At 66.6% G+C, this 55,571-nt stretch carries 56 protein-coding genes and 3 pseudogenes (2 of these 59 running past the window's edge); 41 read left to right on the top strand and 18 right to left on the bottom strand.

Annotated elements, in window-relative coordinates; translation table 11 throughout:
• Positions 1-77, top strand: the final stretch of a protein-coding gene (locus ACV7NL_RS00630) for a hypothetical protein (RefSeq protein ID WP_156376309.1). 220 nt of this gene lie to the left of the window's left edge; the window shows 77 of its 297 coding nt (coding positions 221-297); its start codon lies beyond the left edge, outside the window; it ends in the stop codon at positions 75-77.
• Between the two features lie 590 nt (positions 78-667).
• Complete coding sequence (locus ACV7NL_RS00625) at positions 668-1,222, top strand: PAS domain-containing protein (RefSeq protein WP_056185102.1); 555 nt, start codon at positions 668-670, stop codon at positions 1,220-1,222.
• Between the two features lie 86 nt (positions 1,223-1,308).
• On the opposite strand, the gene ACV7NL_RS00620 is transcribed toward ACV7NL_RS00625, so the two are convergent.
• From ACV7NL_RS00620 to ACV7NL_RS00610, 3 genes are all read right to left on the bottom strand, one after another.
• A complete protein-coding gene (locus ACV7NL_RS00620) occupies positions 1,309-1,533 on the bottom strand; it encodes a hypothetical protein (protein ID WP_056185104.1) in 225 nt (74 codons plus the stop codon).
• Complete coding sequence (locus ACV7NL_RS00615; protein ID WP_056185121.1) at positions 1,530-1,769, bottom strand: hypothetical protein; 240 nt, start codon at positions 1,767-1,769, stop codon at positions 1,530-1,532. The genes ACV7NL_RS00620 and ACV7NL_RS00615 overlap by 4 nt, the downstream gene beginning before the upstream one ends.
• A gap of 954 nt (positions 1,770-2,723) precedes the next feature.
• Positions 2,724-3,311 (bottom strand): PAS domain-containing protein, encoded by a 588-nt coding sequence (locus ACV7NL_RS00610; RefSeq protein WP_463354626.1) that lies wholly within the window; start codon positions 3,309-3,311, stop codon positions 2,724-2,726.
• Positions 3,312-3,511: 200 nt separating this feature from the next.
• Here ACV7NL_RS00610 and ACV7NL_RS00605 point away from each other — a divergent pair, with 200 nt between their 5' ends.
• From ACV7NL_RS00605 to ACV7NL_RS00550, 12 genes are all read left to right on the top strand, one after another.
• Entirely contained in the window at positions 3,512-3,859 is a 348-nt protein-coding gene (locus tag ACV7NL_RS00605; protein ID WP_156376308.1) for a hypothetical protein, read from the top strand.
• A 506-nt stretch (positions 3,860-4,365) separates the two neighbouring features.
• Complete coding sequence (gene katG / locus ACV7NL_RS00600; RefSeq protein ID WP_463354625.1) at positions 4,366-6,687, top strand: catalase/peroxidase HPI; 2,322 nt, start codon at positions 4,366-4,368, stop codon at positions 6,685-6,687.
• A 905-nt stretch (positions 6,688-7,592) separates the two neighbouring features.
• Positions 7,593-7,811 carry a hypothetical protein gene (locus ACV7NL_RS00595; protein ID WP_463354624.1) on the top strand — a complete coding sequence of 73 codons (219 nt, stop codon included), beginning with the start codon at positions 7,593-7,595 and terminating at the stop codon, positions 7,809-7,811.
• Between the two features lie 559 nt (positions 7,812-8,370).
• Positions 8,371-8,808 carry a hypothetical protein gene (locus tag ACV7NL_RS00590; RefSeq protein ID WP_463354623.1) on the top strand — a complete coding sequence of 146 codons (438 nt, stop codon included), beginning with the start codon at positions 8,371-8,373 and terminating at the stop codon, positions 8,806-8,808.
• Positions 8,809-8,918: 110 nt separating this feature from the next.
• Positions 8,919-9,218, top strand: coding sequence for a hypothetical protein (locus ACV7NL_RS00585; RefSeq protein ID WP_463354622.1), 300 nt, complete (start codon positions 8,919-8,921; stop codon positions 9,216-9,218).
• Between the two features lie 113 nt (positions 9,219-9,331).
• Positions 9,332-9,796, top strand: coding sequence for a hypothetical protein (locus tag ACV7NL_RS00580; protein ID WP_463354621.1), 465 nt, complete (start codon positions 9,332-9,334; stop codon positions 9,794-9,796).
• Between the two features lie 70 nt (positions 9,797-9,866).
• A complete protein-coding gene (locus tag ACV7NL_RS00575) occupies positions 9,867-10,406 on the top strand; it encodes a hypothetical protein (RefSeq protein WP_463354620.1) in 540 nt (179 codons plus the stop codon).
• A 72-nt stretch (positions 10,407-10,478) separates the two neighbouring features.
• Positions 10,479-12,113 (top strand): AAA family ATPase, encoded by a 1,635-nt coding sequence (locus ACV7NL_RS00570; RefSeq protein WP_463354619.1) that lies wholly within the window; start codon positions 10,479-10,481, stop codon positions 12,111-12,113.
• Positions 12,114-12,124: 11 nt separating this feature from the next.
• Complete coding sequence (locus tag ACV7NL_RS00565) at positions 12,125-12,367, top strand: hypothetical protein (RefSeq protein WP_463354618.1); 243 nt, start codon at positions 12,125-12,127, stop codon at positions 12,365-12,367.
• On the top strand, positions 12,354-12,686 hold the full coding sequence (locus ACV7NL_RS00560) for a hypothetical protein (protein WP_463354617.1): 333 nt from the start codon (positions 12,354-12,356) through the stop codon (positions 12,684-12,686). Before ACV7NL_RS00565 ends, ACV7NL_RS00560 begins: the two co-directional genes overlap by 14 nt.
• Positions 12,686-13,099 (top strand): hypothetical protein, encoded by a 414-nt coding sequence (locus ACV7NL_RS00555; RefSeq protein WP_463354616.1) that lies wholly within the window; start codon positions 12,686-12,688, stop codon positions 13,097-13,099. The genes ACV7NL_RS00560 and ACV7NL_RS00555 overlap by 1 nt, the downstream gene beginning before the upstream one ends.
• A 62-nt stretch (positions 13,100-13,161) precedes the next feature.
• Positions 13,162-13,530, top strand: a complete 369-nt coding sequence (locus ACV7NL_RS00550) for a hypothetical protein (RefSeq protein WP_463354615.1) — start codon at positions 13,162-13,164, stop codon at positions 13,528-13,530.
• Between the two features lie 91 nt (positions 13,531-13,621).
• On the opposite strand, the gene ACV7NL_RS00545 is transcribed toward ACV7NL_RS00550, so the two are convergent.
• The 3 genes from ACV7NL_RS00545 to ACV7NL_RS00535 all read right to left on the bottom strand — a co-directional run bounded on the left by ACV7NL_RS00545 (position 13,622) and on the right by ACV7NL_RS00535 (position 16,779).
• Positions 13,622-14,083 (bottom strand): TIGR02594 family protein, encoded by a 462-nt coding sequence (locus ACV7NL_RS00545; protein WP_463357033.1) that lies wholly within the window; start codon positions 14,081-14,083, stop codon positions 13,622-13,624.
• 164 nt (positions 14,084-14,247) lie between these two features.
• Positions 14,248-14,610 carry a hypothetical protein gene (locus tag ACV7NL_RS00540; protein WP_463354614.1) on the bottom strand — a complete coding sequence of 121 codons (363 nt, stop codon included), beginning with the start codon at positions 14,608-14,610 and terminating at the stop codon, positions 14,248-14,250.
• 225 nt (positions 14,611-14,835) lie between these two features.
• A complete protein-coding gene (locus ACV7NL_RS00535) occupies positions 14,836-16,779 on the bottom strand; it encodes a hypothetical protein (protein ID WP_463354613.1) in 1,944 nt (647 codons plus the stop codon).
• Between the two features lie 458 nt (positions 16,780-17,237).
• On the opposite strand from ACV7NL_RS00535, the gene ACV7NL_RS00530 reads away from it, so the two are divergent.
• Positions 17,238-17,789 carry a hypothetical protein gene (locus ACV7NL_RS00530; RefSeq protein WP_463354612.1) on the top strand — a complete coding sequence of 184 codons (552 nt, stop codon included), beginning with the start codon at positions 17,238-17,240 and terminating at the stop codon, positions 17,787-17,789.
• Positions 17,790-18,425: 636 nt separating this feature from the next.
• Here ACV7NL_RS00530 and ACV7NL_RS00525 read toward each other — a convergent pair.
• Both ACV7NL_RS00525 and ACV7NL_RS00520 read right to left on the bottom strand, forming a co-directional pair.
• A pseudogene (locus tag ACV7NL_RS00525) lies at positions 18,426-18,602 on the bottom strand (metallophosphoesterase); the annotation flags it as partial.
• Positions 18,599-19,147, bottom strand: coding sequence for a metallophosphoesterase (locus tag ACV7NL_RS00520; protein WP_463354611.1), 549 nt, complete (start codon positions 19,145-19,147; stop codon positions 18,599-18,601). The gene ACV7NL_RS00520 and the pseudogene ACV7NL_RS00525, both read right to left, overlap by 4 nt.
• A 299-nt stretch (positions 19,148-19,446) precedes the next feature.
• Between ACV7NL_RS00520 and ACV7NL_RS00515 the strand changes: the two genes are divergently transcribed.
• The 3 genes from ACV7NL_RS00515 (at position 19,447) to ACV7NL_RS00505 (ending at position 23,021) form a co-directional block, all read left to right on the top strand.
• Entirely contained in the window at positions 19,447-20,178 is a 732-nt protein-coding gene (locus ACV7NL_RS00515; RefSeq protein ID WP_463354610.1) for a DNA-binding protein, read from the top strand.
• Positions 20,179-20,540: 362 nt separating this feature from the next.
• Positions 20,541-22,016 (top strand): hypothetical protein, encoded by a 1,476-nt coding sequence (locus ACV7NL_RS00510; protein WP_463354609.1) that lies wholly within the window; start codon positions 20,541-20,543, stop codon positions 22,014-22,016.
• Positions 22,017-22,121: 105 nt separating this feature from the next.
• Positions 22,122-23,021 carry a hypothetical protein gene (locus ACV7NL_RS00505; protein WP_463354608.1) on the top strand — a complete coding sequence of 300 codons (900 nt, stop codon included), beginning with the start codon at positions 22,122-22,124 and terminating at the stop codon, positions 23,019-23,021.
• Between the two features lie 47 nt (positions 23,022-23,068).
• Here the strand turns inward: ACV7NL_RS00505 and ACV7NL_RS00500 are convergent, their stop codons facing one another.
• The 3 genes from ACV7NL_RS00500 to ACV7NL_RS00490 form a co-directional block, all read right to left on the bottom strand.
• Positions 23,069-25,072 (bottom strand): AAA family ATPase, encoded by a 2,004-nt coding sequence (locus ACV7NL_RS00500; RefSeq protein WP_463354607.1) that lies wholly within the window; start codon positions 25,070-25,072, stop codon positions 23,069-23,071.
• Positions 25,073-25,119: 47 nt separating this feature from the next.
• Positions 25,120-26,610, bottom strand: a complete 1,491-nt coding sequence (locus ACV7NL_RS00495) for a DUF2235 domain-containing protein (protein ID WP_463354606.1) — start codon at positions 26,608-26,610, stop codon at positions 25,120-25,122.
• Between the two features lie 68 nt (positions 26,611-26,678).
• Entirely contained in the window at positions 26,679-26,852 is a 174-nt protein-coding gene (locus tag ACV7NL_RS00490) for a hypothetical protein (RefSeq protein WP_463354605.1), read from the bottom strand.
• Between the two features lie 231 nt (positions 26,853-27,083).
• On the opposite strand from ACV7NL_RS00490, the gene ACV7NL_RS00485 reads away from it, so the two are divergent.
• From ACV7NL_RS00485 to ACV7NL_RS00475, 3 genes are all read left to right on the top strand, one after another.
• A complete protein-coding gene (locus tag ACV7NL_RS00485; protein ID WP_463354604.1) occupies positions 27,084-28,187 on the top strand; it encodes a helix-turn-helix domain-containing protein in 1,104 nt (367 codons plus the stop codon).
• 7 nt (positions 28,188-28,194) lie between these two features.
• Positions 28,195-28,698 (top strand): hypothetical protein, encoded by a 504-nt coding sequence (locus ACV7NL_RS00480; protein WP_463354603.1) that lies wholly within the window; start codon positions 28,195-28,197, stop codon positions 28,696-28,698.
• Positions 28,699-28,992: 294 nt separating this feature from the next.
• The gene (locus ACV7NL_RS00475; RefSeq protein ID WP_463354602.1) at positions 28,993-29,388 is read left to right on the top strand and encodes a hypothetical protein; all 396 of its coding nucleotides are present in this window, start codon (positions 28,993-28,995) and stop codon (positions 29,386-29,388) included.
• Here the strand turns inward: ACV7NL_RS00475 and ACV7NL_RS00470 are convergent.
• Together ACV7NL_RS00470 and ACV7NL_RS00465 are read right to left on the bottom strand one after the other, a co-directional pair.
• Complete coding sequence (locus ACV7NL_RS00470) at positions 29,343-30,629, bottom strand: Y-family DNA polymerase (protein WP_463354601.1); 1,287 nt, start codon at positions 30,627-30,629, stop codon at positions 29,343-29,345. The genes ACV7NL_RS00475 and ACV7NL_RS00470 overlap by 46 nt on opposite strands.
• Positions 30,626-31,054, bottom strand: a complete 429-nt coding sequence (locus ACV7NL_RS00465) for a LexA family protein (protein WP_463354600.1) — start codon at positions 31,052-31,054, stop codon at positions 30,626-30,628. Before ACV7NL_RS00465 ends, ACV7NL_RS00470 begins: the two co-directional genes overlap by 4 nt.
• A 273-nt stretch (positions 31,055-31,327) precedes the next feature.
• On the opposite strand from ACV7NL_RS00465, the gene ACV7NL_RS00460 reads away from it, so the two are divergent.
• The 4 genes from ACV7NL_RS00460 (at position 31,328) to ACV7NL_RS00445 (ending at position 34,185) form a co-directional block, all read left to right on the top strand.
• Positions 31,328-31,999 carry a DUF2461 domain-containing protein gene (locus tag ACV7NL_RS00460; protein ID WP_463354599.1) on the top strand — a complete coding sequence of 224 codons (672 nt, stop codon included), beginning with the start codon at positions 31,328-31,330 and terminating at the stop codon, positions 31,997-31,999.
• A gap of 169 nt (positions 32,000-32,168) precedes the next feature.
• Entirely contained in the window at positions 32,169-32,657 is a 489-nt protein-coding gene (locus ACV7NL_RS00455) for a DUF892 family protein (protein ID WP_463354598.1), read from the top strand.
• Positions 32,658-32,845: 188 nt separating this feature from the next.
• Entirely contained in the window at positions 32,846-33,538 is a 693-nt protein-coding gene (locus ACV7NL_RS00450) for a TetR/AcrR family transcriptional regulator (protein WP_463354597.1), read from the top strand.
• Entirely contained in the window at positions 33,508-34,185 is a 678-nt protein-coding gene (locus tag ACV7NL_RS00445; RefSeq protein ID WP_463354596.1) for a DUF2461 domain-containing protein, read from the top strand. Before ACV7NL_RS00450 ends, ACV7NL_RS00445 begins: the two co-directional genes overlap by 31 nt.
• A 33-nt stretch (positions 34,186-34,218) precedes the next feature.
• Here the strand turns inward: ACV7NL_RS00445 and ACV7NL_RS00440 are convergent, their stop codons facing one another.
• Entirely contained in the window at positions 34,219-34,803 is a 585-nt protein-coding gene (locus ACV7NL_RS00440; RefSeq protein WP_463354595.1) for a TetR/AcrR family transcriptional regulator, read from the bottom strand.
• A gap of 109 nt (positions 34,804-34,912) precedes the next feature.
• Here ACV7NL_RS00440 and ACV7NL_RS00435 point away from each other — a divergent pair, with 109 nt between their 5' ends.
• From ACV7NL_RS00435 to ACV7NL_RS00405, 7 genes are all read left to right on the top strand, one after another.
• Positions 34,913-35,701, top strand: a complete 789-nt coding sequence (locus tag ACV7NL_RS00435; protein WP_463354594.1) for an SDR family NAD(P)-dependent oxidoreductase — start codon at positions 34,913-34,915, stop codon at positions 35,699-35,701.
• A 38-nt stretch (positions 35,702-35,739) separates the two neighbouring features.
• A complete protein-coding gene (locus ACV7NL_RS00430; protein WP_463354593.1) occupies positions 35,740-36,741 on the top strand; it encodes an NADP-dependent oxidoreductase in 1,002 nt (333 codons plus the stop codon).
• Positions 36,742-36,895: 154 nt separating this feature from the next.
• A complete protein-coding gene (locus ACV7NL_RS00425) occupies positions 36,896-37,969 on the top strand; it encodes an alkene reductase (protein ID WP_463354592.1) in 1,074 nt (357 codons plus the stop codon).
• On the top strand, positions 37,969-38,640 hold the full coding sequence (locus tag ACV7NL_RS00420; RefSeq protein WP_463354591.1) for a TetR/AcrR family transcriptional regulator: 672 nt from the start codon (positions 37,969-37,971) through the stop codon (positions 38,638-38,640). The genes ACV7NL_RS00425 and ACV7NL_RS00420 overlap by 1 nt, the downstream gene beginning before the upstream one ends.
• Before the next feature lie 103 nt (positions 38,641-38,743).
• The gene (locus ACV7NL_RS00415) at positions 38,744-38,908 is read left to right on the top strand and encodes a hypothetical protein (RefSeq protein ID WP_463354590.1); all 165 of its coding nucleotides are present in this window, start codon (positions 38,744-38,746) and stop codon (positions 38,906-38,908) included.
• A gap of 18 nt (positions 38,909-38,926) precedes the next feature.
• Positions 38,927-39,247, top strand: coding sequence for a hypothetical protein (locus ACV7NL_RS00410; RefSeq protein WP_463354589.1), 321 nt, complete (start codon positions 38,927-38,929; stop codon positions 39,245-39,247).
• A gap of 63 nt (positions 39,248-39,310) precedes the next feature.
• Positions 39,311-40,063, top strand: a complete 753-nt coding sequence (locus tag ACV7NL_RS00405; protein WP_463354588.1) for an endonuclease III domain-containing protein — start codon at positions 39,311-39,313, stop codon at positions 40,061-40,063.
• Positions 40,064-40,853: 790 nt separating this feature from the next.
• Here the strand turns inward: ACV7NL_RS00405 and ACV7NL_RS00400 are convergent.
• Positions 40,854-42,767: a potassium transporter Kup gene (locus tag ACV7NL_RS00400; RefSeq protein ID WP_463354587.1), complete on the bottom strand. Its 1,914-nt coding sequence runs from the start codon at positions 42,765-42,767 to the stop codon at positions 40,854-40,856.
• A gap of 278 nt (positions 42,768-43,045) precedes the next feature.
• On the opposite strand from ACV7NL_RS00400, the gene ACV7NL_RS00395 reads away from it, so the two are divergent.
• The 4 genes from ACV7NL_RS00395 (at position 43,046) to ACV7NL_RS00380 (ending at position 46,862) form a co-directional block, all read left to right on the top strand.
• A complete protein-coding gene (locus ACV7NL_RS00395) occupies positions 43,046-43,438 on the top strand; it encodes a heme utilization protein (protein ID WP_463354586.1) in 393 nt (130 codons plus the stop codon).
• 120 nt (positions 43,439-43,558) lie between these two features.
• Complete coding sequence (locus ACV7NL_RS00390) at positions 43,559-44,734, top strand: hypothetical protein (protein ID WP_463354585.1); 1,176 nt, start codon at positions 43,559-43,561, stop codon at positions 44,732-44,734.
• 5 nt (positions 44,735-44,739) lie between these two features.
• Positions 44,740-45,561: a mechanosensitive ion channel family protein gene (locus ACV7NL_RS00385; RefSeq protein WP_463354584.1), complete on the top strand. Its 822-nt coding sequence runs from the start codon at positions 44,740-44,742 to the stop codon at positions 45,559-45,561.
• Between the two features lie 308 nt (positions 45,562-45,869).
• Positions 45,870-46,862 carry a mechanosensitive ion channel family protein gene (locus tag ACV7NL_RS00380; RefSeq protein ID WP_463354583.1) on the top strand — a complete coding sequence of 331 codons (993 nt, stop codon included), beginning with the start codon at positions 45,870-45,872 and terminating at the stop codon, positions 46,860-46,862.
• A gap of 161 nt (positions 46,863-47,023) precedes the next feature.
• On the opposite strand, the pseudogene ACV7NL_RS00375 reads toward ACV7NL_RS00380, so the two are convergent.
• The 3 genes and pseudogenes from ACV7NL_RS00375 to ACV7NL_RS00365 all read right to left on the bottom strand — a co-directional run.
• Positions 47,024-49,004 (bottom strand): annotated as a pseudogene (locus tag ACV7NL_RS00375) (hybrid sensor histidine kinase/response regulator); the annotation flags it as partial.
• Between the two features lie 153 nt (positions 49,005-49,157).
• A pseudogene (locus ACV7NL_RS00370) lies at positions 49,158-50,075 on the bottom strand (PAS domain-containing protein); the annotation flags it as partial.
• A gap of 427 nt (positions 50,076-50,502) precedes the next feature.
• Entirely contained in the window at positions 50,503-50,877 is a 375-nt protein-coding gene (locus ACV7NL_RS00365; protein ID WP_463354582.1) for a response regulator, read from the bottom strand.
• A 55-nt stretch (positions 50,878-50,932) separates the two neighbouring features.
• On the opposite strand from ACV7NL_RS00365, the gene ACV7NL_RS00360 reads away from it, so the two are divergent.
• The 5 genes in view from ACV7NL_RS00360 to ACV7NL_RS00340 are tightly spaced (at most 4 nt apart) and all read left to right on the top strand, a layout consistent with a single transcriptional unit that may run on beyond the window.
• Positions 50,933-51,955 carry an STAS domain-containing protein gene (locus ACV7NL_RS00360; protein WP_463354581.1) on the top strand — a complete coding sequence of 341 codons (1,023 nt, stop codon included), beginning with the start codon at positions 50,933-50,935 and terminating at the stop codon, positions 51,953-51,955.
• Positions 51,956-51,959: 4 nt separating this feature from the next.
• Entirely contained in the window at positions 51,960-52,364 is a 405-nt protein-coding gene (locus tag ACV7NL_RS00355) for an STAS domain-containing protein (RefSeq protein ID WP_463354580.1), read from the top strand.
• Complete coding sequence (locus ACV7NL_RS00350) at positions 52,345-52,749, top strand: anti-sigma regulatory factor (protein WP_463354579.1); 405 nt, start codon at positions 52,345-52,347, stop codon at positions 52,747-52,749. The genes ACV7NL_RS00355 and ACV7NL_RS00350 overlap by 20 nt, the downstream gene beginning before the upstream one ends.
• A gap of 2 nt (positions 52,750-52,751) precedes the next feature.
• Positions 52,752-53,750 (top strand): ATP-binding protein, encoded by a 999-nt coding sequence (locus ACV7NL_RS00345; RefSeq protein WP_463354578.1) that lies wholly within the window; start codon positions 52,752-52,754, stop codon positions 53,748-53,750.
• A protein-coding gene (locus tag ACV7NL_RS00340; RefSeq protein WP_463354577.1) for an ATP-binding protein crosses the window boundary here: on the top strand, positions 53,747-55,571 show its 5' portion. It continues 107 nt past the right edge of the window; only the first 1,825 of its 1,932 coding nucleotides appear in the window; the start codon lies at positions 53,747-53,749; its stop codon lies off the right edge, out of view. The genes ACV7NL_RS00345 and ACV7NL_RS00340 overlap by 4 nt, the downstream gene beginning before the upstream one ends.

Here is a 55,571-nt window from a genome sequence, read left to right as displayed (position 1 = left end):
ATGAGTCGATCGATGTCTGGTATGACTGTGACGATTGCGATGTGATGTTCAATCGTCACGACCGGCGAGCCACCTGATACCGTTCTTGCGGCTGTCGAAACTGTGGTCTTCGACGACGGGGCCGGTCAAAGCTCGACGAAAATGCCCTTGATCGCCGGTAGTATCGATGGCCCGACCGGCATGCTTTGAATTGGGCCGATCGAGAGAATCAGTCGGTTCACCGTGCTGCTGTGGGCGGCCGGATGGCAGAACGGGTCCTGGGCGACCTCGAGGGGCAAGCTCAAGACCGCGTGCCATCGTCACGGAAGTCTTTCCGCGCGATGCGTCGCAGATCGTGAACGGGGTCCGGCCAACGACCGGCAACCCATCCGGCTGCGTGTCTCCTTCGGCCGATGGCACCCGCGACTTGCCGGATCTGGTCTTCCGGTTGCTCGTGGCGACCGCAATGCAGTAGTTTGTGCCTCTCGGTCCGAAATATCGGGCAAGTCAAAGGCTTGCGAAATGGCATACAAACGAGGCGGTGAGATTTAATCCGCGCCGGTCGGATAATTTAGTGCGGTACTTCGTCGTATTCACAAATTCGTGAATAAGAGAATCCTATTAAGGCGTAGATTTTTTCTGACATGTGTCCACCCTTTCCAGCAACAATCCATTGCGGGAGGATCGGATGCAGTCGATCGCTGAGGCGGCTCCTGCTTTGAGGGCCGCCGGGCTCGTTGGCGTCTGGAATACCGATGTCGTTGCCGGGAAATCGATTCTCGATGCGGGTGCGGCTGCACTCCTTGCTGGCAATATTGGACTGGCCGGCCGACCAATTCCACTGGAAGTCGCACTCGGAGCGACGCACCCCGACGATAAAGCATGGCTGTTCGCGCGCATTCGTCGTGTACGCCAGATGGGCGGAGTTTTCTCGGCCGAGTTCCGGGTCGTGACAGCGACGGGCGATGTGCGCTGGGTTCTGAATCGCGGCACGCTCGCACCCGACACCTCAGGGGCGATGAAGGGTTTGGGGGCCTATATCGACACAACCGACAGCCACAATACCCGCTTCGTCTCAGCGGGGTCCCTGGCTCAGGTCGGCGAGGATCCCCTTGCGCATGCAGCAGATCGCTGCCTCGAAACGCATTCGGCCCTTGCCGCAGGCGGATATACGAATTTGCGCCGTATCACCGAAACGCTGCTCCTCGGGATCGGGCGAGCGCTCGCGCAGCGTCACACCTGATCGGGTGAGACGGACGTTCCTCCTCGGCCGGTCCAGATCCGAACGTGCGGCAGGAGACTGGCGCGTATCAGGGGGCAGTTGCGAGCTTAGTGCTTGGTGGAGGGACCAGGGGCTGCAAGAGGCTTGAGGTGCAGGAAACTCCGCTCCCCCGTCGCAGCCTCGGCCACATGGTCGATTTCATTCAGGAGGTCGCTCACGGTCTGCTGGTTGGCGGGCTTGAGATAAACACGCCGCCCAGTCATACGCCCGGCGATGAGTTGGGCCTCGGTCAACGCATCGAAGTCCGGACGCCCGGGTCGCTTCTTGGTCACTGGGCTGCTCTCCGTGCGGGGGGAAGGAAGCGCTCGGCTTCGGTCTTCCAGGCATCGCGCTGTTCGGTGACCTGAGAAAGGCAGGATCGCAAGGTTTCGATCTCCGCGTGAAGCTCACCGGCATCGACCGCGAGTTCGACACACTGGTCCTGAACCTCGGCAAGCATCTGGCGCAGCTCGGCATTCTCGATGCAGAGAGCCAGGAAGTCGGCATTGCGCTGGCCGGTATCGCTCATTCCGCCTCCCGTTCCGCGTTGAGCGGAGCGGCGCGTTTAGCGCAACCGGCGGGTGGCTTCCAACCCCTAACGCGCCCGAGGTCGCTCACCTCGGCATCAAGGCCGCCATCAGCGCGGCTCACATCGCCGCCTTGACCCTCTAGACAGGGAGGGATGCCGGCGCTGTCCGCCGGAACGTCGTCGGCGAGGCCCCGGCGGCATCCGTGCAGCGCCAGAAGCCGGAGGTTCATGGATCGAATCGAAGGCCGCGTGGGAGCGGCAGGGGAAAACCGCGGTTCACCTTCGTTCGAGAAACACGAAGACGACTCTTCGAGGAGCCCCAGATCCTTGCCGGAGGCCACTTACGGCAGCGGTCACTTTTGATGTATCAGAACGAATGACAAAGGCAGGAAAAATCATCCTCTCTGTCATCGTCCTGGCAGCCGGAGGGGCTTCCCTAAGCGTTGCCGTTGGAGCGCTCACCAAGAAGCTGTCTCCCTGGCAAGTGTACGCCTGCGATTTTCGGCTCATCAGCGCAGCAACATGCGACCTGCCGATGGCTGCACACACCACACGCGTCTCGTCATCGCGTCAGGACGCTGACCGTGAGAGGCGCTTGGCTTACCGGGAGCGCATCGTCGCCTGTGAGCACCAGAAGACGGCGAAGAGGCGTAACGGCGAACCCGTATCGGCACGGAAATGCTGGAACGAGTCCCCAGCCCCTCTTGTCAGCGTCTCAAGCCGGTGATGCCGAAAGCGTCCTTGCCCCTGGCATGGTGTTTCGAAGCCGTTCAAAACAAGACGCTTCCTGATCTCCCTCCGGCATCGGGCAGGGCGACCGAAGCACACCGGAAATCGTCCTGCTTCGGCCAGAAGGCAGCACGGAGGGCGAAGCGGAGGCGAACACCCCCGAGGGCATCGGAACCCCCGTGCGGAGATCTGTGTCGGCGACGACGGCGTTGATCGCCGGGGCCGTCAATTCATGAGGGTACGGAGCCGGTCATGGGCTGGCTTCGAGAGGCGACGTCCGAGCTCCAGCAGGAGCATGTCGATCATGTTCTGCAGAAGAGGCTCCGAGAGTTTCTGGATGGCACTTTGCGCTGCGAGGCAAAGCTCGGCGGCCTCCTCCAAAGGATGATCTAAGCCATCGGACATCCCAGCCGAACACGCGGCTTCATCCGCCCGGTTTTGCGTGATGTCGATCAGGATGCCGGTTCCTCGCCGGGGCCGGCCTGTCTCATCCAGCTCGATGAGACCGCGAGCCAGAACCCACCTCATGGCGCCGTCGGCCGAGCGAACGCGATACTCCTGCACATAGGAGCGCCCCACCTTTGCGCTTCTCGCGATGACTCCCGCGGCTTCCGCCCGGTCATCAGGATGAATCGCCTTCAGGAATAGGTTCAGTGGCACCCCGACGCGCGCCGCAGCAGGTTCGACGCTGAAGAGCAGAGCAACCGTTGCGTCTGCGTACAGACGATCGTTGGGAATATCCCAATCCCAACGTCCGATTACATCCGACGCATCAATCGCAGCCTGCAATTGTATCTGCGAAGCTTTGGCCATATCTGCCCCGGCTTGCCGCACCACTGCCTCCAATGCACATGATTTTGTCGTTCACCACAACGTGAAACCTTTTTCAGCCCGGTTAACATGCGATAAATCGTCTGCGCCATGTGGCCACGATATGGCCACGCTTTTTACATACGGTCTAAACTGAGAGGCCCGCAGTTTGACATTCTGGAGCCTATCATTGGGGACGGGACGTGGTCCGTAAGCCGAACCGTATCGAAGGCGCGTCGTCCGGCTTCCCTGACGCGAGCGAGGAGCCAAGCGCGATACGGCCCAGCCGCAGCCAACTGCTTCAGCAGCGGATCGCAGAGCAACTCGGGCTTTCGCCGGAAGCGTTCAGCACGGCACCTGTGCCGGCTTCCGGTGCGCCAAATGGTTGTCCTCCTTCCGGAGCCTTCGAGATCGGCCTCAGCCATGAGTGCCTCGAACTGCTCGAAGCCTACTCTCGGATCAAAGACCCAGAGCAGCGCCGTCGATGCCTGCAAGCTGTTCGCGAAGCGGCTGATGGTTCGGCTGTTGCAGGCCCGGTAACAAAGTCATGATGGCCCGAGCTGCCCGGAACAAGCGATCCCGACCGTTCCGGTGACGCTGGCAATCCGCGCAGGGATTTCCCCCCGGATTTTCGGATGATGGAGCAGCCTTCGGGGAGAGCATCGACGTCGGCCCGGCTCTGCGGACCGGCCGGAGCCAAACGGCGCACTCGTCCTCGTCGATGTCGGGCATCTGGTCGAACGCGGACCGGTCGGACAATTGGTTCGGGTCATCCGTTTCGCGCAGTGCTCGGCTGAGCGTCGGCGGAGATTTAAATCGCGCCCGATCGGCTCTCGCTAATGTGAGATGGTTTTTCCCTAGGCGCGTCGGGGGCCTTCGACCGCCATGCGCGGCACGACACCTTGATTTTCGAGGCTCGCGGCTGATGTCGCTCGCGATGCAGGATCATTGAAGCGCGTCCGTCTCGCGACGAGAGCCACGCCTCGAGCGGCCGTCGGCGACAGTCCGGCGGTCCGATCCGTGCGGCGACGCCGGTCCTGCGCCAAGGGGGATGTTGATGAACACGACGACGATCGACAAGACCAATACCGACTCCTACCCGATGGCGGGCCAGTGCCCGTTCGGAGGCGACCGCGTCGGCGGGGCCTTCGGCAGCCGTCCGGCCTTGGAGAACTGGTACCCGCATCGGCTCAGGGTCGAGCTCTTGCACCAGAACGGGCTGGCGGCCGATCCTCTCGGGCCGGATTTCGACTACGCTGCCGCCTTCCGAACGATCGACCTCGACGCGCTCAAGAGCGACATCAAACAGTTCCTCACCTCGTCGGTGGCTTGGTGGCCCTCCGATTACGGCAATTACGGCCCGCAGATGGTTCGAATGGCCTGGCATTCGGCCGGCACCTATCGCATCGCCGACGGGCGCGGCGGGGCCGGCACCGGGATGCAGCGCTTCGCGCCGATCTCGAGCTGGTGGGACAACGGCAACACCGACAAGTCGCGCCGCCTGCTGCAGCCGATCAAGCACAAGTACGGCAACGCCCTGTCCTGGGCCGACCTGATGGTACTCACCGGCAATTGTGCCCTGGAGATCATGGGCTTGCCGACCTACGGTTTCGCCGGTGGGCGCCTGGACGCCTGGGAGGCGGACGATGCCACCTATTGGGGGCCGGAGGTCGTCGAGATGGGTTCCGTCTCGAGCTTCGACGAGATGGTCAACCGGGACAAGCGCTGGCGCGGCAAGAACGGCGATCCGGACTACGACCTGGAGAACCCGCTCGCCGCCTCCCACCAGGCGCTGATCTACGTGAATCCCGAGGGGCCTTACGCGAACGGCGATCCGCAGGGCTCGGCCAACGACATCCGGGTGACCTTCACCCGGATGGCCATGAACGACGAGGAGACCGTGGCGCTGATCGCCGGTGGCCACGCCTTCGGCAAGAGCCACGGCATGACCCCCGCCAAGGAGATCGGGCCGCCGCCGGAGATGGCGCCGATGGAGGCGATGGGGCTCGGCTGGCACAACCCGAACGGCACCGGGGCCGGCAAGAACACGATGACCAACGGCATCGAGGGCAGCTGGACCCCCGATCCGACGCAATGGGACAACGCCTACCTGGAGAACCTCTTCAAGTTCGACTGGGAGCAGACCAAGAGCCCGGCCGGCGCCCTGCAATGGACGCCCAAGGACCCGAACGCGCCGCGGACGCCCGATGCACATGTCGCGGGGCAGTCGCATCCCCTGATGATGATGACCTCCGACATCGCCCTCAAGGTCGACCCGGAGTACCGGAAGGTCTGCGAGAAGTTCCTCAACGACTTCGACGCCTTCACGCAGGCCTTCTCCAAGGCGTGGTACAAGCTCACCCACCGCGACATGGGGCCCAAGCACCGCTATCTCGGCCCGGAGGTAACGATCGAGGACGGTCTGCTTTGGCAGGACCCGATCCCCGATGCGACCTATGCCTCCGTGGGCGAGGCCGAGATCGCCACGCTGAAGCAGACGATCCTGGCCACGGGCCTGTCGGTCTCGGACCTCGCCTTCACGGCCTTCTCAGCCGCCTCGACCTACCGCGACAGCGACAAGCGGGGCGGCGCCAACGGCGGCCGACTCGCCCTTGCCCCGCAGAAGGACTGGGCCGTCAACCGCCGGGCTGCGCCCGTCGTCGAGGCGCTTCGCGGCGTCATGGCCGCATTCAACGACGCGCGTGGCGACGGCAAGCGGATTTCGCTCTCCGACCTGATCGTGCTCGCCGGCTGTGCCGCCGTGGAGAAGGCCGCTTTGGATGCGGGGATTGAGACGCGCGTGCCGTTCACGCCGGGCCGGGTCGACACCACGCAGGCGCTTACCGACATCGAGATGTTCGAGTGGTTGAAGCCAGTCGTCGATGGCTTCCGCAACTACGTCGATGACGGGTTCGGCGCGATGGCGCCGCGCCTGTCGCCGGAGGAGATGTTCCTCGACAAGGCCAACCTGCTGACGCTGACCGCGCCGGAATGGGTGGTGCTGACCGGTGGTTTGCGGGCTCTGAACGCCAACCACGATGGCGCGAATCGGGGCATCTTCACCGACCGTGTCGGCGTGCTGACGACGGACTTCTTCCACGCCCTGACCGACACGAACCTGATCTGGGAGAAGACCGACGCAGCCGGCACCACCTTCATCCTGAAGGACCGCGCGAGCGGGCAGCCCAAGTTCGAAGCGACCCGTGCGGACCTCATCTTCGGCTCGAACGCGCAGCTGCGCAACATCGCCGACGCCTATGCCGGCAGCGACGGCCACCAACGGTTCGTCACGGACTTCGTACGGGTCTGGGACAAGGTGATGATGCTCGACCGGTACGACGTGAAGGGCCACCGGCGCGACGGGGCCATGGCGGCCTGATCACGACGAGCGCAGCAAGTCGCGCCCCCGTTTCCCCATCCGTTCAGACGGGGGCGTTTTAAGATCGAGCGTCTGTGAAATCGGTGTGTTGTCTCAGCCACTTACGTTCGTGAGAGTGGGTTCGAAGATTTCATCCTGACTATCGTGTTCAATCATCGAATAATTGGAAGAACTATAGATTATCCATATCTCGATTTCTCCGGAGATGCGCCATTCGCATCTGCCCTGATCGGCGGCGAAACCCAAGACCCGGGCGCTCGTCGATTCTGACCGTCATCGGAAGGGCAAGGCGATCTGTCTTCGAGACGATCTCGATAAGGGGAGGAGGACGTCGAGGCTCCCCCAAGCCAGGCTCACGCCAGAGATGACCTGGAGCTTCCGCATCCTGGCCGTCAGCACCGCCACGAGGCGGGTGGTGCAGTTCGCAGGAAGGTTCAGGAGCACGTTCGGTTCAGGAACGGGCAGAGTTGCAAACACCGGATCGGAAGTTTTAGCGCCGATCTGTGGATCGGCCGATGCTCTCTGAGCCGGGAAGACCGCTTCCCATTGGAAAGCTGGTCGGAGTGGCAGGATTTGAACCTGCGACCCCCACGTCCCGAACGGGGGTCGCAACCGCATCGCCGCCCTCTCGCATGGCCCTCCGCAGAGCGCAAGGGGTGTCCGCTCGTCACCGCCGGACACCCCTCGTGATGGCTCGTCATGACATGTTCTTTGGTCGTTCTTTGGTCGGGACAGGGATGCCATGCCCTCCGTGTCCCGTTCCAGGTCACGCGAGAATCACCGCCTTAACCGGACCGCAAGGCGGGCCGTGGCACACCTGCGGTCAGGCAGACCTCTCGCACTCCGGAAGCGGCGCATCTCGATGCTCGTCGCTTTTGACGGGCTAAAGAGCGAGGTAACCAGGTATGCCCGTCAGATCGAACCTTCCCGTGAAGGTGAGGAAGGCGTTCGCAACTGTCCGAGACGATATCCGCAACATCGCTGAGATGGAGCGGGGCAACTTCGAGGAGATGTCCGAACGCTGGCACGAAGGCGACCGCTCTGCGGAAGTCTCCGACTGGCTGGACGCACTCGACGACGTGGTGAGCGATCTCGAAGAGATCATCCTCCCCGACGACGTATAGTGTCCCAGAGGGCCCCGGCATCGCTGCCGGGGCCCTTTTGATTCCGGGTCAGCCCAGCGGTAGGTGGCCGGGTTGGTTGGTCCGGCCATGCCCATTGCACGGACGGGCTGAACCTCCGCATCAGGACACCCTTCGCCGCGCGGACACGGCCCCGGTTCCTCCGCCGGGCACGGCGTGACAGGGGCTTGCCTATCGCGGGGCGCAGCGCCTCGGAGCGGGCCTCCTTCGTCGCGAAGTCCTCGTAGACCCGCATGCCGTGCAGCAGGGGCGACGGCGACCCCGCGGGCACCGTCGCGGTCTCGATGTTGGGGTCCGCCACGAGCAAGTCGAAGGTCGCTCGATCCTCGCAGTAGAGGCCCGGCGTTAGCCCTCCCGCTTCCTCCGTCACGTGCCAAAAATCGCCCATCCAGCCCTCCCGAATCCACCGAGGGAGAGTCTACCGACCGGCCAGGACGAGGACGAAATTGGAGCTTGCGTTAACCGTAATGGCTCACTAGGATGGACATTACAGCTACGGGTCATCCGAGCTGACGACGCATAGTGATCAGGAAAGCCCCCCATGACCGACAAGCTCATTAAATCTTTGTCCAAGATCGTCGTCTGCGACGAGAACCGCGACGCGCTAAACGAGGCGCTCAAAGCCCTGAAGGGGTCCAGCAGGAAGCCTTTCCCGGACGCGGACGACGTGGCCTACTGGATCGGCCATCAGGACCCCAAGCTGGCCGATGCCGGCGTCGCCCCGACAAACCGGATCGGCTGCACATACGAGTACCGCGGCGCCGGGCCGGAGGCGGCCGCTTACAAGTTCGCCAAGGCGGTCATCGCATTCGAGGCGAAGCGGACCGCGAAGGGCTGGGTCGTCACGTCCGCCAGCACCGCGCACGTCCATCCGCGGCAGCCCATGATCAGCCGCATCTCGCTGACCCCCAAGGCCAAGGAAGCCGTCGTCCGGGCCGCGCTCGACCCCTTCGGCACGCTGCCCGCCCAGGCCGCCTGACGCGGCGCTCCCTTCTCCCCCGGGCGGGTCCGCCCACCGGGGGAGCGGGGAGCGCCGAAGCGGCGATTCCTCCGGCGCTGGGCCTTCCGCGCCGAGATACGGAGAGCGACATGACACTTCCCCACATCCAACGCATCGAGGCGGCCGCTGACAACGCCCGGGCTGCCCGCTCCCTCCTCCGCCTGTGGGACGCCGTCGAGGTCTACACGGAGCTCTGCAAGGCCGAGGGCGTCTGCCCCGACGAGAACCTGGACATGAGCGCTCTGCCCCGCTTCGGGGGCAATGCGCCGGGCTGGGTCACGGACCGGGGCGTCGACGCGATCCTGTCCTGGGACCGGACGCACGTGCTCTGCCGAATGGAACACGGCATGCCGTACCGCATCATCGCCCGGGCCGCCCAGGCCGCCTGACGCGGCGCTCCCCGCTCCCCCGGACGGGCATGCCCACCGGGGGAGCGGGGAGCGCCGACAGGGGCGACTTCTCCGGCGCTGGGCCTTCCGCGCCGAGACATGGAGACCAGATCATGGACACCCATCTCGACACCGCCCTCCTCACCGTGTCGCAGGCCAAATACCTCTGGTGCCCCGAGGGCAGGTCTACGTCTGTTGAATACCCGGATCACGTGCCCCCCCCGACAGTAAATCGCCGCGCGTTGGGAGGTGCCGATGTCGGCTGCATGTGCCTCGGCGACGGCTGCATGTTCTGGCGCTGGCACGACCAGTCCACCCGCTGGCAGAAGCCTGCCGCGACCGTTAAGGCCGAATGGGATCAGGTCCATGCCCTCGACGGCGGCGCATGGCTTGGGAAGCCGGACGACGGGCGCGAGTGGGAGCTCGACGAGGATCAGGGCGTGTGGTTCCTGCCCTCAGATCCGCTCCCGCCCCGGGGCTACTGCGGCAGGGCGGGGCACCCCCACGCCGCCGCCCTGGTCGAGGCGCAGTTGGAGCTTGTCCGCTACCAGCTCCACGACCACCGCCGCGCCGAGTAACACTGGCCACGAATCAACGATTTCCTGGGCGGTCCTGCGGGGCCGCCCTTTCCCGTGCGAGGATCCCGACATGCGCATCCACCTCCGCCCCATGCCCCAGCCCGACGATGGCGTCTGCATCGGCATCCTGGACAAGGGCAAAGAGGTCCCCCTCGTCATCCGGGAGCGCAAGCTGTTCGCCGGCGGCCGAGAGTACGATCAGGCCGACGTCGCCGACTCCTACGTCGAGGCGGTCGACCGCGCGGCGAGCGCCGTCTTCGGCTCGGACTGGGTCACGCCCCTGGCGCGCCTTATGCAGATCAACCGTCGGTCTACCGCGAAGGACAGAATAGCCAAGTTCGGATTGCCCGAATACATTCTTCTGTTCTTGGCAAACGCTTCGGCCTATCCGGTCCCGAGGGCACTCGGCTACGCACTGCTCTGCGTCGAGGCGGTCCAGGACGCCGCGGCCGTGACGGAGACAGCCATCACCGGGCGTCCGCTTGCCGTCGACGTGCACGCCCGCAGCGTGGTCGTTTCGGACGTCGTCGACCGGGCGACCGGAATCGTCGACGGCGTCCTCGCCGCCCGCGACGAGTTCCGGAAGCGGAAACCGTTAAGGGACGAGTAACCCGCATCGTGTAATCAGACCTCAGACGACCGCCCATGGGACATCCGGGGCGCCGGCCAATGGAGACCGACGATGAAGAACGACCGTACGAGGGCGGCTGCGTCCGCCGTGGATCTCGACGCCTGCCTGAGCGGGCTCTGTCCACCCCCCTCCCGCCACGACAGCCCTTTCAGGTTGCTCGAACTCGTCGTCGCCGCCCGGTGCCCGAGGGACCAGCCGCGGCGTCGCGACGTCACCCGATTCGGCGACGACGACCGCGCCCTGGCGCTGTGGCAGAGCGCCTTCGCCGTCGTCGAGCGCGTCCGCGACGGCGGTTGGCAGGACCCCCGCCGGGCCCACACGGCATACCTGCAGGCGCTCTGCCTGCTGGAGACGACCGAGCGATTGCTCGAAGAGCTCGACGAGCTCCTCGGCCTCGATCCGGATGACGTCCAGGATGCCGTCGCCTACCGCGTCGAGCTCGACCAGCTCGCCGGCGCGGCCGCGGGCAGCCTCGCGGATTGCGGCGACCGCTGCGGCTGGGACTACTGCCGGGAGCGTGCCGCCTGGTGTGTCGAGCACGGCCAGGACGGCTACCGGTACGCGGCCGCCTTGCTCGGCCTCTCGGGCGAGGTGCGGTGGACATGGCGGCCGGGGCAACCCGGTTTGGGCGCCTTGGCGGCCGCACTGCAGAGCGGCGATGACACGCTGCACGGAGCGGCCCGGGCCAGCGCGCCCGAGGCTTGCGAGCCGGAGCCGTCGTGGGCCGCCGAGGCCAAGGCGGCGGCCGCCCATAGGAAGGCGGAGGTCGCTCAGCTCCTGTCCGAACCGTCCCTGCTGGTGCTGGCCTCGGTCGAGCACCTGCCGGGATCGGCGCGCGATGGCGAGGGCAAGGCCGGCAAGACCACGGCCCACAACGCCAGGGCCGAGTGGGGGCCGTTCGCCGGCAAGAGATGGCCGCTCGCACGCGTGCCGGACCTGGCCGAGGCGCGGGAGAAGCTCGTCGCCGAGTTCCCCTACGCCGCGGACGTCGTCGACGCCGTCCTGCGCGACCTCGTCGGGCGTCCCCACGTCGTCGTCCGGCCGCTTCTCCTCGTAGGCAGCCCGGGCAGCGGCAAGACGCGGTTCGCACGCCGGCTGGCCGAGGTCCTCGGGCTGGGGTGGCAAGTCCACGCATGTGGCGGGGCGTCGGACTCGACCATCCTCTCGACCTCGCGCCAGTGGAGCACCGGCCGTGCTTCGACGCCGCTGCAGCTTCTGAAGCGCCTCGGTGCTGCGTCCGCCCTCCTAGTGCTCGACGAGCTCGACAAGGTCGGTACCGGTACCCAGAACGGGAACTTGCTGGACGGCATCCTCCCGCTGCTCACGGACGACGCGGCGCGGTTTCACGACACGTACCTGGAGTGCAACACCGACCTCAGCGGCCTGAGCTACGTCGCTACGGTGAACGGCGTCGAGGGCCTCCGTCGGAGCCACCCGGCGCTCGTCGACCGATTCCGTGTCCACGTCCTGCCGGCACCGCGGCGCGAGGACCTGCCCGTGGTGTGCCGCACGATCCTGGCGGATCTCCGGGCAGAACGCGGCCAGGACGAGACGTGGTGTCCCGATCTGGACGGCGAGGAGCTCGCACTGGTCGAGCAGCACTACCGCGGCGGCAGCCTGCGTCTCGTCCGCCGCCTCTGCGAAACCGTCGTCGCCGGCCGCGACGTCCTGGCAACCCGGAACTGAGGGAGGCGACCGTGAGCGATCAGACACTCGCCCCCGTGTGGGAATATCTCGCCTCGACGATCCGCGGCTACCGGCTCGCAGGGACGTGCGATGCCCGCGTTGGCGTCGTCCTGGAGGACTACGTCGGCCACGCCGGGCGCCTCGTCCGGGACCGGCACCTCACGCTCTCGGAGGGGCTCGTCCTCGCCAACCGGGCGGTCCGCGCGGCCCGGGATCTCCACGCCTTGGAGGAGGCCCGCCGTGCGCCGCGTTGACGTCTACAGAAACTTGAACCGGGCCTGCTGGTCGGTCCGCGAGAATCGTCGGGTCGTCGACCACGTCGACAGCATCGCCCTCTATGACGTCCGCTTCCACGTCAGCGAGGCCGCTCGGCAGCGCGTCCTGCGCCTCGGGCAGCGGGCCGTCATGGCCTGGGCGTCCGGCATCGTCATCGACGCGCCCCTGCAGCGGTCGAGCGAGAGGATCAAGTTCGACCCCTTCGAAGGTCCCGACTTCATGATGGGCGAGTGGCCCGTCCACGAGGCAAACCTGATCCATTTCGACCGTAATGGCCGCTGCTGGGGAGTGCTGTGATGCGCGCATTGATGATCGCCCTGGTCCTGCTCGCGGCCGCCCCCGCCGTCGCCGGCGAGCGCTTCCCGTTGGAGGGGGACACGTGGCGCTACGAGGGGCGCGCCCCGGCCCGCGACGGCGTGGCGCGATTCCTCCGCCTGGAAGCGACGCCGGCCCCGGCGTCCGGCTGGACGGTGGTGCTGACGTGCGGGTCCGTCTCGCTCCGGACCGGGAAGGAGGTCGTCTCGTACCGGGGGATCGGGGCGGCCGGACGGTCGCGCTGGGGAGCTCTCGGGGGCACGGCGACGTCGCCGGGGCATACCACGACCGGCTGGCTCATCGAGCCCCGGGGCGACGGTATGCTCGACCAAGCCGTGCAGGCCCAGGATGCCGTCTGTGCGTCCGGGCGGGGCGACCTGTCGTCGGGGGACTGAAGCCTGGTGCATTTCGAAGGGGAGCCCCAGGGTCTCCTCAGATCTGAGGAGACCCCATGCGCTTGCGCGACCTTTCCCCCGACGAGCTCGCCAACGTCGCGGTCCTGCGCCACCGGCTTCGGGCGAGCCATGGCGCCGAGGCCGCGACCGCGCCCTTCCTGACTGAGTGGTCGACGAGGCCGGTGCCGGACGGTGGCGTCCGCCTGCACGGCCTCTGCTGGGGGCATCCAGGCCTGGGCGACACGCTCGTGACGACGACGCCGGTCATCGAACTGTCCGAGAGCCACGCCCGGACCGAGAGCGGGCGGCTCTACCTCCTGGGTCCCGAGGATCGAGACCACCGGCGCCGGCGCGCCCTGACCGGCCAGCGCGGCGCCTTGCTCATCGCGCCGGCCGGCGCGCCCGAGGACACGACGACGTTTGGGCGGTAGCTCAAGACTCGATGGCGCGCCGGATGCGGTCGATATGGCGCTGGCCGAGGAACCTGATCCAGGCCACTTTCGCCTCGGTGGGCCGGCACTCTCAAGCCTCGTTCGTGGAGAGGGCACCGCCGGCCGCGAGCCGGATCGGGCGGACGTTGGCGGGCTGGGCGAGCTTCCAGGGGCACCGGCGGGCGGCGAGGAGGCGGCTCTTCGCGATGGGGGCGATGCTGACGGCGTCACCCTGGTTGCCGCCGAGGACGAAGTACGTCGTGGCGCTCTCGCCGACGTAGATCCCCACGTGGCCGCCGCCGCCGGGGCGCTCGAAGACCAGGACGTCGCCGAGGGACGGGGACGCGGCCTTGGTGCCGAAGGAGGCCCAGTTCCGGGCCCAGAGCGGCGCGGCGACCGGCGCGAATCCCGCGCGCTTGACGACGGTCGCGACGTAGAGACCGCACCAGGCGATGCCGTCGTTGACGTAGGCGCCGGCGACGCCGACCTCACGGGCCCAGCCGAGGATCGCAGGGTTCGAGGCGGCGCCGGGGACCTCCTTGGTCCCGAACAGGGCGAGGCCCTCGACGAGGACGCGGGGACCGGCCTCCTTGGAGAGTTAGGCGTAGGCGGAAGGGAGTTGGGGCACGGGGGCGGCCTCTGGGGACCGCGACGCGGCCGGGATGCTCCCACGGTGCTCGTCGCCCCGTGACCAGTTCCAGGCCACGGCAGGGACCGTCATTCCCGTCCGCGAACCACCAAGGTCACGACGCGGTCCCCGGCCATGAGCAGCCCGTAGCCGTCGATGCAGACGAGGCGCGCCCCGTACCGCGCCCCCGGCCAGCCGTAGAAGGCGAGCCATTCCCGGATGCCGCAGACGTCGGCGTCGAGGCTGCGGAGGACGTCGAGGGCCTCGCGGTCCGTCAGGCCCTCCAGGATCGTCTCCAGCCCGAGGACGCGGTCGGCGAACCGCCTGATGGCGTGCAGCGTCGGCTTGGCTCGATACCCCTCCGACCGGTCATGCCGGACGCACGCCGGCACCGGCGAAGGATGGGCAGGCGGAGCGGACACGGGACGCAGGGACAGGGCAGAGACGGGCACGGGAGACCTCCAGGGTGTGGAGGAAGGCTGCGCGCGTCGAACCGATTTGGGCAGGGATGCGGGGCCGTCTCGTGCCCCTCGCGGTCCCGGGGAGAGGGAACCGGAAACGACGACGCCCTCACGCCGATTTCCCGGCGGAGGGCGCGTCTCAACTGTGGTGCAGTTGGCCAGGTCGAGGCATGATGATTCTAGTCGCGGGACAGGCCCGGCACAAGGCGAAACGGTCTAGAGACCGGGCGAAACCCTGCCTTCGGTGGTGAAGTCGAACGGGTCGTGGCCGAGGGCCATCAACTCGCGTGCCCGGGATTCCATGAACACGGTCGGCCCCGTGACGATGCGACCGTCCATTTCGCGGATGCGCCAGCACCGCTCCTTGGGGGCGTCGAACGCGGACCTGGGACGGGGGGCGAGAGACTGAGAGGGCGAGGGAGAGGAGGGCTTGACGATGTCCGATGCGAGGTGGGGGATGGGGAGACGCGACGACTTGGCCACCGGGACGCGGGGGCCTGTAGACCCGACACCCCGGAGACCGAGGGGACGGGGACTAGGGAGAGGCACGGAGGGCACCTCCGAGGGTTCGGGGAAGAAGCCCGCCAGGAACGCGGGAAGGGTCCCCACGGGCTCCGCAGCAGGGGTGCGCGGCTCCGCAGGAAGGGGAACCCGGGGCTCCGCCAGGAAGGCCCCCACGGGCTCCGCAGGAGGGGTGCGCGGCTCTGCAGGAAGGGGAACCCGGGGCTCCGCCAGGAAGGCCCCCACGGGCTCCGCAGGAGGGGTGCGCGGCTCCGCAGGAAGGAGAACCCGGGGCTCCGCCAAGGGGGCTTCCACGGGCTCCACCCGGCAGGGAACCATCGGCTCCGCCGACCGGGGGGCTCTATGAAGGCGAGCCTCGACCGAACCCTTTGAAGAACCTTGAGAAAGCCTGACGCGGGTACGGTCTAGGACCTCTCCCATGAAGCCCTCCACGATGTCCGTCTTTCCCCGCGGGGAGACGAAGCTGTCGTGGACCGGGAGCACGGGGATGGCGGCCTTGGCGGACAGGTCCATCACCTCGCCGGCCATGTTGGAATCGATCCGCATCAGCCTGACGCCGACATCGGAGCCGAACAGGCGCTTGATGGATTCGTGCCGCTCCTCGATGCGGTCCAGCGCCGCCGCAGTCGCCTCCCACGTCATCCGGCGTGGCCAGACCGGCTTGCCGTCGCGTCCGATCTCGAACCGCTTCTGTAGGAGCGACCTGATCGTGGCGGTGCGGTCGGCGGCGTTGATGTACGTGTTGACCGCCCCCTTCAGCTGGTTGCGGGAGACGCCGCGGATCTTCTGCCTCATCTCGTAGGCGTCACCATCGAGGCGGTGGCCGCACATGGCGTAGGCCAGGTCTAGGTGGAGGCAGGACCAGTCCGGTTCCTCGACGGGTTCGCCGTCGAGAAGAAGCTCGGCCCGCCGAATTTTCGGCAGGTTGCTCCACTGACCGTACATCCGGCCATGCAGGCCGAAGTCGGATCGCGCGAACATCTGGACCGCCATGGGCGTCTCGATGGACAGGACGCAGGTCCAATTCCCGGAGCCCGACATGGCGTGCCAGTGATGGTCCGAAAACCGCCACGCCCCGGACGCGGCCGCCTTTGGATCGACAGTGACATCGATTCCGGCGATGACCTCGTTGCGACGCTCCATCGTGCGGACGAGGCGCCGGACCTTCTCCGTATCCGGGAGCGGCAGCGGGTCGCCGTCGTCGTCGCGCAGGAGAACCGGCACGCGCGGGGGACGGTGCCCGATGGGCTCACCCCGCATCCGCGCGACCAGGCCCTCGGTGGCCCAGATCGCCGACTGCATCCGGTCGCACTCGCGCTCGGCGAGATGAGCGCCGGGCTTGGCGCGGTGCTGATGGAACAGGCCGGCCTCGGTAATGGCGTCAGCGAACCCAACGACCCGATTGCGCCCGAGCGGCGTGCACGGGTAGCGATTGAGCCCCCACCACTTGCCCGACCTGGAGATGGAGATGCGCCGGCCGGCGCCATCGGCCTCGACGATGGCCTGGCCGATCATCGCACAGGCGACCGCTAGATCGTCGCGTGTCCGGCCCAGCGGCACGCCTAGAGCCCGCACCGCATCCTCGGATGCATAATGCATGTAGCTGAGAGGCGCATCGTCGCCTCGAATGAAGAGCACGGGGGTGGTCCTGACCTGGCTTGTCGCTCAGCCGGGGCACCACACCCGACGCGACAGGCAATTCTTGACCGCGGAACCGCCTTCCACCAGAGGGGCTTAGCCGCCCCTGGCCGCCCCCGCCTGCCCCAGGTGCCAGACCCTAGGGCACGGCATCCAGCCCCATCGATTTCGGCTTTTGGGCCATCAGATCCCCATGACCCGCGCGACCCGAGGGTGATTTCCCATCGGCTCTCGAACCCCCCTGTTAGGCACGTCCCTGTGCCTCACGCGGGCCGAGACTTTATTTTCGGGCCTGTGGACCGCCCCATGCCGGCCCATGATTGGCTTCATGGGCGAACGCATGGCTCCATGGGCCGCATGGGCCAAGGATGGACGATCCATTCCTTCGGAGCATGGCACGACGATTCGGCGACGCCGTGGCCTGGAACGTGTCACGGCGGCCGGGGCATCATCGGCCCATGGCGCCTCGCACCGACTTCTCCTTCCTCTCCGACCTCGGCCTGCAGCTAGCGGCCTGGGAGGAGACCTACGTCTCGGAGGCCGGGCTCGACCGCTGTCGGCGGGCCTGCGCCTGGGTGACGTCGGAGAGCGCCAAGCAGGTCGCGACGTCGATAACCGACGCCATCGCCTCGACCATCGACCGTCCGACGCCGTGGATCTCGCGCGCCTACCAGTACACCCGCGCCCTGACCCGCGGGACGTCCGACGCGGTCTCGGCCGACGCGTTCGTGCTCGACGACCAAAGTATCGTGCTCAAGCACCTCTTCGGCGATGGGCGGAACACTCGCCTGCCCGGCGACGTCGGCTTGGCCAAGGAGCACATCCTGGTGCACGGCAAAATGATCAAAGCCTATTACCGGCCCCGGGCACCACCCGGGGCCAACGGAACAACAGCGGGGCGGCCTCCACCAGGGGATCGCTCCTTCTCGTTGGCCCATGGCGCCCATGACGGCCCATGGGCGCCACACCCCATCCCATGGGCGCCATTGGGCACGCGATGGACCCCATGATGAGCCGGGGATGGGGCATTCATGGGCCAGCTATGCGCGCCGCGCTGGGAGACATAGGGATCGATGGGCCACTCATGGGCGTGAGATGGGGCCGACGCATGGCTCTGTGACCTAAAACTAGTCACGGGCGGGGCGGCAGGCTGATCCCAGCCAGCCAGTGCCCAATGGGGGTGTGGTGGTGCCCGATTATCCCGACCATTGAGCTTGGCCGTCACGCTCTGAGACCCCGACGTCCATGGAGGCTCGCCAGCCGCCCGTCATCCCCGGATTGGCGATCACCCACGCTACGAACGCGAGGCCCGCTGCTGGCCTCGCCGGCGCCTAGGCCCGATCCATGGATGGGGTCCCCTGGACCCACTTGAAAACTTTTTGGTAGGCATTCGCCCTGTGTCCGCGCGATCTGTGAAATTTCCTAGAAGGTCTCCGCATTCCGCATTCCGCATTTGCCTCTGGCGAATGGCCAGACCGGCCAAGGGGATGGGGGATTTCCGAATGCGGCGGCACCCGTAACCGACTATGGACCGCGACATGCCCCGCGGACCCGCCCCCCGATCAGGTCCCCGCTGCCGTTGACTGAGCCGAGGGCGTCGCCGCGCCGGTCGATGCAGCCTCCGTCGCCGCCGGGATCTCGGAGCGGGGCAGGCGCTCGCCGAGCCAGTCCAGCGCCCGCATGAGCGGCATGTGCACGTCGCCCGCGATTACGGCCACGTCGAAGCCGCCGGCCGGCGCGTGCGCGGCAGGGTCCCAGGCGTTCTCGGGGCAGTCCTGAGGCAGGTCCGACAAGATCCAGAGGCGTGTGGGGTCGCGCGTCATCGTTCGCCTCCCGCGGCCGTGGCGTTCTCGGCGAGGCGTACGCGGATCTCGTCGAGGGTCACCGGCATGAAGTCGAAGCAGTTGACGCCGACGTCGGTGCTGCCGGCCGTGCCGGGAAGGCTGCCTCGCGAATGTCCGAACAGGTGGAGGTCGCCGTAATGCTGGCGCGGCCAGACGCGGTGGGCGTAGTGAGAGCACCAGACCCCGGTGGTCGTGCCGTCGGAATTCTCGACGACGACCCTGACGACGTCGACGACGGGTCCGTCCCAGGGCAGCCGCGACGCGATCTTATCGTGGTTGCCTCGAACCAGTCGTCGCACCCCGTTCAAACGGCGAAACACGCTACGGGCGCGGGCCTCGGGGCAGCGGTAGCAGAAGTCGCCGAGGTGCCAGACGGTGTCCTCGGGCCGCACGACGGCGTTCCATCGCGCGATCAGGGTCTCGTCGTGCTCCTCGATGGAGGCGAACGGTCGGGGCGCCAACATCCTGTTAGAGAGGATGCGGGCGTGGCTGAAATGGGTGTCGGAAACGAAGAAGTGGGTCACAGGAGCCTCGAAAAATCGGAGGCTCAGGCACGCTGCGGCACTCCGGGATCAATCGGTCGGGCGCTGGCTCAAGCGTATCATCGTGGGGCTCCTCGAAGGGCGGCGAAGGTGACCTGGCCGGTGCCGATAGGCAAGGCCGGGAGCGCGGATCCACAGGGCTCGCGGGCCGGGATTCGCGACTCCGCGGAGGGCGCGTAGCGGATAGCGCTATGGGCTACGCGCTACGGAATCGGCAGGTTTCTTAACCATGTTCGCGTCCCCTGCGGGCTTAAGTCGGGGGGACGACGATGGCGGGCGGCGTGGCAGATCATCTGGCGCGGATGGATGACCCGCGGCGATGGGAGGTCTTCAAGGCGGCTGACCAGATCCGGGCGGAGGGCAAGGAACGGGTCGCGCTCCGCAACGTGACCGCGCGGGTCAAGCGGAACAACGGGGTGGCAGGCAGCAACCAGCTGGTCGGCAAGCACCTGTCGGCTTGGGCGGAGGAGCGGCAATACAGCCCGATCATCGAGCTCGCCGGGCTGCCGGGGTCGGTGTCGACGGTGCTGGCGAAGGCCGGCGTGGCGCTGTGGGAGGCGGCCCAGGCGGAGGCGGCGAAGGTCCTGGAGAGCGAGCGCCGGCGCATGGCGGAGGCCATCGAGCTCGAACGGGAGTTTCGGAACGAGGCTCTCGGGATCGTCGACGCGCGCGACGCCGTGATCGAGGGGCTGCGCGCCGAGGTCGCCCGGCAGGCCGCCGAGATGGAAGAGATGCGGGAGCATCTCCGCATCGTGCGGGCGCGGGAGTTCTGGCCGCGGGTCGCGCAGGAGATCTGGGAAATCCTTCCGGAGCGGGAGGCGATGCACCTGAACGAGATCACGGGGCGGATCGGCCACGAGTTCATCAAGGAGGCAGAGGATTTTCCCGGCGAGTGGGGGCCGGACCTGATCCGGGGCGTGATCGACCAGCGCATCAAGTACCAGAAGCTGTTCTGGAGCGAGGGCCGCGGGCGCTATCGCAGGCGCAGATCGGAGGATCCAGTCAGAGCCTGAGACCAAGGCCGAGGCGGCTCGGCTTCCACATCGGCCGCCCCGAGGCGGCGAACCTCGTCTCCGATCCGCCTGGCAGGTGGACGGCGACCGGCCTGGGTCGCGTGATCGCGATTGCGGGAAAGCCGGCGGCACTTGGCATGGGCCCGGCCCGGGTCGGCACTGACCCCAACTCCAAACCGTCCGTTGCCGAGTGATGGTCGGCGAGCAGGCGGCCTCCGAGCGAGGCTGGGCGCAAAGCCGCCCTTACGTTCTGCATAATCATACGCCACTTCTGCAAAATGCGTCTTATATAGAAAAGCAGAAAACAGTTGGCCACGTCCCCCACGCGTCGGCATGATCGGGGTGTCCAGAAGGAGAGCCCAATGTCCACCACCAACGAAACCGTCGAGAAGCTGATCAAGGATGCGCTCATGAAGGCGACCCATCCCGAGGCCCACCTGCTGCTGATCGCGGAGGCGCTGCTCGACCCGCTCTCGTCCGATCCCCTCCCGGCCGGAGCGGCGAGGAAGTTGGGCGAGGCGGACGCCTACGCGGCGGCGACCGCCGTGACCCGCATGATGCGGCGGCATGCGCTGAAGCCGTCCGAAGTCTGCAAGGCCGCAGGGGTGGCCAACCAGCAGAACGACTACTTCAAGTTCCACCTTACCCAGGCCGAGATGGACGCCGGGGGAGCGCTGTCGGCCCCGCTCAAGAGCGGACGCCGCGTCCACAAGGGGCTGGCGCCCTACGTGCGCATGGCCCGCGACATCGCGGCGAAGGCCGGCGTTCCGGAAACCGACCTCCTGCAGGAACTCGCGGTTGCGGTGGTGGGCTACCTCGCTCCGTTCGCCTCGGCCGACCGCGACCCGTGGGAACTGCTCGCGGAGGATCTCGCGATGCTGTCGACCTACTTCGGTCGGGTGCGCGACGGGTCCGATGGGGAGCCCGTCGACCTGAGGCGGTTCTTCTCCGACGCGATCCGCGCCGGGGTCGGCTACAGCATCGTCAAGGACCGCATGCTGCCCGAGCCGGAGGAAGCGGTGCCGGATGCGGGGTTCTGGCTGTCCCCGACAGTCCCGCTGTTCGCCCGTACGGTGGCCGTGGGTGCGGTCGACTGCCGGACCTATGACGAGACCCTCGACGGCGAGCGCTTTCCGGTGCCGCTCGGCGAGATGAAGGCCAACGTCGTCGAGGTCTATTCCATCGGCCTGGTGCCCGATGGCAAGGGCCTGAGGACGGTGATCTTCGCCGAGCCGTGGACCGCGCTGTTCGGCAAGCCGGGCGACGGCCACGCCAGGTCCTGGATGGACAGGGGAAGCTTCGCCTTCGTCCAGGGCACCCCGTTCTCCGGCGGCCTCCACGTGCCCAAGGGGGACGATTCGTTCGACGTGTCGTTCGCCGACGACGGGCCGGCCTTCGGGTGCCGGGACTACGAGCGGCACGTGCGTTCGCTGCTGGTCGCCGCCGACGAGGCCGGACCCAACACGTACGAGTCGTCCTATTGCTACGAGATGGTGAACGTGGCTCGCCGGATCGACCTCGACCCGGAGGTGCTGAAGACCTTGTTCGAGCGTTCGGGCGGCGACAAGTGGGGCACGTTGCTCGGCTTCCTCAAGGAGCCGCCGGCCTTCGCCCGCGCGTTCGCCCTGCCTCCGTCCGTCGTCCTGACCGGGGGCGCCATGTCCGAGGCCCTGCGCGACAGGATGGAGGAGGCGCTGCACGGGGACGGCCTGTCCATCGTGAAGGGGCTGACCGAGGCCGTGACGCGGCGTGCCCGGGCCATGGACGCCTTCATGTCCGAACGCCTCGATGCCGAGCGTTGGCGGCGCGACCGGTTCCGCAGGCTGATGCGGAGCTGACGGCCTTCGCGGTCACCACGGGCCGCGCGGGGCGCATCGATCTCGAAGGTCGATGCGTCCGGTGCGGCCCGCCAGATGCCCCCATGCCCTTAGGAACCGACACCGATGCGCGACGAATACGACGTCTTCCTCGACACCTGGGAGCCATCCCGGCAACTCAGGCACGCGACCCTCGAAACCAATCTGAACGACCCCGTCATGCGTGACCGCCTCCTGAAGGGTGACGATGACCCCGACGCCGTCGTCCGGACGGTTTGGGCTTCGGGGACGAAGGTGATGGACTCGGACGAAAGCTATGCTCGACAGGCCGAGTTCTTCCTTGCGAAGCAGCCCTTATGGTCGGCCGAATTCCGCGACTTGGCCATCTCGACCGGCGTCCCCGCGGCCGCTTTCGATCAGATCGCGAATGCGTTCCGGTCGGACTGGGTCGATGGGCGTGCACGACGTCAGAAAACCGACGTCATGATGGGCCTGAAGGCTTCCATCAGGGATCTCGACCGCATCGATCATCCGCGTGGTGCCGGCCGATACGTGCTCACTCCCGTGCCGGACGGCGTCGCGGCCCTGCTGAGCCCCGCGCAAACCCGCGCTTTCTTCGAGGCGAACAGCAACCTTTTGCACGCACGCATCCCGGAATACATGGACTGCTTCGACGAGCCGAACTTCGCGGGCCTCGCCAACCTGGCGGTCCGTCGCGGCGTCTTCATGCCCCTGCCGACGGACCTTGTCAGAAGGGAGCTCCACTATCTCAACTCCTATTCCATCGCCCTTGGCCCGGTGGAGCAGTTCGCCCAGACGATGAGCACCGCGAACCGCGGTACCGGCGAACCCATCATCTTCTCGGCACCGCTCCCGGCCGTGCAACAGAGGGTCGTGGCGTTCGCCCCGTTCATCGACGGCATGGACCTCAGCCAACTCGAACTCGTCGTGGCGCCGCCCGTCTCGGAAATCAGCCTCGTCGACCAGGGCGAACACGGCGGCATCCGGGAATTCAGCTTCGATTAGGCTGCCGACAAGATCCGAATGCCTCGGATCATGCATGGTGGAAACGATCAGCGCGGCAAGGCGCCGTTGATGGCTCGTATCACCTTCTCTGCGCCATCTACCGTGGCTTCGACGCCGGGGGTCTTCGCATCGAGGAATGTCGGATTGCGGATGAGCCAGTCCGCCGGCGTGAAGTGGTCGAATTCCGGCGTGTCGGGTGGCAGGAGCTTGAAGGCCGCCTCCACCCGCTTGACCAAGCGGACCACGCCCGCAGCCTCCTTGTCGAGCTTCGCCGGCGTGAGAACTCCCCGGCCCCTCAGGCCGTATGCCTCGTTGACGATGGCGAGGTAGGTTTCCGGATCGAAGATGTCCTCGACATCCCCTTCGGGCAGGCCGAGCACGTCCGGGTAGTTCATGATGCGGTCCTCCGGGATCGCGCCGGCGGCGCGAAGCTGTTCGAGCTTGCGCTTGTCGCCCTGCGCCCTGTCGGACATCACGGCGAGGTACAGGTTCGCGCCCTTGAAGAGCGAGACGAACGACTGGATCTTGTCGAGCCCGCCCGCCGGGCAGATCGTCCAGCGCGGATCGAGCGCCGTCCGCCGACGCCGCTTCAGTTGGGCCGAAAGGGCCTTGAGGAAGACGAGGTCGCCGGGCCCCTCGACCAGCAGGGTGTGCTTGCCGACGAACAACGCCTGGGTGACGTCGTAGCCGAGGGCCGCCTGCAGGGGAAACAGCGTGTCCGGATCGGTCGCGAGGACGTCGTCGCGGACCTTGGTCCCCTTGGTCGTCCAGAAGCCACGCCTCTGCTCGATCTGGTCCTCGACGATGCGGGAGAGTGTGAGGTCCTCGGGCGGCACCATGAAGGGCGAGTGGGTCGAGAACACGACCTGGTGATGGGGCACGAGCTTGTCGTCGAAGTACCGCAGCAGGTCGGCCTGGGCCTTCCCGTGCAGGGTCAGCCCCGGCTCGTCGAGGAGCAGCAGGAGATTGCCGCTCTGCTTGCTGACCTGGGCGAACTTCACCAGGAACGAGAAGAACCAGATGAACCCGGCGCTCCGCTCGGAGAAAGGCACCGTCACACGGTGCAAGGTGTTCTTGACGCGCGCCCGCGCGATCACCCCCGCATCGTACGGGGCCGGATCGTTCGGCTCGGCCTTGGTGACCCGCACCTCGATTTCCAGGAAGGCGTTCTGGGTCCAATACTCGCGCAACTGGTCGGTGATGGCGTTCGAGGCGGATTCACATTTCGCATTCAGGGACTCGTAGGTCTTCGAGTCCTTGATCTCCTCCACGGACGTGCCCGCGAATTCCAGGAAGTCGAGGAAGACCCTTTCGCTGACGCCGAGCTTCTTCTGTCCGTGCGGGTGGACGGGGCTATGGTATGGCTCGCCGTCGCTGCGGATGATGTCGTCGACCCTCATCTGGCCGGCCATCCGGTCGTAGTGCGAGAAATACATGAACTGGGGCGTAGCCGACCGGATGAATGCGTTCACGAAGCCGGACGCGTTCTTGCCGGGAAAGTCCTTGATCGTGTCCAACAAGGAAGACTGTGCGCTCGTCGGCTCGGGCAACGCATCCAGGGCCTTACGTAGGGCATCGGTGATCTCGGCGTCGGCAAGGGGCGCCCGTTCCTCGTCGTCGAGCCCATGGCTGGAGATCAGGTGCTCGATGATGGCCGGGTAGTTCAGGGGTGCCCAGATGGCGAACGTGGCGTCCTCGTAGCGGCGCGTCAGGACGACCTTATCCGAGCTCAGGCAATCCGGCCCCAGCGTGGTGGCCAACGCCGTCATCTCCGCGGACGTCAAGGTCCACCTCGTCGTGACGACCACGGCCTCGCCGTCCTCCTTCGGGTGCCGGCCGCGGTAGTCGTTCAGGTATCGCCTCGGGTAATCGCGCTCCTTGTCGTAGGAGATGGGCGTGGAGGGATGCGGGTTCAGACCGGCGAGCGCATGGAGCAGAGCCGTCTTGCCGGCCTCGTTCTTGCCGACGAGGCAGACGATGTCCCCCAGCGTGACGTCGCCGGAATCCTCCACGCTGCGGAAGTTCGTAACCTTGAAACTGTCGAGCTTCATCCGAGACCTCGTCGTCCGGCCTTGCTGTAGGCCAGTTTAGGGGGGTGTCAGGGCTTGGTCGGAGCGGGCGGCGACGTGGCCGCATCCGAATAGGCGGTTTTGAAGTCGTCGTGCCCGGCGAGGGCCATCGGCCTGTAGGGTCCCTTGCCGTCGCACTGGGTCACCTCGGGCAGCGCGAACCGTTCCCGGACGCTTGGGTGGACCAACGCGTCCTCGGCGATCTCGCGGACCTTCACGGGCCAGCCGAGCCACCCCATGCGACGGGCCAGCCAGCCCGGCAGGATGCCGGCGATGGTATCGTGCATGCCCGCGACCTCGCAGTGCTGCATGCCGTCCGACGCCGGATGCAATTGGAGGCGTCCCGTCCCGGCCTTGCCGGGCTCCATACCGTCGACGATCAGCGGGTGGGGAATGCGGATGGCTTCGCCGACCATCCATCCCAAGGCGATGTCGGACAACCTGCTCTCGGCCTCGGGATAGCTGCCGCCTACGTCGGAGTGGTTGCCCGCGAACCACATCTGGATGAGCGGATCGGGCTCGCCCACGACCTTCTGGCGGACGCCGTCACGACTACCCCATTTCACCCGCGGGAAGTCGGCTCGGGTCTCGTCGATGGACAGGGCGTGCCTGGCGAAGCCGACGTGGCCGCTGAGAAGCTGATCGTAATTCCCGGAGCGCCACTGGGCGATGTGCCGGCGCGTCTTCCCGTTCACCGGGGAGTTCGCGATGGTCTTGACCGCAGTCGGCAGCCACCGCGAGACCACGAAAATCCCGATCACCGCGAGGGTTGCCAGGAACGGCCACCAGTAGCCGGTGCCGAACGCCAGGTCGGCCAGGACGGCGGGAACCGCGGCCACCAGCGCCGCCAGCATCGTCAGGCCGACGGCCATACCCCACCACTTGGGGCCCGTTGCCCCGAGCGAGGCCACGGTATCGAACACGCCGACAAAGTGGGGAGCCACGTTCGACGCCAGGTCGTCGCCGGACCCGTAGGTGCGCCGGAACCGCCGCGCGAGCTCGAATCGATCCTTCTCCAGGTCGCCGCCCCGGGGAGAGCCGGCCCCGTACTCGTAGACCTTCATCACCGCCTCGTCGGCGATGTCACGGGTCGCCTTGCTGAAGCGCGGAAGGTAGCCGCTGGGCGCCGTGGTGGGCACGCCGCACAGGAACAGCACGTTGGCGACGCAGCGGGCCGTGTAGGCGCCCCGGCTGAAGCCCACGAGGAAGATGCGGTCGCCCGGCTCGTAGTGGTTGAGGATGAACTCGTAGCAATCGGCGATATTCTTGGTGATGCCGAGGCCCGTCACCGAGGACAGGAGCTTCTGAAGCCGGCGATACGCCCCGGTGAAGCCCCGCGCACCCGCGTCGGTCCCGAGCCCGGCATCGTAGAACGCGACCTGCTCGCGCGGGTCGATCCCGCTGTCGGGCCCGACCCGGCAGACGCGGTAGAGCTTGTACACGTTGCTGAGGCGCTGCTCCTCCCGCAGGCCGCCTTCCTGGCCGGTGCCGTCCGAGAAGACGACGATGTTCTTGGGCATTACGCAACTCGCCTGTCGGGGCCGCTCGGGCGGCGGGCCTGGCCGATGGCCGGGTCCGCCGCGATGTCTCAGCGCTCCTTGCGGACGCCCTTGAACGGGGTGCCGTCCTTCTTGCCGTCCATGAACCGGCCGGTGTCGGTGTCCCGCTTGGTCCAGGTGTCCGTCCGGGGGTTGTGGACCTGGGAGCGGTCGCGGACCGCCCCGTTGCGGTGTCCGTCTCCGGATGGGGGGTTGGTGGCCATCGTCTTCTCCGTCGAATGCACCGGGGCGTCGCCACCGGTCCTGGGATACGTCAGGATGCATCCGCGATCCGGGGCCGCTGGCACCGGGGCGGCCGGGGGGTCCTGACGCGGAACCCCCGGTCCGAGGAAAGGAAGCGGCATAGGTACTCAACGCCGATGAAACCTCGTGGGTTTCGTTATTATCTTGCAAACTGCCTTGTTGCAAGATAGGCCGAGCGAATGGGGCACACCATGACACCAGCATCGACCGGCACCCGACTGAAGGCGTTGCGTGAGCGCCGCGGCATGTCCCAGGAGCAGCTTGCCCAGACGTTCGGGTTCAAGAACCATCAGACCGTCGCCCAGATCGAGGGCGGGCAGCGCAAGCTTTCCGCCGAGGAACTCGTGACCGCGGTGCAGGCGTTCGGCGTCGATCTGGACTATTTCACCAACCCGTTCCTGATCGTCGGGGAGGCGCGCTTCTCGTGGCGGCGACGCGCCGAGCTCGAAGCGACGGATCTCGACGCGTTCGAGAGCAAGGCCGGCGAGTGGATCGGCGCGTATCGAGAACTGTGCGTCACGACCGGACGCGGCCTCTCGCCCGTCGTGCACCGGCTGAACCTGACCCGATTCGACAGTTACGAGGCGGCCGAGGCGGCGGGCGAAGGCGTAGCGGCATTCCTGGAGCTCGGATCGGTGCCGTCCCGCGGCTTGGCCGAGGCGATGCAGGAGAAGCTATCCACGCTCGTCCTGATGGTCGACGCGCAATCCGGCATCTCCGGGGCGGCCTGCCTGGTGCGCGACCTGGGCGCCGTCCTCGTGAATCGGAACGAATCCATAGGGCGGCGCAACTTCGACCTCGCGCACGAACTTTTCCACGTCCTTACCTGGGACGCGATGCCCCCCGAGCGGATCGACGACGGCGTCGGTTCCGGCAAGATCCAGAAGCGGATCGAGACGATGGCGGAGAAGTTCGCCTCCGCCTTGCTGATGCCTCGGGAGGTGCTCTCCCGACATCACGAGGCATCGGTCGACTATGGATGGCTGAACCGGACCGCGACCGCGCTCGGCGTGACCTCCGTGGCCCTGAAGTGGCGTTTGGTGAGCCTCGGGCTGATGGATGTGGATACCGCCCGCACCTTGGATGACAGGCTGCTTTGGAACAACGGCTCGCCCAACGGGCAGGACGCCGAGGTGCCGCCGCTCTTCGGCCGCCGGTTCATGACGGTGATGGGGGCAGGCATCGAGAAGGGACAGGTCTCTGTCCGACGGGTGGCCAAGCTGCTTGCGGTGAGCATCGACGAGCTCGGGAAGCTCTTCGACGACCACGGCATCCCACGCCCTTTCGACATGTGAGGTCCCCGTGCCGGTGCACCGCGGGGTCGTCATCATGGACGCGAACTCGACCATCGAGGCGCATCGCGTCTGCGCCTGGGATGCGCTCGCGTCCCGCTACCGCCTCGTCATGGTCGACGAGTGCATCCGCGAGACCCAGACCGGCCACCAGAGGCGAGATCCCGAGCAGGCCATCGACTACGCCGTGCTGGTCGCATCGCTTGCAGAGCACCACGTCGACGATGCCGTCGCGATCATGAGGCTTCAGCTTTCCCCAGGCGGATCGTTCCTCGACGCCGGCGAGATGTCGATGTGGGCCCACGCCCTGACGCGAACGGACGACTGGCTCGTCTGCGGCCCGGACACGGCGAGCATGAAGTTCGGATACGACCGGCGGAAGCGTGACCACCTCGTGAGCCTTGGAGGGCTCCTTGCGGACATCGGGCACCGTCCGGTCCTCCCCTTGAGGGGCAACCATCAGAAGGCGTGGCTGGACGACCTGATACACAGGCTCGCCATGAGCCTGCTCTGAGGGCTGCGGACCGATTCAGGCCGCCCGGCCGGTAACGAGGGAGGCAACGAACGTGTCAGGAGCGAAGCGCTGCCGGTTCGAGCCCGGACACCTTCCCGGCGATAGCCTCGACGCCAGCCGTTCCCGCATGGCCATGCGGCCTTGGCTTTCGATGCACGGATCTCGCCCGAAGTCTCCCGTTCGCAGTGGATCGATGGCCCCCGTCGGATTCGCGGTTCACCCAAAGGCCCATACGGGTTGGACTTAAGCCTCCGCGGGGACCATGTTATTTCCATGCGAACGCCGGAGGCGGACATGTCGACCGAAGCCATCGCGGGTGAACGCATCGGAATGAACTTCCTCGACGCGTTGGTCGACGGCGATAACTCCGGCCTGTCAGAGACCATGCGGTTGCTCTCGACCCAGGTCGGCCTTGATCGTTGGGACCCGATCCTTCGAGGGGCGCTCGCAGGGGCCGTTCATTACGGGGGAACGAACCGCCGCGAAGCGAGCAAGGCGGACAGGTTGCTCCGACACCTGTTCGGTGACGAGGCATCGCCCCTCGTGGAAGACGATGCCTACGGCGACCGGATGGCGGACCGGCTCAGGGCGGACCTCGCCGACCTGGTACCTTTCGGGGCGGGCTTGCACCTTGTGCCTGTTCGTCACGCCGCCGCCACGACCGGCACCTCGTCGACCCGGGTCGTGTAGCGTGGCGAACGCATCTCGAACTTGGTCGACCAATCCCGCCTCGGGGCGAAGCCGGCAGCACCCGGAACGACCGCCCCGCGCCCGAACCGCCGATTGCAGGCATCGAGCGCCGCCATCAGCGCCGCGCCCTGCTCGCGGTCGATCTGCCCCAGCCCCGGCAAGGCCCGCTGCGAGGCCGCCAGGGGCACGAGGTCGGTGGTGACGACACCGGCCTTGGAATGGCGGAAGCCGTCCCTCCAGGTCCTGCGGACGCCGTGCAGGCATGCCTTCACCAGCACCCGGGTATCGTTCGACGCCTCGGGCAGCGTCACCACCGTCGAGACCGAACGCTGCGGCCGGTCGCGGTCGTGCTCAGACGTGTGGAAGAAGACCGTGACGTGGTCGGTCCCGAGCCGCTCCCCCCGGAGCTTCTCCCCGAGCCTGGCGGCGTGTGCGGCGACCGCCTCCTCCATGGTGGCGAGATCCTCGACGCGGTTCGAGAAGCTGCGGGTGACCGCGCAGCCCTTGCGGGTCGCGGGCAGCGTCTCAAGGTCGAGGCACGCCTCGCCCCGGAGCTCCCGCACCAGCCGCTCGCCGACCACGGTCATGGCCTTGCGGGCGACGCGGGTGTCGAGATCGCGAACGTCCGCGGCGCTGTCGCATCCGAGCGCCTCCAGGCGCCGGGTGTTGGCCGGACCCACGCCCCAGATGTCGCCCACCGGCACCCGAATGATCCAGTGGTCGTACTGCTCGGGGTCGGTCAGGTCGCAGACGCCGCCGAGCTCCGGGTTCTTCTTGGCGACATGGTTGGCGAGCTTGGCAAGCGTCTTGGTGGGGCCGATCCCGACGCAGGTCGGAATGCCCGTCCACGCCCGCACGGTCGCCCGCATGTCACGGGCGAGGTTTTCGCGATCCGACTCCCGCACGTCCGAAATGTCGAGGAAGCTCTCGTCGATGGAGTAGACCTCGATGCGGGGTGAGAAGCCCCGGTAGACGGCATTCACGCGGGCGGACATGTCCCCGTAGAGGGCGTAGTTCGAGGAGTAGACCCGCACGCCCTGGCTCCGGCACATGTCCCGGATCTTGAACCAGGGCTCGCCCATCCGGATGCCGAGCGCCTTGGCCTCGTTGGTGCGGGCGATGGCGCAGCCGTCGTTGTTCGACAGCACGATCACCGGGAGCCGGGCCAGCCGCGCGTCGAAGACGCGTTCGCAGGAGCAGTAGAAGGAATTGCCGTCGGAGAGGGCGTAGGCCCGGGTCATTCGCAGCGGCGCCGAGCGCATACGGAACCGGAGACGACGCCCCAGACCTCGACGAGTGCGTCAGGGGCCAGCCGATACTCCGGGAAGCGGGGGTTGGCGAAGTGGAGGGTGACCTTGGGTCCTTGCCGCTTCCAGACCTTGAACGAGCGCTCGCCGTCGATGTCGACCACGACGATGTCGCCGTTGCGCGGGGTCAGGGAGCGGTCGACGACGGCGAGGTCTCCGTCGAACAGGCGTGCCAGGATCATGCTGTCGCCGGCCACCCGAACCAGGAAGGTCGCCGGGCGATTGACGATCAGCAGCCGCTGCAGGTCAATCTCCTCCTCGACGAAGTCGTCGGCGGGGCTCGGGAAGCCGGCGCGCACCGGCGTGCCGAGGATGGGGACCGGCATGGGTAAGCCGATGCCGACGTCGTAGACCTGCATGCCCGCGCTCCGTTTATCCTTCGGAACAAAAGAAGAACACATCGGGTGGGTTCCGCACAAGCGGTCACGCTTGCGACGACGCACTTGGGGGACAACCTGTGGACAACGACAGATGGCGCTTGCCACGCTCGACGAGCCTCGACCCGTCAGGCGGCTGCGGGTTCGTGGAACCCAGCGTTTGCGACCCCAAGAGGAATATCGACGGCGACCTCGCGCCCACCCCTCGATAATCGTACGATCTCGTCCTATTTGTGGGTCGAGGAGCATCGCGCCATGATCGAGAAACACACCTTTGATTTCCTGAAGGGCATCGCGGCCCACAACGACAAGGAGTGGTTCGAGGACCACCGGGACGACTACGAGCGGGCCAAGGCCAACCTCGCCGACGTGGCGGGGCGCCTGATCGGCGCGGCCTCCCGCTTCGACCCCAAGGTCGCGAAGGCCAACACCGAGCCGACGAGGTGCGTCACGCGCATCAATCGGGACATGCGCTTCGCCAAGGGAAAGCCGCCGTACAAGACCAACCTGTTCGTGATGCTCAACAGCGTCGGCGACTACCAGGGGTCGGCGTCCTACTACCTGCACGTCGAGCCGGGCGGCTGCTACGCGGGCGGCGGCATCTTCACGACCGAGCCGAAGGCGCTTGACAACATCCGCAAGCGGATCGCCGCCTCGGTGCCGAAGTGGACCGGCGTCGTCGAGTCCCGCGAGATGAAGGCGATGTTCCCCGACGGCCTGACGAGCCCAGGCGAACTCAAGCGTGCCCCCCAGGGTTACGACCCTGACCACCCGGCCATCGAGTACCTGCGCATGAAGGGGTTCTGCGCCAACCGGAAGCTGACGAACAGGCAGCTTCAGGACGACGACGCCCTGGACGTGGTCGTCGGGACCTTCGAGGCGGCACAGCCCCTGGTGGGCTACCTCAACGACGCCATCGCCGGCTGACGGGCCGGCCAACCGCACGGAAAATCCGGAACCGCCCAGGAACCATGGGCCGAACCGCGACTTCTCATAATAGTACGATGTCGTCCTATTATTTTGACGGCATCGTCCCAGCCCCCGACCGGCCCGTAGGCGTAACGGTCGACAGCCCCCGAACAGACAGGCAATCCGAATGTCCCGCGACACGATCAAGACTTGGTACATAGCCGGCCTGCAGGCCTACCGCTCGGCCTCCGAGCAGGGCAAGGAAGCCGCCTCGCAGGCCGAGGGGCAGTTCACGAACCCCGAGCTCAAGAAGCTTGCCGGCGAGGGAGCCGCGCTGAGCGGTCGCCAGCATCAGGCGATGATCGACTTCCTCAAGGAGCTCGACACCCAGCCGAACGACTTCAAGGACCGCATCCAGGCCGGCATCGCCGAGGGGACCGAGATGTCCGTGAAGGCATCGACGGACGACGATTCCCGCGACGTCGCCATCAGCTTCGGTGCCCGGGCCGGCCTGACCTACGTCGTCGTCGCGTTCGCGAACCATGCCATCTACGCAAAGGCGCTGGACCTGCCGAAGCAGGCCGAGGCGTTCTTGGGGCTCAGCCAGGAGAGCAAGGCGCTCGACGAGCGCTACGCCAAGGCCGAGGAGGCCGCGGTCGGCAAGCTCGCCGCCTAGCCGGACGGCGTCAGGGATCACGGGGCCGCAAGCCTCGTGATGACGGCGACCGACCGGCGCTCCGCCCCCTCGCGCAGGTCGGTCGCCGCTCACCAAGATGAGTGGACGGCACCCTGGAACGACTTGGCTCGACCGTTCGAAGGCACCACCTTCGATGCATGCGTTCCCCACAGAAATCGGTTCCCGTCTTGGATCAGGCCAGCAAGCGTTCCCCTTCCAAGCCGCCGTCGGATCGCCCCCGGCGTGGACGCCCCCGCGCCGACCAGGCCGGACAGGTCGAGGCGCGCATCATCGCGGCCGCCTCGTCCCTGTTCCTGGAGCAGGGGTTCGGGCGGACAACGCTCGATCAGGTCGCCGAGGCCGCGCACGCGGGCAAGACGACCCTGTACGGGCGCTTCCCGACCAAGGAGGCGCTCTTCTCGGCGGTGGTGCTGCGCTACGTCGACGAGTTGCAGGCCCGGATGGCCATCGTCCCGACCAGCGGGACCGTGAAGGAGCGCCTCGTCCAGGTCGGCATCGCGCTCGCCGACCTGACGCTGGCCGAGGAAAGCATCGCCCTGATGCGTCTCACGCTCGCCGAGGCGAAGGCCTTTCCCGAACTCGGTCGCGAGGGATTCCGGATCGGTTTCGGCGGCTGCGTCCGCTGCATCGCCGAATGCCTGACGAGGGACGGCTCCGACGCGGCGGTGGCGGAGGCCACCCCCATGGCGGCGCGCTTCGTCGAGATGGCGCTCCACCCGCTGTACATGCACGCCTTCTCCGGTGCGGACCTCGCCGGGCTGCGCGAGCGCGCGACCCGGGACGTGCCCGAGGTCGCCGAGATCCTTCTAGGCCGGAGACCCGACCCGTCATGCTCGCCCCCGAGACCCTCGGCTTCCTGAGAAAGCTCGACCGGAACAACACAAAGGAGTGGTTCGACAAGCACCGGGACGCCTACGAGGCCGCCCATGCCGACCTGCTCGCCGCCGTGGGCACCCTGCGCGATCACGCGGACCGCTACGACCCCCGGGTCGCCGAGGCCAACCCGGACCTGGGCAAGTGCCTGACGCGCATCCGCCGCGACCCGCGCTTCTCCAGGGGCAAGCCGCCCTTCAAGACCGACTTCTTCCTGATGTTGAATCCCACGGGCGACCGGCAGGGGACGGCGGGCTTCTTCCTGCACGTCGAACCCGGCAACTGCTACGCCGGGGCCAGCTACTTCTTGACCCAGCCCGAGCCGCTGGGGCGGATACGGGACCGGTTCGTCTCCCGGTTCGAGGCTTGGCGGGACATCGCGGAGGGTAAGGAGGTCAGGCGGGTCTTCCCGCAAGGCGTCGAGAGCCCGTCCACCCTGAAGCGCGCGCCACGTGGGTACGACCCTGACCACCCGGCCGCCGATTACCTCCGGATGAAGGGGTTCGGCCTGCACCACCGGATCGCGGACAAGGACCTTGAGGGCGATGGGGGTCTCGACATCGTCCTCGACGCGTTGAAGGCGGCACGCCCCTTCCTGGAGTTCATCAACACGGCCATCGCCGGACGGACCTGAACAGGCATCCGAGCTCGCCCAGCCGCAGGGACCTCACGACCTGCGGGTTGCGTCGGTTCGGGCGCCTGCCCCGCCGTCCTCGTCGGCCAGCCAAGCCCGGGTTTCCCGGAGGATCTCGTCCGATAGCGCCGGATCGTCCGCGGCACGGGCCAGGATCAGGGCGCCGATCATGGCCGCATAGGTCCCGACGGCCTCGCGACGCCGATCCGCGCCGACGCCGTCGGGGAGGGCCTCGGCCAAGCGGTCGATCTGGGTCCTGATGCCCACCGTCATGGCCGACCGCGCCGGCGGTGGCCGGTGACGGATATCTGCGGCCAGCGCTGCCATGGGGCATCCGTCCGCGGCGCCGTCCCGGTGGGCAGGCGAGAGATACCGCGCGAGGAACTCGCCCAGGTCGCCGCCCCGGCCCGACGTCTCGGTCGTGGCGTGGGTGATGGCATGGGCCATCAGGTCCTCCTTCGAGGAGAAGTGGCCGTAGAAGCCGCCGTGTGTGAGCCCCGCGGCCTTCATCACCTCCGCGACCCCGACCGCCTCGAAGCCCTTCTCCCGAAACAGGCGGCTGGCCTCGGACAGGATTCGGCGGCGGTTCTCCCGCATCTGATCCTGGGTGACGCGCATTCCAATTTTTCTCCTTCGATGCCGTTGACACTTATATGACCGCGATCATATTAAGTTTCAATCATGATAGCGATCATGAATGATGACGCACCATCGGAGCGCGAGCGCCATGTCGACCAAACCCACCGTCCTCGTCACCGGCGCCTCGACCGGGATCGGCGCGACCTATGCCGACCGCTTCGCTAAGCGCGGGCACGACCTCGTGCTGGTCGCCCGCGACAAGGCCCGGCTGGAGACCCTTGCCGAACGCCTGCGTCGGGAAACTGGCATCGCCGTCGACGTCCTGCAGGCGGACCTCACGGAACGGGACCAACTCGGGACGGTCGAGGCGCGCCTTCGCGAGGACGACCGCATCGGCATCCTCGTCAACAACGCCGGGGCGAACGTCGGCGGCGCCTTCGTCGATCAGGCGACGGACGACATTGAACGGCTCGTGGCTTTGAACACCACGGCGGTGATGCGCCTCGCCAGCGCCGTCGCCCCTCGTTTCGCGAAGGCCGGCGAAGGCGCCATCGTCAACATCGGATCGGTGGTCGGCTTGGCCCCCGAGTTCTCCATGTCGGTCTACGGCGCGACCAAGGCCTTCGTCCTGTTCCTGTCGCAGGGCCTCAGCCAGGAGTTGGCGGGCAAGGACGTCTACGTCCAGGCCGTGCTGCCGGCGGCCACCGACACGGAGATCTGGAGTCGTTCTGGCGTGGATGCCGCCTCGCTGCCACCGATGATGGAGGTCGGCGAGCTCGTCGATGCCGCCCTGGCCGGTTTCGACCGCCGCGAGCCCGTGACGATCCCGCCGCTCCACGACGCCGGGCAATGGGACGCCTTCCAGACCGCGCGGCAGGCGATGATCCCGGGCTTCGCCCAGGTACACGCCGCTCCGCGCTACGCCTCGGCCTCCTGAATCGTACAGCTCCTAAAAAATTCGGAGACCGCAGGCCCGTGAAGGCGTTCATCCTCGACCGGTACAAGAAGAAGCAGCTGCTCCGCCTGGGTGAGATGCCGGAGCCCGCGCTGGGCCACGGCGACGTCCTGGTCGAGATCGCGGCGGCGGGGCTCAACGTCCTCGACGCCAAGATCCGCAACGGCGAGTTCAAGCTCCTCCTGCCGTACAAGCCGCCCTTCGTCCTGGGTCATGACCTCGCCGGGACCGTGATCGGGATCGGGTCGGGCGTCGGCCGCTTCAAGGTCGGCGACGAGGTCTACTCCCGGCCGCGCGACGGTCGCATCGGTACGCTGGCCGAGCGCATCGCAGTCGACGAGGCCGACCTCGCGCTCAAGCCAAGGAATATCTCGATGGCCGAGGCGGCCTCGATCCCGCTGGTCGGCCTGACGGCATGGCAGGCCCTGGTCGAGGTGGCCAAGGTCAGGAAGGGCGACAAGGTGCTGATCCATGCCGGCTCCGGCGGCGTCGGCACGTTCGCCATCCAACTCGCCAAGCATCTCGGTGCCACGGTCGCGACCACCGCGAGCGCCGGGAACGCCGACCTCGTTAGGAGCCTCGGGGCGGATATCGTCGTCGACTACAGGCGCCAGGACTTCGAGAAGGTGCTGTCGGGCTACGACGTCGTCCTGAACAGCCTCGACGGGGACACACTCCGGAAGTCGTTGGACGTCCTCAGGCCAGGCGGAAGGCTGATCTCGATCTCCGGCCCGCCGGACCCGGCCTTCGCCAAGGCACAGGGCCTGAACGCTTTCCTCGCGCTGGTCATGCGGCTGCTCAGCCTCGGCATCCGTCGCAAGGCCAAGGCGCGTGGCATCGATTACGCGTTCCTGTTCATGCGGGCGAACGGGACGCAGTTGGCGGAAGTCGCTGCGCTGGTCGAGGCGGGGACCATCCGCTCGGTCCTGGACCGGGTGGTCCCGTTCGCGTCATCGGACGCCGCCCTGACCGAGCTTGAGGCCGGAAGGTCCAAGGGCAAGGTCGTCGTGGAGATCCGATGAGGAGACGGCATTACAGCTACACGCCATCCAGGGCCCGCTCCGAGAAATGTCAGGGCCGGCGCGTGACCTGATCGGAACAACTCGACCCGCTTCCCGTTTGACATCACAATGGACGATATCGTCCATATTGTGCGGCCAGACGGATTTTGGAACCATGCCTACCCTTTACGACCCTATCCGACTCGGCAGCATCGCCTGTCGGAACCGCGTGTTCATGGCACCCCTGACCCGGGGGCGCGGCACGCACACCCACATCCCGACCGACCTCATGGTGGAGCATTATCGCCAGCGCGCGCACGCCGGCGTCATCTTCTCCGAGGCGACCGGCATCTGCCAGCAGGGCCTGGGCGTGCCCTACGCACCGGGCATCTGGAACGAGGAGCAGATGGATGGCTGGCGGAAGGTGACGAGCGCCGTCCACGAGGCGGGCGGCAAGATCGTCCTCCAGCTCTGGCACATGGGCCGCGTCGTCCATTCCTCGTTCATGGGCGGCGCCCAGCCGGTGTCGGCGTCCGCGACCACCGCCCCGGGACATGGCCACACCTACCACGGCAACGAGGAGTACGAGACGGCGCGCGCGCTCGGGACCGACGAGATCGCCGGCATCGTGGGACAGTACGCCCGGGCGGCGCGCAACGGCATGGAGGTCGGCTTCGACGGCGTCCAGATTCATGCCGCGAACGGCTACCTGATCGACCAGTTCCTGCGGAACTACTCCAACTTCCGCAAGGACCAATATGGCGGTAGCGTCGAGAACCGCATCCGCTTCCTGTCGGAGGTCACGGAAGCCGTCGTGAACGCCGTCGGTGCCGAGCAGGTGGGGGTGCGCCTGTCGCCCAACGGCGAGATCCTGGGCGTCAACGACACGGACCCCGTACCCCTGTTCTCCGCCGCCGCCCGACGCCTGGGCGAGATCGGCGTCGCCTACCTCGAAGTGCGAGAGGCGCCCGAGGGCAGGTTCATGCTGTCGTCCGACACCGACCAGGTCCATCCGTCGATGCGGAGCGCCTTCGGAGGCACCTTCGTCATGAACAGCGACTTCGACGGGGAGCGGGCGGAAAGGGTCGTATCCGAGGGCGAGGCCGACGCCGTCTCCTTCGGGCGCCTGTTCATCTCGAACCCGAACCTTCCAAAGGTCCTGCACGAGGGCAGGACGCCCGATCCGGGCAATCCGAAGACCTACTACACGCTAGGCGCCGAGGGTTACACGGACTATCCGGAGACCTGATGGCACCCGCTCGCTCCCGCACGCAACCGCTGAAGGATCCGGCCCCGACTCAGTCGCGGCGGGGGCGCCCGCCGATCCACGAGGCCGGTCAGGCCGAGGAGCGCGTGCTGGAGGCGGCCACGGCCCTGTTCCTCGAACAGGGTTTCGGTCGCACCACGCTCGATCAGGTCGCCGCCCGGGCCCAGGTCGGTAAGTCCTCGCTCTACGGCCGGCACCCCGACAAGGAGGCGCTGTTCGGCGCCGTGGTCCATCATTCCATCCTGACGATGTTCGCGGAGATGGCGGCCTTGCCCGAGCATGGCGAAGTGGCGGACCGTCTTCTCGGAGTCGGCGTCGCCCTGGCCGAGAGCATGCTCGTTCCGCGCTGCGTCGCGCTGATGCGCATCACCGCGGCCGAGGCGGCGACGCTGCCCGATCTCGCCCGCATGGCCTATCGCGTGAGCTTCGAGGGCGCGGTCAAATCCGTCCGTGCCGTACTCGACCGCGAGCCCGGCCTCGCATCCGACGACAGTGAGGCCGCTGCGGTCCGCTTCGTCGAGGTCGCGCTGCAGCCCATCGCGTTCCAGGCCGCGTTCGGCGGCGACGTCGGGACGCTGCGCGAGCGCTGCCCGGTCGACGTCGCGGACGCCGTCCTGCTGCTGCGGGCCAAGGGCCTCCTTCCCACCCGATAAGGCTCGCCGCTCCGGAACATCCGGCGGGCAAGCACATTGCCCCATGCAATGGACGAAATCGTCCGTTTATGTCCGTTTCCACCGACACGATTGCGAGCGACCGATGTCCCTAACCGATCTCAAGACCTACTACGTCACCGGCCTCCATGCCCTGCGCTCGGCCTGCGAGCAGGGTGCCGAGAGCGCCGGAATGTTGGCCGGCAGGGCTCGCGACGCCGATCTCAAGCAGATCGTGTCCGACTACCAGTCGACCGCCGCTAGGCACTAGGAGCGGATCGTCGGCTTCATGGACGAGCTCGACGTGCGACCGAACGGGTTTAAGGACCGGGTCATGGAAGGGATCGGCAAGGGTACCGACGAGATGCTGAAGGCCGGCGACAGGAGCATGATCGACCTGGGCGTGGTCTCCGGCAGCGCGACCGGCGTCCAATACTTCTCCAACGCCTTCGCCTCTCAGATGCCGACCTGCAGTGCGCTCGGCCTGGAAGGCCAGGGCGAGCAATGGCAGGCGATGGCCAGGGAGTGGCAGGACATCGAGAAGCGCCTGGGCGAGGTCGCCGGGAATGTCGTCGCCGCCGCGGCCCGGGATGATGGCAAGGCGGCCTGACCCACGAGCGAACCACGTGTGCCCGGTCCCCATGCGGGGATCGGGTGACTGAGAGGAGGGATCATGCCGACGACGCAGGAACGGTCGCGGACCGGAAGCTACCGGAAGACCGGCGCCGGAGGGCGGCAGGGAGCGGCCGGCGCGGAGGGCGCGCGGAGCTCCGCCGGCGAACTCGCGACGATCTACGGTATCCTTGGCCGCACCTATTCGACGTTCGAGGAGACCGACGATCCGTGGATGACGAACGGTCTGTCGTCGACGCCGTTCAGGAGCCTGGTGTCGGTCTGCCTGTCAACGATGACCATCACCAAGCGCGTCGTGAACGCCGCGGTGCCGCTCTACGAAAGGGTCTCGACGTTCGAGGGGCTCGCCGCGCTGGACGACGAGGAGTTGCGTCGCATCATCAAGCCGGTCGCCCACTACAACAGGAAGACCAAGCTCCTGAAGGCGATGTCGCGCATGATCCTAGACCGGCATGGCGGGGAGATCCCGCGGACGCGCGAGGCATTGATGGAGCTGCCCGGCGTCGGTCGCAAGGTCACCGACATCATGATGAACTTCGTCTTCTCGGAGGACAGCATCGCCGTCGATACGCACGTGCTGCGCGTCCTCAATCGCCTGGGCGTCGTGAGCACGTCCTCGGCCCAGGCAGCGGCGGACGTCATCAACGCCAGGACCCCGCCGCGTTTCAAGCGGCATGCCCACGAGTGGCTGATCCAGCATGGCATGAAGGTATGCGTCGCCCGCGTTCCGAAATGCGATGCATGCCCCCTGGCCGGAAATTGCGAGTGGTACGCGGATCACCGCGCGGCGTGAGGGCGGCCTACGGATCGGACGCCCCGGTTCTGCGACCACGGCTGACTCAAGGATGGGACGCCGCCCTTCGCAGGTCCTTGACGAAGCGTGCGAGCTTGTCTTCACCCCGGTCCTTTAGGGAGCCGGAGCAGGTGGCTCGACTGGACGTTGACCCAGCCCGCAGCCGGGCATCGCGATGGGCCGTCCGCTCTTGACCGACGGTCAGCGCCCGTCCCAGCAGCGAGCGTGCGGCAGTACCGCCAATGGCGATGGTCACGCTGAACCTCGAGATGAGACGCTTCTGCTCGACCTGGGAGGACCTCCGTCCGTCCGTTCTCGGGCTGCAACGCATCGTGGCGGACCCCGTCGCGTCGTCCGCCCACGACCCGTTTAGGATGAGGGCGCCGTTGTCAGGGAACGTCTAATGAGGGTGGAGAGCAGTCCGGCTGCTTTCGGCGGTGTGCTGTGCCTAAGCAGACATAGGCACAAGCGACGGGTGGCAGACGACTAACTCAGCTGCTCTCGTCGGGAAGGCGGAGAATGCTATGAATCTGCAGCCATCAGCGAACCACAGGAGGAAGCACCAGCATTTAGTACGAACCCAGGTATGAATATTACCAACATCATCGCGCTCCTGCACGTAGGCAGAGCTGACACGGCCGCTGCTTGATGATGGCCGACGCAATGTTTCGCTTTTGAACCCCAAAGTTCCGCATTTTTGAAAACTAGAGTAAATTCCGGCGGCATCGCTCCATGCGTTGCCGCCGGCATATGGAGAAGGAAACGGCACCGTCAGGGTCTGGCCTTAGGCTCAGATATCGATCCGGGCGCCGATCTCGACGGCTCGGTCAACCGGGATGCGGAAGTAGCGGGACGCGTCCGTCGCCGCACGGGCCATCGAGATGTAGAGCCGGTCCTGCCACACCGGCATGCCCGTCTCCGGCGAGGCCACCAGGACCCTTCGCGTCAGGAAGTACGACAGGTCGCCTTTGTCCAGGCCTGCGGCCGCCAGTGCGCGAGGAAGGTCGGGCAGCTCCGTGAAGCCGAAACGAACCTTCACGCACGAGAAGGCGTCGGAGAGTTTCTTCACCTCGACGCGCTCCGCGTCCGGGACCCGCGGCAAGTCTTCCGTCACCACGTGCAGGATGTAGTTGTTGGCGTGCAGCACGCGGTTGTGCCTGACGTTGTGCATCAGCGCCCCGGGCGTGTCCCCGGGCGTGCCTGTAAGGAATAGCGCTGTGCCGCCCACCCGCTGGATTGAGCCGGTCTCGGCCATGCGCGTGAACTCCGAGAGCGGCACGCGCCGGCGGTGGATCTCCGCGGCGATGAGGGCCGATCCGCGTCGCCAGGTCCACATCGCCGTGACGAGCGCGGCGCCGATGGTCAGCGGCACCCAGCCGCCATGCAGGATCTTGAGCGCGTTGGCCGAGAGGAACACCAGCTCGATGAGCAGGAACGGTGCGATGACCGCGGCCGCGACCGCAGGCGACCAGCGCCAGACCTTCCAGGCCACGACGAAGAGCAGGCAGGCGGTGATGACCATGTCGCCGGTGACCGCGATGCCGTAGGCTGCAGCCAGGCCGCTCGACGACTTGAACAGCACGACCACGAACACGACCGCGACGAGCAGCCACCAATTCACCCGCGGGATGTAGATCTGCCCCTTCTCGGTCTCGGAGGTGCGCAGGACGCGCATGCGCGGCAGCAGGCCAAGTTGCATGGCCTGTTGGGTGATCGAGAAGGTGCCGGTGATTACGGCCTGGCTGGCGATGACAGTCGCCACGGTGGCGAGCAGAACCATCGGCAGCAGGGCCCACGCCGGATAGAGCAGGAAGAACGGGTTCTCGATCCGCTCCGGGTGGGCGAGCAGCATGGCGCCCTGGCCGAGATAGTTCAGGGCAAGCGCCGGCAGCACCAGTCCGAACCAGGCCATCCGGATCGGTGACCGTCCGAAATGGCCCATGTCGGCGTAGAGCGCCTCAGCCCCGGTCACGGCCAGGAACACGGCGCCGAGTGCCAGCAGCCCGGCCGTACCGTGGCTCAGGATGAAGGAGACGCCGTGGGCCGGGTTGAACGCGCCCAGGATGCTGGGATCGTCGACGAGATGGCTTAGGCCCCCGAGGGCCATGACGATGAACCAGAACGCCGTCAGGGGCCCGAAGAAGGTCGCGACCCTTGCCGTCCCGAAGCTCTGGACGGCGAACAGGCCGATCAGGATGGCGAGGCTGATGGGCAGGACGTACGGGTCGGTGGCCGGGGTCACCAGCTTCAGCCCTTCCACCGCCGAGAGCACCGACATGGCCGGGGTGATGATGGCGTCGCCGAAGAACAGCGAGACGCCGACCATGCCGAGCACGATGACGAACCCGCCGGAGTGGCCCAGCGCCCGCTGGGCGAGCGCCACCAGGGAGGGCGTGCCGCCTTCGCCGTCGTTGTCGGCTCGCATCACCAGGAGCACGTACTTGAGCGTGACGATGAGGATGAGCGCCCAGAGGATCAGCGAGACGACGCCGAAGACCATCTCACGGGTGGGGGCGTGCCCCCCGCCGGCGGCGGCGTGCAGGGACTCCTTCAGGGCGTAAAGCGGGCTGGTGCCGATGTCGCCGTAGACCACCCCGACCGAGCCGAGCGTCAACGCCCAGAACCCTGACCTCGGGCCATGTCCCTCATCGGAGGGCAGCGGGGAATGCGACGTCGAGAACTCGGTCCTGGCGATTGCGGGCATCCACGGTCTCCACGTCCGCGAACGTGGGCAGCTCGCAAGGCAAGCCTCAACGGTCGAGGTGCTATGAACGTTCGCGCCTCTGAAGCTGATCGGGCCGTCAGGGATCGTCTGACCGTCGGCAGGCCGGTTGCCGTTCGACGGACACAAATGATTTTGGACCGTTTCAGCCATCGGCGACGTATCCGAATGTGTGACCGGAACGGATTACCCGATTGCCTGCTTCGGAGACTCCCGTCGCCGTCGACCCTTAACCCATGAACCCGTAGCGGAAGCCCCTCATGACACGCCGCCTTCGACCCTTGATCGCCCTCACGCTGCTGTTCTCCAACATCGTCCCGGCCGCCGCGGGGGACAAGAAGCTGAACGTTCCCGACGGTTACGACGGCTCCTGGTCCATCGCGGTCGCGACGAAGGAGGGACCGTGTCCCAATGGGCGGAACTACGACGTCCGGATCGCGAAAAGCGACGTTTCCTATCCGGGCGACGGCATCGACGTGGACGGCAGCGTCGCGGCCGGCGGCGGCGTACGGGCGACCATCACCAAGGGCACGATGACGGCGAGCATCTCAGGCGATCTGGACCGTAAGGGAACCGGCACCGGAACCTGGAGATCGACAGGGGAGAGCCTGTTCACCTGCAGCGGCACATGGAGCGCCCGTCGGGGCGGTTGATGCACCGTTTCGTCCGGAAGACAGGGAGGCGCCCGCCGCGTACCGACGGGACGGGGTCCCCCTAGCAACGAACCTTGGCGGTTGACGTTGTCAGGCGCGAGCATGGGATACGGCGAGGCGATGGCGGAGAGGGACGATACGGCAGGCCTGATCCCGCTCGAAGACGCCGAAGCGCCCTCGGTTCCGAACGAGGAGATCGCGAGACGTTACCTCGGACGGCTGCTCGCCCTGTTCCATCACAAGAGGTCCGAGCCGTTCATCGCCGACGACAAGCTGCACAAGGCGACCCTGCAGCGGCTCAACGAGGTCGTTGCGCCCCCTGCTTGCGGTCCCGTCCTGGCGGAGATCCAAGCGACCGCCGAGCGATGGCTGGGCCGCCTTCCGACGGCCTCCCACGTCCTGACGGTGGTGCTTCCTCCCTGCGACGAGAATGCAGTCATCGAAACGTGGGCGATGCAAGCGGGCCATCAGATCCTCGCCGCACCGTCGCGACAATCACTCGTCGCGTCGGTGCCGCCGGCCCTGCCCGAACTCGACGGGACGGGCGTCCTGGTCATTCCCCGGCTGGAGGACTGGTTCCTCCGACACCGGGACGGCCTCAGGGCCGTGCGAGCGCTGCTGGCGGCCATAGACGCCTTGGATCGCCCGGTGGTCGTCGGCTGCAACGCCTGGGCTTGGGCGCTCCTGGGCAAGGCGACCGGGGCCGACGCTCTCCTGCCGGATGCCGTGACGATCAGGCCCTTCGACGCGCCGCGCCTGCATGCGTGGTTCGTCCAGCTCTCGACCTCCGAGGCCACCGGCGCGATGCGCTTCCGCCTGCCCGGAACGGGTGAGGACGTCCTCGCCACCGACGCGACCGGCGCCCCCGACAACGACTACCTGCGCAAGCTCGCCGGTCGCAGTCTCGGCGTGCCCTGGGTCGCCTGGCACCTGTGGCGGCGAAGCCTGCGCTCGGGTGACGACGAGGGCGTTGCCGACGACGTCAAGGCGGCGGTTACGGATGGGCAGGCGAGCGAGCAGACCCTGTGGGTCGCCGCCCTCGACGAATACCTCCTGCCGGGCACGGACGACGATGCCGCGCTTCACGTCCTGCACGCGTTGCTGATCCACGGACCGCTGACTCCCGAGGAATTGCGATTCGTCCTGCCGGTGGTGGGGGAATCGAACGTCGTCCCGACCCTGGTCCGTGCGGGCTTCTTGGAGCGTCAGGGCGACCGGTTCGCCTGCCGGGCCGCGGCCTATCCGGCCATCAGGGACGGGCTGGAGGCCGCGGGCTTTCCGTTGGGACAGGTGTGAACGGCATGGCGACGGCACAGGACGTCCAGGACGGCGGCGTGCAGCTGGTCCACAGCCTCCAGGACATCCGGTTCTGGGAGATCGGCCTCATCATCGTCGGCACATGGGTCGCGATCTGGCTGGTGCGAAGCACCTTCCCGTTCCTCGCCGAGCGTGGACCGAGCCGGCTGCGCCTCTACCTGCTGGCCGCGGTGCCCATCGCCCGGCTGCTGCTGATGGTGGTGGCCATCGTCTGGATCGTACCCATCGTCTTCAACATCACCCTCCAGAACTTCCTCGTCATCGCCGGCGCAGCGAGCGTCGCCATCGGCTTCGCGTTCAAGGATTACGTCAGCAGCCTGATCGCCGGGGTGGTCGCGCTCGTCGAGCGGCCCTACCGCCCGGGTGACTGGGTCAAGGTCGGCAGCGACTACGGCGAGGTCCGCAACGTCGGCCTGCGCGCGATCCTGCTCCAGACCCCGGACGACAACGCGGTGACCGTCCCGCACTCCACCATCTGGACCGACCGGATCACCAATTCGAACGACGGGGCCCAGACCTTGCAATGCGTCGCCGACTTCTACCTTCTCCCGCGCCACGACGGCGCCCTGGTGCGCTCGCTGCTCCGGGACGTCGCCCTGACCAGCCCCTACTTAAACTACGACAAGCCGGTCCGGGTGGTGCTGCACGAGGAGCCCTGGGGCACGCACTACAAGCTGCGCGCATACCCGTTCGACATGCGCGACCAGTTCGCCTTTGTCAGCGACCTGACGGTACGCGGCAAGCTGGCGGTCGCCGATGCCGGGGCCATCGAAGCGGTCGCGCTCGTGCCGCCTCCGGGCCCATGACGAGAGCGTGAGCGAACGGTTGCCGGGGTGGCGCCAACGTCATCGTGACCCGCGGCCGTACCCGGCGTGCGGAACATCCCGGGTCCTGGCCTCTTGAGCAGCCGGCACGCGCCGATGTGGTGAGTGGGTGATCCCGGCGAACCTCCAGGGCATGGCGGTCCCTTTCTTCCGGGACCAAAGCCGTGGTCCACAAGGTTGCGGCGAAGGTACCAGCATCCTCGACTGTCGACCCCGAGGGGTCGGCATGACCCTGGCCGAGACCAGGCTTTCCGCGCCGACGCGTACTCCCAACCGAGGACCGTGACACCGTGCATCTGTTTGGTATCGATTGGGTCGGCGTGAATGCCGAGAACGGTCAGAAGCTCCTGCTCTCCCTGGTGTTCATCGCCGTCGTCGTCGGCGGCGGGATCGGCCTTCGTGCCCTGGTCGGCCTGATCCTCAGCCGGACCGACCATTCCAGCGTTCAGACCAAGTTCTGGACGCGCCAGGGCATCAGCCTGCTCGCGGCGGTCCTGCTGATCCTCGGCCTGCTCTCGATCTGGTTCAACGACCCAACCCGGCTCGCCACCGCCTTCGGCCTCGTCTCCGCCGGCCTCGCCTTCGCCCTACAACAGGTCGTCACTTCGCTCGCCGGCTACTTCGTCATCCTGAGGGGCGCGACCTTCACGGTGGGCGACCGCATCTCGATGGGCGGCGTCCGCGGCGACGTGATGCGCCTCGGCTTCATCCAAACCACCATCATGGAGATGGGCCAGCCGCCGTCCGTCCAGGGCGCCTCGCCGGCGATGTGGGTGCAGAGTCGCCAGTTCACCGGCCGCATCGTCACCGTGAGCAACTCGAAGATTTTCTCTGACCCGGTCTACAACTACACCCGCGACTTCCCGTTCATCTGGGAGGAGATGGTCATCCCGATCACCTACGCCGACGACCGCGCGCGGGCCGAGGCGATCCTGCTGGAGGCTGCCAAAGCGCATGCCATCGACGCCGACGCCATGCCGGCGGTTGCGAAGACGCGCCTCCAGGAGCGCTTCGGTGTCGAGCCCATCGATCTCGTACCCCGGGTGTACTACCGGATCACCGACAACTGGCTGGAACTGAGCGTGCGCTTCATCCTCGGCACGCACCAGATCCGTGGTGCCAAGGACGCCATGAGCCGGGACATCCTAGCGGGCTTCGACGAGGCCGGCATCGGCATCGCCTCCGCGACCTACGACATCGTTGGGATGCCTCCCATTCGGCTCGCCAGCCGGGAACGCGCTGGTTCCGCCGATTCCGCATCATCGGTGTCGGTTGGCAGGTAACGGCGCCGGTTCCATGCTCGACACCACTCAAGGATAGCCGCCTGGCTCAACGTCAGGGTCCATCCGAATACCGGCGTTGACCGTTCGCCTGAGCTGGGTGCCGCCACGCCAAGGCCTCGTACATTCTGTTTGAGGCGACCGGACGGTGGGCCTAAGGACAGGATTATCTCGCGGATGCGCGCCGCCATCGCGTCGACCGCGAAAGGCTTGGTCATCACCGCCATACCGGGCTTCAGGTGCCCGTTGCCGAGCACCGAGTTCTCCGCGTAGCCGGTGATGAACAGCACCTTAAGACTGGGACGGGTCTCGCGGGCCGCATCGGCCATCTGGCGGCCGTTCATGCCCCCCGGCAGGCCGACATCGGTGACTAAGAGGTCGGTGCGCACGTCGGACTGCAGCACCTTGAGCCCGGCCAAACTGTCGCCGGCCTCGATGGCGGTGTAGCCGAGATCCTCCAGGATGTCGGTCACCAGCATCCGTACGGTGGGTTCGTCGTCCACCACCAGCACCGTCTCGCCTTGCTCGGAGCGGGCGAGCCTGGTCGAGGGAACGGTGTCCCGCTCCGCCTCTCCCTCGCCGTGGTGTCGCGGCAGGTAGAGGCAGACCGTGGTCCCCTCGCCGAGCTCGGAGTAGATCCGAACCTGCCCGCCGGATTGCTTGGCGAAGCCGTAGATCATCGACAGGCCGAGGCCGGTGCCCTCGCCGATGGGCTTGGTCGTGAAGAACGGCTCGAACACCCGTTTGATCACCTCCGGCGACATGCCGGTGCCGTTGTCGCTCACGCACAGCGAGAGGTACTGCCCCTCGGGGATGTCGTGCCGCTGCGACGCGGATCGATCCAACCACTTGTTGGCGGTCTCGATGGTCAGCCTGCCCCCGTCCGGCATCGCGTCGCGGGCGTTGATGCAGAGGTTCAGCAGCGCGTTTTCAAGCTGGGGAGGATCCACCAGCGCAGTCCAGAGGCCGGGGGTCCCGACCGTCTCCACGTGGATGGCCGGACCGACCGTGCGCCGGACCATCTCCTCCATGCCGTTGACGAGCCGGTTCACGTCGGTCGGGCGCGGGTCGAGGGTCTGGCGTCGCGAGAAGGCGAGGATGACGATGGGTCAGCGCGGCGGCGCGCCTGGAAGCGCCTTGGGCGGCCGCCATGTAGCGCTCGACGTCGTTGAACCGTCCCTGGGCCATGCGGGTCTGCATTAGCTCCAGACTGCCCGAGATGCCGGCCAGCAGGTTGTTGAAGTCGTGCGCCAAGCCGCCCGTGAGTTGGCCAACGGCCTCCATCTTCTGGGACTGGCGCAGGGCCTCCTCGGCGGACCGCAGGTCCGTGACATCGGTCGCCTCCGGCACGATCTCGACGACCTCGCCGGTCCTGTCGCGCACCGGCGCCATCCGAAAGTCGTAGATCCGCGTCTCCCCCGAGGGCAGTTGCAGCGCCATCTCCGTCTTGATGCTCTCGCCGGCTCCTGCCGCGGCGATGCCTGCGCTCACGATGTCCGGCATGCCCGGCGTGCCGTTGAACCACGGCGTGTCGGCGAAAGGCTTGCCGACGACGTCACCATGTTCGGCGCCAATGGCATCGAGGCTGGCGCGATTGGCATCGCGCAGGGTGCCGTCGAGGTCGAGTACGCCGATGAGCTGACGGGTCGCGTCGTACATCGCGCGTTGGCGCGCGTTTGCGATCTGCAGGGAGTTCGTACGCTCGGCGAGCGCTTCCGCCTGTTGCTTGTCGGCCGTGATATGCCGCCCGCTCGCGTAGATCAGGTCCCCCTCGGGCGCGGCAACCCAGGAGATCCATCGGAAGCCGCCATCCTTGTGGCGATAGCGGTTCTCGACGACGGGTAGCACGTCGGTCCGGGCATGCCGAAGCGCGTCCTCGGTGACGGCCTCGTCATCCGGGAGGACGAAATCGAACACGGGACGGCCGATCACCTCGTCGGGCAGCCATCCGAGGATCGTGGTGAAGGCCGGATTGACGGACCTAAACACGCCGGCTCCGTCGATGACGAGCTGGATGTCCTGGGTGTTGCGCCACAGTCGGTCCCGCTCGCGCGTCCGATCCCCGACCCGTTCCTCCAGCGTATCGTTCAGGTCGCGCAGTCGCGCATCGGCTTCCTGCCGCCTCGTCGTATCGACGATCAGCATCGCCACGTGGTTGTCGGCCGTCCCCGCCGGGAACAGGTGGGCGTCGTACCAGCGTCCGAGCGGCTTGGCCTCCCGCTCGAAGCGCAGGGGCCGGCCCGTCCGCGCCACCTGCCCGTAGGCGTCGTGCCATTCCTGCTCGATCCCCGGAGCCACCTCCGTCGCCCAGCCACCGACCACGTCGACCAAGCCGGTGTGCCGTCCGAATGCGGGGTTCACCTCAAGCACGCGGTGGTCTATGGCCCGTCTGTCCTCGGCGAATTTCACCTCGGCGATGCAGAACCCGACATCGATGTTCTCGAACAGCGTACGATAGCGCCGCTCGCTCGCCTCCAGAGCCTTTCGGGCCGCATGTGCCTCGGTCGCGTCGAACCCCTGGACGAAGATGCCCGTGACCCCGCCGTCCTCGTCCTTGACTGGCTCGTAGACAAAATCGACGACACGTTCCTCGGTGGCCGATCCCGACCGTCGCAGCAGGATTGGCACGCCCGACGCGACGAAGCGTTCGCCTGTAGAGAACACGGAATCGAGAAGTTCGTAAAAACCCTGTCCCGCGATCTCGGGGAGCGCATCCCGCACGGTCTTGCCGACGAGATCGCGCTCGCCGACAAGACGCAGGTAAGCCTTGTTGACGAACGTGAAGACGTGTTCCGGGCCATCGAGAATGGCCGTGAACCCCGGAGCCTGCTCGAAGAGCTTACGCTGTCGTGCGGCCTCGGCAGCTCCGCGCCTTTCCGCAAGCACGCGATCAGTGGTCTCGGTGGCCGCGCAGTAGAAGCCTGCGACGGCACCGTTTTCGTCTCGGAGTGGTGTATAGGAGAAGGTGAAGTAACCGATGGGCTTCGAACGGCCCGATAGGGCTACGGGACGGTCGACGAAGTGCTGCGCCTCGCCTGCGAGGGTGGCTCGGATGATGGGTTGGTACTCGTCCCAGATCTCCGCCCAGACCTCCGGGAACGGCTTGCCGAACGCGGCCGGATGCTTGGTGCAGACGATGGGGAGATAGGCATCGTTGTAGAGGAACGTGAGTGCGGGCCCCCAAACCACCGATACCGGCTGCTGCGCACCCAGCATCAGGCTTACCGCGGTCGCCAATGCCGGCGGCCAGGTTTCGGGGGGGGCCAAGGGACGCCGCCGACCAAACTCGATCCTTCAGGAGCTCTACGATATCGCCGGCTCTAGCAATGCCAGACATTGCATCCGCCATGATTTCACGTCGTCTCGTCATCTGGTCCAAAGACCGACGTCACGGCGCGATCACACCAGTTGTGCGAAGCGGGGGGCTTCTTATGCCAGCCGGGTCCTCTTTCGAAACATCGGTTCCGACAAGGTGATGGAGTTGAGAATTTCAACGTTGAATCTGCGTAGTCCGGCAAATACACGGACAGCTAAAATCTCTCTAAGACGAGAGTACTATCGAACGAAATCGAAGACATATAGCTCGTAAGTAATAATTATTCATGTATTTCGTTGTGAAAATCTTGCCACGTCAGTGGTCGCATTAGCATGCGCTATGGATGGCCTCGACCACCTCCGATGTTCCGTAGGGCTTCGGCACAAACAAGCCATGATCCGGGATTTCGTCATCGGAGAGGCGGTGTCGTCCTGAGGTCAGGACGAGGCGGATATCCGGCCAGCAGGCAAAAACCCTTTGTGCAAGGATTAGCCCGCACATCGACCCGGGCATGTCGATGTCTGTGAAAAGCACCCCTATGTCCGGCCGAGTCTCCAAAATTTGCCATGCTTGGTCGGCGTGGCAGGCCTCAACCACAAGGAAGCCGAGTTCTTCGAGCATGTCGACCGCGTTCATGCGCACGAGGTCATCATCCTCGACGACGAGGACGACCGACGAGGGAAGAGAACGCTTCGTCGACATGGCTTCTCAACAGAGGCTGGGAGCATTGGTTGCCAACTCGGAACGAACTCGATGGATGAACAAGCGTTTCTGCGGCAAGGGAAAAGGCTCCCACGCGACTGTGTGCGTGACCGAAAGAGCTATCGAGGTCGAGCCGTGTGGGCTAAAACGCGGTCAAAATCGAAGCCGGTTCTACCAAGGGAATAGCAGAATGGGGATGGACGGTACCGAGGCCCTGACCAGGGCAGTCACCGAGGAGGAAGGCGCGATCCTCGAAGCTTGGGTCGGGTTGCTGAAGGCCAGCGGTTCGCTCCAGACAGGTCGCATCCGCGAGGCCGAACTCACCACGCAGGCCAAGACAGTTTTCAGACAGTTTTGGGAGGCGCTTGCGTCCGGTGGGACCGATGCGAACGGCGATGCCTTCACGTCGTTACGCGACACCCTCGGCGACATCTCGCGTTCGCGGGCGATCCAAGGCTTCACGCCCACCGACACGGCGAATTTTGTGCTCTCGCTCAAGGAGCCGATCTTCGACGCGCTGAATCGCGTGTCCCGAGAGGACGCCGGACAAGTAGCGGCTGGAACTTGGTCGGCGAGCAAGGTGCTCGACCAGCTCTCCCTCCACACCATGGAAGTGTTTCTGGCCAGCCGCGAGGAAATCATCGGGCGTCAGGGTCAGGAGATCGCCGAACTTTCGACGCCGGTCGTCCGCCTGTGGAACGGCATCCTGGCACTTCCGCTGATCGGAACCCTGGATAGTGCCCGGACCGGTATCGTGATGGAGAACCTGCTCCAGGCCATCGTCGACGAGGAGGCGGAAATAGCCATCATCGACATCACCGGCGTGCCGACCGTCGACACGCTTGTGGCGCAGCATCTCTTAAAGACGGTCGCCGCCGCGCGCTTGATGGGAGCGGACTGCCTGATCTCCGGCATCCGACCCCAGATCGCCCAGACTATGGTGCATCTCGGCGTCGAGTTGAACGTCGTCTCAAAGGCGACGCTGGCCGATGCATTCGCCCTGGCGCTGAAGCGGACCGGCCGCACGGTCGTTCGCCAGAAGCCATCGCTGCCTGGCGCAACCGAGTACGGACGGTAGTCCGATGGACCGTATCCCGATCCTCAAGTTCGGTGGCGCGCTCATCGTCACAATCCAGGTCGACATGCACGACCGCCTGGCCCTCGCCTTGGAGGAGGATCTCACCACCAGGATCGTGAGCACCGGCGCGCGGGGTGTCCTGATCGAGATCTCCGCTCTCGAAATCGTAGATTCCTTCATCGGTCGTATGCTCGACAACATCGCCGCCATCGCACGCGTCCTTGATGCCGAGACCGTGATCGTCGGTATGCGGCCCGCGGTTGCGATCACGCTGGTCGAACTCGGCCTTGAGCTAACGGGTATCAGGACCGCTTTGAACGTCGAACGGGGCATGGCAATCATCCAGGCTCGGCTGTCGGAGGATGGGGCCCTCGGTCACGGGAGCGACCGTGACCGCCACGAAGACTGAGGTCCTGCCCATCCGCAGCGGTGATGACGTCGTACGCGTCCGGCAGCGGGTACGGACCCTGGCCGTCGAAATAGGCCTTGGCATCGTCGACCAGACCAAGATCATCACTGCGGCGAGCGAACTTGCACGCAACGCGCTCGACTACGGAGGTGGCGGCGAGGTCACGACCGAAATCCTTAAGGTCGGCACTAGGAAAGGCCTTCGCCTGACCTTCGAGGACAAGGGGCCGGGCATACCGGACATCGAGAAGGCGCTGACGGACCATTTCACCACCGGCGGTGGTCTCGGGCTCGGCCTGGGAGGAGCGAAACGTCTCTCGAACGAGTTCGATATCGAGTCGACGCCTGGTGTCGGCACGCGCGTCATGATCGCGCGCTGGAAATGAACATGATCCCGGTCACCGTGACGGAAGCGAGCCAAGTGGCGGAGGCGCGTCGTCGTGCCGTGGCCATGGCCGAAAGTCACGGCTTCGGCGAAACCGCCGCCGGGCGCGTCGCCATCGTGACGACCGAGTTGGCCACCAACATCGTCAAGTACGGCGTGCCCGGGGAGATCCTCGTCGGCACCTACGAGGATTCGACTGGGACCGGCATCGAGGTGCTCGCCCTCGATAAAGGGCCTGGTCTCGGCGATCCCGTCCACGCCCTTCGAGACGGGCATTCCACCGGCGGGAGCGGAGGCACAGGTCTTGGTGCCGTCAAGCGCCTGTCCGACGCATTCGACATGGTTTCCTGGCCCGGGAAGGGTACGGCGGTGACCGCACGACTCTCGGCGGACCGCGCGTGTCCGCAGCCGTCGACCCTGCCGGGTTTCGGTGCGGTGGCGGTTCCACTCCGCGGCGAGATCGCAAACGGCGATGCCTATGCGGTCCACGAACGCCCCGATGGTTGGACCGTCATCGTGGCGGACGGACTGGGGCACGGCCCTATCGCGGCGCAAGCCTCGCAGGAGGCGGTCAGATTGTTCCGCAAGCACCAGGATGAACGTCCCGGCGAGATCCTCGCCGCGGTCCATGGTGGAATGCGACATACCCGCGGAGGGGCGGTTTCCGTTGCCCGTTACGACCGGCATAGGGACCAGCTAACGTTCGCCGGGATCGGTAACGTGGCGGGGGCCGTCGTCTCCCGCGGCGAGACCAAGCGAACGGTATCGCTGGCCGGCACGGCGGGACACGTGGCGCGTCGCATCCAGGAATTTGACTATCCTCTGGATGCCGCCGGTCTTTTCGTCCTGTCTTCCGACGGCATCGTCACCAACTGGTCTCTCGAAGCGTATCCTGGGCTCTCCGCCGCCCATCCCAGCCTCGTGGCCGGCGTGATCTACCGCGACTTCGCCCGGATGCGCGACGATGCCACCGTGCTCGTCGTGAGGGGCGAGGCCCCATGAGATGGCCCCTACTCACGACGCTGATCGAGCGGGAAGAGGATATCATCACGGTACGCCAACGCGTGCGCGCCCTCGGCGCGCATCTGGGCTTCAGCGTGCAGGATCAGACCCGCATCGCCACAGCGGTCTCCGAGATCGCTCGCAATGCCTATAGCTACGCACATGGTGGCCGTGTGGTGTACGGTGTGGACGAGGAAGCGGATGCGCAATCCCTTGCCGTTCGGATCGAGGACCGCGGCCCCGGCATAGCCGATCTCGACGCGATCCTAGACGGCCGCTACCGTTCGATAACGGGCCTCGGCATCGGCATCACCGGATCTCGCCGGTTGATGGACCTTTTCGAGATCCACTCCGTGATCGGACAGGGTACCGTCGTCACCTTCGGCAAGCGTATTCCTTCAGGTACCGGAACGTTCGGCGGCAAAACGTTGGCGGCCCTTGCGGAAGAGGTCGGACGTTCCCGCACGGATGAGCCGATCCTGGCACTCCGTGAGCAGAACCGCGACCTCCTGAGAAGTCTGGCCGAAATCGCCGAACGCGAGGAAGAGGCGCAGCGCCTTAACCGCGAACTCGCCGAGACAAATAGGGGCGTGGTCGCGCTCTACGCCGAGCTGGAGGCACAGGCGGCGCTTCTGCGCGAGGCGAGTACCACCTTGGAGACCCAAGTCGCCACCCGCACGGCCGAGTTGGCCGACGCCAACCTCCGGCTTCAGGCCGAGGCAGTCGAGCGCGAGCGAATCGAGCAGGACCTGCGTCAGTCCCAGAAGCTGGAGGCGGTCGGCCAACTCACCGGCGGCGTTGCGCACGACTTCAACAACCTTCTCACCATCATCCGCTCCTCGGTCGACTTCCTGCGACGCCCGGACTTGGCCGAGGACCGTCGTCGCCGGTACATGGACGCGGTCTCCGAGGCGGTCGACCGGGCTGCAAAGCTAACCGGGCAACTCCTCGCGTTCGCCCGGCGTCAGGCGCTTACGCCGGAGGTGTTCGACACGGGCCAACGCCTGTCCAGCGTGGGCGACATGCTCGATACCCTGGGGGGAACCCGTCTGAACCTCTGCATCGAGGTCCCGGACGAACCCTGTTTCATCCGTGCCGACCTGAACCAGTTCGAGACGGCGGTGGTGAACATGGCGGTGAACGCACGTGACGCCATGGATGGTGTTGGCACCCTGACAATGCGGGTTTCTTGCGGGATGCCGATTCCATCGATCCGAGGCCACGCGGCGGCGGTTGGTCCATTCGTCGCCGTTTCGGTCATCGATACCGGGGGGGGCATCCCGCAGGATGTGATGCCGCGGATCTTCGAGCCTTTCTACACCACGAAGGAAGTTGGTCGGGGTACCGGCCTCGGGCTCAGCCAGGTCTTCGGGTTCGCGAAGCAGTCGGGTGGTGACGTAGAGGTGGAAAGCCAACTAGGCGAGGGGACGAGGTTCACGCTGTACCTGCCGCAGGTCACGGTCGCCCCAACCGAAAACATGCGTAGCGAGAACGAGGCCGAGGCCCTGGTGGCCGTGGATGGCCAACGCATCCTCGTGGTCGAGGACAACGTCGAAGTCGGCCGGTTCGCGACACAAATCCTACAGGACCTCGGCTACGATACGCATTGGGCCACGAACGCCGAGGAGGCCCTCGATCATCTCACGACCGATGGGGTGGGTTTCGACGCGGTGTTCTCCGATGTCGTGATGCCGGGCATGGGCGGTCTCGAACTCGCCAAGGCGATCAGGGTTAGATGGCCGCGCCTGCCGGTGGTTCTTGCATCCGGTTACAGCCACGTTCTCGCCCGTGAGGACGACCACGGTTTCAATCTGCTTCACA

This window comes from Methylobacterium sp. Ger2507 (genome assembly GCF_055231875.1).
The sequence above is the reverse complement of the archived record's forward strand: the minus strand, read 5'-3'. Positions and strand labels throughout refer to the sequence as shown.

Excerpts from the sequence above, each read along its gene's own strand:
- ACV7NL_RS00625 (WP_056185102.1), top strand. The coding sequence starts at position 668 with ATGCAGTCGATCGCTGAGGCGGCTCCTGCTTTGAGGGCCGCCGGGCTC.
- ACV7NL_RS00615 (WP_056185121.1), bottom strand. The coding sequence starts at position 1,769 with ATGAGCGATACCGGCCAGCGCAATGCCGACTTCCTGGCTCTCTGCATC.
- ACV7NL_RS00610 (WP_463354626.1), bottom strand. The coding sequence starts at position 3,311 with ATGGCCAAAGCTTCGCAGATACAATTGCAGGCTGCGATTGATGCGTCG.
- katG (WP_463354625.1), top strand. The coding sequence starts at position 4,366 with ATGAACACGACGACGATCGACAAGACCAATACCGACTCCTACCCGATG.
- ACV7NL_RS00595 (WP_463354624.1), top strand. The coding sequence starts at position 7,593 with ATGCCCGTCAGATCGAACCTTCCCGTGAAGGTGAGGAAGGCGTTCGCA.
- ACV7NL_RS00590 (WP_463354623.1), top strand. The coding sequence starts at position 8,371 with ATGACCGACAAGCTCATTAAATCTTTGTCCAAGATCGTCGTCTGCGAC.
- ACV7NL_RS00585 (WP_463354622.1), top strand. The coding sequence starts at position 8,919 with ATGACACTTCCCCACATCCAACGCATCGAGGCGGCCGCTGACAACGCC.
- ACV7NL_RS00580 (WP_463354621.1), top strand. The coding sequence starts at position 9,332 with ATGGACACCCATCTCGACACCGCCCTCCTCACCGTGTCGCAGGCCAAA.
- ACV7NL_RS00575 (WP_463354620.1), top strand. The coding sequence starts at position 9,867 with ATGCGCATCCACCTCCGCCCCATGCCCCAGCCCGACGATGGCGTCTGC.
- ACV7NL_RS00570 (WP_463354619.1), top strand. The coding sequence starts at position 10,479 with ATGAAGAACGACCGTACGAGGGCGGCTGCGTCCGCCGTGGATCTCGAC.
- ACV7NL_RS00555 (WP_463354616.1), top strand. The coding sequence starts at position 12,686 with ATGCGCGCATTGATGATCGCCCTGGTCCTGCTCGCGGCCGCCCCCGCC.
- ACV7NL_RS00530 (WP_463354612.1), top strand. The coding sequence starts at position 17,238 with ATGGCGCCTCGCACCGACTTCTCCTTCCTCTCCGACCTCGGCCTGCAG.
- ACV7NL_RS00510 (WP_463354609.1), top strand. The coding sequence starts at position 20,541 with ATGTCCACCACCAACGAAACCGTCGAGAAGCTGATCAAGGATGCGCTC.
- ACV7NL_RS00505 (WP_463354608.1), top strand. The coding sequence starts at position 22,122 with ATGCGCGACGAATACGACGTCTTCCTCGACACCTGGGAGCCATCCCGG.
- ACV7NL_RS00500 (WP_463354607.1), bottom strand. The coding sequence starts at position 25,072 with ATGAAGCTCGACAGTTTCAAGGTTACGAACTTCCGCAGCGTGGAGGAT.
- ACV7NL_RS00495 (WP_463354606.1), bottom strand. The coding sequence starts at position 26,610 with ATGCCCAAGAACATCGTCGTCTTCTCGGACGGCACCGGCCAGGAAGGC.
- ACV7NL_RS00490 (WP_463354605.1), bottom strand. The coding sequence starts at position 26,852 with ATGGCCACCAACCCCCCATCCGGAGACGGACACCGCAACGGGGCGGTC.
- ACV7NL_RS00485 (WP_463354604.1), top strand. The coding sequence starts at position 27,084 with ATGACACCAGCATCGACCGGCACCCGACTGAAGGCGTTGCGTGAGCGC.
- ACV7NL_RS00475 (WP_463354602.1), top strand. The coding sequence starts at position 28,993 with ATGTCGACCGAAGCCATCGCGGGTGAACGCATCGGAATGAACTTCCTC.
- ACV7NL_RS00470 (WP_463354601.1), bottom strand. The coding sequence starts at position 30,629 with ATGACCCGGGCCTACGCCCTCTCCGACGGCAATTCCTTCTACTGCTCC.
- ACV7NL_RS00465 (WP_463354600.1), bottom strand. The coding sequence starts at position 31,054 with ATGCAGGTCTACGACGTCGGCATCGGCTTACCCATGCCGGTCCCCATC.
- ACV7NL_RS00460 (WP_463354599.1), top strand. The coding sequence starts at position 31,328 with ATGATCGAGAAACACACCTTTGATTTCCTGAAGGGCATCGCGGCCCAC.
- ACV7NL_RS00455 (WP_463354598.1), top strand. The coding sequence starts at position 32,169 with ATGTCCCGCGACACGATCAAGACTTGGTACATAGCCGGCCTGCAGGCC.
- ACV7NL_RS00445 (WP_463354596.1), top strand. The coding sequence starts at position 33,508 with ATGCTCGCCCCCGAGACCCTCGGCTTCCTGAGAAAGCTCGACCGGAAC.
- ACV7NL_RS00440 (WP_463354595.1), bottom strand. The coding sequence starts at position 34,803 with ATGCGCGTCACCCAGGATCAGATGCGGGAGAACCGCCGCCGAATCCTG.
- ACV7NL_RS00435 (WP_463354594.1), top strand. The coding sequence starts at position 34,913 with ATGTCGACCAAACCCACCGTCCTCGTCACCGGCGCCTCGACCGGGATC.
- ACV7NL_RS00425 (WP_463354592.1), top strand. The coding sequence starts at position 36,896 with ATGCCTACCCTTTACGACCCTATCCGACTCGGCAGCATCGCCTGTCGG.
- ACV7NL_RS00420 (WP_463354591.1), top strand. The coding sequence starts at position 37,969 with ATGGCACCCGCTCGCTCCCGCACGCAACCGCTGAAGGATCCGGCCCCG.
- ACV7NL_RS00415 (WP_463354590.1), top strand. The coding sequence starts at position 38,744 with ATGTCCCTAACCGATCTCAAGACCTACTACGTCACCGGCCTCCATGCC.
- ACV7NL_RS00410 (WP_463354589.1), top strand. The coding sequence starts at position 38,927 with ATGGACGAGCTCGACGTGCGACCGAACGGGTTTAAGGACCGGGTCATG.
- ACV7NL_RS00405 (WP_463354588.1), top strand. The coding sequence starts at position 39,311 with ATGCCGACGACGCAGGAACGGTCGCGGACCGGAAGCTACCGGAAGACC.
- ACV7NL_RS00400 (WP_463354587.1), bottom strand. The coding sequence starts at position 42,767 with ATGCCCGCAATCGCCAGGACCGAGTTCTCGACGTCGCATTCCCCGCTG.
- ACV7NL_RS00395 (WP_463354586.1), top strand. The coding sequence starts at position 43,046 with ATGACACGCCGCCTTCGACCCTTGATCGCCCTCACGCTGCTGTTCTCC.
- ACV7NL_RS00390 (WP_463354585.1), top strand. The coding sequence starts at position 43,559 with ATGGCGGAGAGGGACGATACGGCAGGCCTGATCCCGCTCGAAGACGCC.
- ACV7NL_RS00385 (WP_463354584.1), top strand. The coding sequence starts at position 44,740 with ATGGCGACGGCACAGGACGTCCAGGACGGCGGCGTGCAGCTGGTCCAC.
- ACV7NL_RS00365 (WP_463354582.1), bottom strand. The coding sequence starts at position 50,877 with ATGTCGACGAAGCGTTCTCTTCCCTCGTCGGTCGTCCTCGTCGTCGAG.
- ACV7NL_RS00360 (WP_463354581.1), top strand. The coding sequence starts at position 50,933 with ATGAACAAGCGTTTCTGCGGCAAGGGAAAAGGCTCCCACGCGACTGTG.
- ACV7NL_RS00355 (WP_463354580.1), top strand. The coding sequence starts at position 51,960 with ATGGACCGTATCCCGATCCTCAAGTTCGGTGGCGCGCTCATCGTCACA.
- ACV7NL_RS00345 (WP_463354578.1), top strand. The coding sequence starts at position 52,752 with ATGATCCCGGTCACCGTGACGGAAGCGAGCCAAGTGGCGGAGGCGCGT.